Source organism: Flavitalea antarctica (assembly GCF_054461535.1).
In genome coordinates this window covers 1-57,671 of record NZ_JBTLQG010000029.1, presented here as the reverse complement: position 1 = coordinate 57,671, position 57,671 = coordinate 1, and the positions used below count along the sequence as shown (strand labels likewise).

The 57,671-nt window shown below is 43.8% G+C and carries 46 protein-coding genes, 3 tRNA genes and 1 other RNA gene (1 of these 50 running past the window's edge); 30 read left to right on the top strand and 20 right to left on the bottom strand.

Features of this window, described 5'->3' with window-relative positions; translation table 11 throughout:
• A protein-coding gene (locus tag ACX0G7_RS20715) for a translocation/assembly module TamB domain-containing protein (protein WP_458925433.1) crosses the window boundary here: on the bottom strand, positions 1 to 3,649 show its 5' portion. The gene continues 1,145 nt to the left of window position 1, outside the view; only the first 3,649 of its 4,794 coding nucleotides appear in the window; the start codon lies at positions 3,647 to 3,649; its stop codon lies beyond the left edge, outside the window.
• 256 nt (positions 3,650 to 3,905) lie between these two features.
• On the opposite strand from ACX0G7_RS20715, the gene ACX0G7_RS20710 reads away from it, so the two are divergent.
• Positions 3,906 to 4,994, top strand: coding sequence for an isoaspartyl peptidase/L-asparaginase family protein (locus tag ACX0G7_RS20710; protein ID WP_458925432.1), 1,089 nt, complete (start codon positions 3,906 to 3,908; stop codon positions 4,992 to 4,994).
• 23 nt (positions 4,995 to 5,017) lie between these two features.
• Here the strand turns inward: ACX0G7_RS20710 and ACX0G7_RS20705 are convergent, their stop codons facing one another.
• Complete coding sequence (locus ACX0G7_RS20705; protein WP_458925431.1) at positions 5,018 to 5,557, bottom strand: DUF1572 family protein; 540 nt, start codon at positions 5,555 to 5,557, stop codon at positions 5,018 to 5,020.
• 49 nt (positions 5,558 to 5,606) lie between these two features.
• Positions 5,607 to 5,963 (bottom strand): YraN family protein, encoded by a 357-nt coding sequence (locus ACX0G7_RS20700; protein WP_458925430.1) that lies wholly within the window; start codon positions 5,961 to 5,963, stop codon positions 5,607 to 5,609.
• A 29-nt stretch (positions 5,964 to 5,992) separates the two neighbouring features.
• Between ACX0G7_RS20700 and manA the strand changes: the two genes are divergently transcribed.
• Together manA and ACX0G7_RS20690 are read left to right on the top strand one after the other, a co-directional pair.
• Positions 5,993 to 7,225, top strand: coding sequence for a mannose-6-phosphate isomerase, class I (gene manA, locus ACX0G7_RS20695; protein WP_458925429.1), 1,233 nt, complete (start codon positions 5,993 to 5,995; stop codon positions 7,223 to 7,225).
• Between the two features lie 66 nt (positions 7,226 to 7,291).
• Positions 7,292 to 7,897, top strand: a complete 606-nt coding sequence (locus ACX0G7_RS20690) for a DUF6580 family putative transport protein (RefSeq protein WP_458925428.1) — start codon at positions 7,292 to 7,294, stop codon at positions 7,895 to 7,897.
• 91 nt (positions 7,898 to 7,988) lie between these two features.
• Here the strand turns inward: ACX0G7_RS20690 and rnhA are convergent, their stop codons facing one another.
• Positions 7,989 to 8,480 (bottom strand): ribonuclease HI, encoded by a 492-nt coding sequence (rnhA, locus tag ACX0G7_RS20685; protein WP_458925427.1) that lies wholly within the window; start codon positions 8,478 to 8,480, stop codon positions 7,989 to 7,991.
• 132 nt (positions 8,481 to 8,612) lie between these two features.
• Between rnhA and ACX0G7_RS20680 the strand changes: the two genes are divergently transcribed.
• Positions 8,613 to 9,545 carry an SMP-30/gluconolactonase/LRE family protein gene (locus ACX0G7_RS20680; protein ID WP_458925426.1) on the top strand — a complete coding sequence of 311 codons (933 nt, stop codon included), beginning with the start codon at positions 8,613 to 8,615 and terminating at the stop codon, positions 9,543 to 9,545.
• A 177-nt stretch (positions 9,546 to 9,722) separates the two neighbouring features.
• Here the strand turns inward: ACX0G7_RS20680 and ACX0G7_RS20675 are convergent, their stop codons facing one another.
• A complete protein-coding gene (locus tag ACX0G7_RS20675; protein ID WP_458925425.1) occupies positions 9,723 to 11,357 on the bottom strand; it encodes an acyl-CoA carboxylase subunit beta in 1,635 nt (544 codons plus the stop codon).
• A 150-nt stretch (positions 11,358 to 11,507) separates the two neighbouring features.
• Here ACX0G7_RS20675 and ACX0G7_RS20670 point away from each other — a divergent pair, with 150 nt between their 5' ends.
• Complete coding sequence (locus ACX0G7_RS20670) at positions 11,508 to 12,587, top strand: DUF3810 domain-containing protein (RefSeq protein WP_458925424.1); 1,080 nt, start codon at positions 11,508 to 11,510, stop codon at positions 12,585 to 12,587.
• On the opposite strand, the gene dcd is transcribed toward ACX0G7_RS20670, so the two are convergent.
• Entirely contained in the window at positions 12,584 to 13,120 is a 537-nt protein-coding gene (dcd, locus tag ACX0G7_RS20665) for a dCTP deaminase (protein ID WP_458925423.1), read from the bottom strand. The two genes, ACX0G7_RS20670 and dcd, sit on opposite strands and share 4 nt — an antisense overlap.
• 73 nt (positions 13,121 to 13,193) lie before the next feature.
• Between dcd and ACX0G7_RS20660 the strand changes: the two genes are divergently transcribed.
• A complete protein-coding gene (locus ACX0G7_RS20660; protein WP_458925422.1) occupies positions 13,194 to 13,832 on the top strand; it encodes a 4'-phosphopantetheinyl transferase family protein in 639 nt (212 codons plus the stop codon).
• 50 nt (positions 13,833 to 13,882) lie between these two features.
• On the opposite strand, the gene ACX0G7_RS20655 is transcribed toward ACX0G7_RS20660, so the two are convergent.
• Complete coding sequence (locus ACX0G7_RS20655; protein WP_458925421.1) at positions 13,883 to 15,133, bottom strand: DUF2130 domain-containing protein; 1,251 nt, start codon at positions 15,131 to 15,133, stop codon at positions 13,883 to 13,885.
• A 143-nt stretch (positions 15,134 to 15,276) separates the two neighbouring features.
• On the opposite strand from ACX0G7_RS20655, the gene ACX0G7_RS20650 reads away from it, so the two are divergent.
• Positions 15,277 to 15,360: transfer RNA gene (locus ACX0G7_RS20650), tRNA-Leu, on the top strand.
• Between the two features lie 59 nt (positions 15,361 to 15,419).
• Here the strand turns inward: ACX0G7_RS20650 and ACX0G7_RS20645 are convergent.
• Complete coding sequence (locus tag ACX0G7_RS20645) at positions 15,420 to 16,568, bottom strand: sensor histidine kinase (RefSeq protein WP_458925420.1); 1,149 nt, start codon at positions 16,566 to 16,568, stop codon at positions 15,420 to 15,422.
• Between the two features lie 130 nt (positions 16,569 to 16,698).
• Here ACX0G7_RS20645 and ACX0G7_RS20640 point away from each other — a divergent pair, with 130 nt between their 5' ends.
• The 9 genes from ACX0G7_RS20640 to ACX0G7_RS20600 all read left to right on the top strand — a co-directional run bounded on the left by ACX0G7_RS20640 (position 16,699) and on the right by ACX0G7_RS20600 (position 26,673).
• Positions 16,699 to 17,736, top strand: a complete 1,038-nt coding sequence (locus ACX0G7_RS20640) for a glycosyltransferase family 2 protein (RefSeq protein WP_458925419.1) — start codon at positions 16,699 to 16,701, stop codon at positions 17,734 to 17,736.
• Between the two features lie 31 nt (positions 17,737 to 17,767).
• Positions 17,768 to 17,974 carry a hypothetical protein gene (locus ACX0G7_RS20635; protein WP_458925418.1) on the top strand — a complete coding sequence of 69 codons (207 nt, stop codon included), beginning with the start codon at positions 17,768 to 17,770 and terminating at the stop codon, positions 17,972 to 17,974.
• 132 nt (positions 17,975 to 18,106) lie between these two features.
• Positions 18,107 to 18,182 (top strand) — tRNA-Gly (locus tag ACX0G7_RS20630).
• A gap of 118 nt (positions 18,183 to 18,300) precedes the next feature.
• Positions 18,301 to 18,386 (top strand) — tRNA-Leu (locus tag ACX0G7_RS20625).
• Between the two features lie 179 nt (positions 18,387 to 18,565).
• The gene (locus ACX0G7_RS20620) at positions 18,566 to 19,912 is read left to right on the top strand and encodes a helix-turn-helix domain-containing protein (RefSeq protein WP_458925417.1); all 1,347 of its coding nucleotides are present in this window, start codon (positions 18,566 to 18,568) and stop codon (positions 19,910 to 19,912) included.
• Between the two features lie 69 nt (positions 19,913 to 19,981).
• Positions 19,982 to 21,637 (top strand): serine hydrolase domain-containing protein, encoded by a 1,656-nt coding sequence (locus ACX0G7_RS20615; RefSeq protein ID WP_458925416.1) that lies wholly within the window; start codon positions 19,982 to 19,984, stop codon positions 21,635 to 21,637.
• Between the two features lie 327 nt (positions 21,638 to 21,964).
• On the top strand, positions 21,965 to 24,016 hold the full coding sequence (locus ACX0G7_RS20610; protein ID WP_458925415.1) for a sensor histidine kinase: 2,052 nt from the start codon (positions 21,965 to 21,967) through the stop codon (positions 24,014 to 24,016).
• 29 nt (positions 24,017 to 24,045) lie between these two features.
• The gene (locus tag ACX0G7_RS20605; RefSeq protein ID WP_458925414.1) at positions 24,046 to 24,786 is read left to right on the top strand and encodes a LytR/AlgR family response regulator transcription factor; all 741 of its coding nucleotides are present in this window, start codon (positions 24,046 to 24,048) and stop codon (positions 24,784 to 24,786) included.
• Positions 24,787 to 25,050: 264 nt separating this feature from the next.
• A complete protein-coding gene (locus ACX0G7_RS20600; RefSeq protein WP_458925413.1) occupies positions 25,051 to 26,673 on the top strand; it encodes an amidohydrolase in 1,623 nt (540 codons plus the stop codon).
• Positions 26,674 to 26,703: 30 nt separating this feature from the next.
• Here ACX0G7_RS20600 and ACX0G7_RS20595 read toward each other — a convergent pair whose 3' ends face one another.
• Positions 26,704 to 27,837, bottom strand: a complete 1,134-nt coding sequence (locus ACX0G7_RS20595; RefSeq protein WP_458925412.1) for an alginate lyase family protein — start codon at positions 27,835 to 27,837, stop codon at positions 26,704 to 26,706.
• Positions 27,838 to 27,984: 147 nt separating this feature from the next.
• On the opposite strand from ACX0G7_RS20595, the gene ACX0G7_RS20590 reads away from it, so the two are divergent.
• Positions 27,985 to 29,178, top strand: coding sequence for a hypothetical protein (locus ACX0G7_RS20590; protein WP_458925411.1), 1,194 nt, complete (start codon positions 27,985 to 27,987; stop codon positions 29,176 to 29,178).
• Between the two features lie 37 nt (positions 29,179 to 29,215).
• On the opposite strand, the gene ACX0G7_RS20585 is transcribed toward ACX0G7_RS20590, so the two are convergent.
• From ACX0G7_RS20585 to ACX0G7_RS20575, 3 genes are read right to left on the bottom strand one after another with little or no spacing between them, the layout of a single operon-like run.
• Complete coding sequence (locus ACX0G7_RS20585) at positions 29,216 to 29,788, bottom strand: HD domain-containing protein (RefSeq protein WP_458925410.1); 573 nt, start codon at positions 29,786 to 29,788, stop codon at positions 29,216 to 29,218.
• A gap of 34 nt (positions 29,789 to 29,822) precedes the next feature.
• Positions 29,823 to 30,566 carry a molybdopterin-dependent oxidoreductase gene (locus ACX0G7_RS20580; RefSeq protein WP_458925409.1) on the bottom strand — a complete coding sequence of 248 codons (744 nt, stop codon included), beginning with the start codon at positions 30,564 to 30,566 and terminating at the stop codon, positions 29,823 to 29,825.
• A 44-nt stretch (positions 30,567 to 30,610) separates the two neighbouring features.
• On the bottom strand, positions 30,611 to 31,372 hold the full coding sequence (locus ACX0G7_RS20575) for a cytochrome b/b6 domain-containing protein (protein ID WP_458925408.1): 762 nt from the start codon (positions 31,370 to 31,372) through the stop codon (positions 30,611 to 30,613).
• Between the two features lie 254 nt (positions 31,373 to 31,626).
• On the opposite strand from ACX0G7_RS20575, the gene ACX0G7_RS20570 reads away from it, so the two are divergent.
• From ACX0G7_RS20570 to ACX0G7_RS20555, 4 genes are all read left to right on the top strand, one after another.
• Entirely contained in the window at positions 31,627 to 32,100 is a 474-nt protein-coding gene (locus tag ACX0G7_RS20570; protein ID WP_458925407.1) for a (2Fe-2S)-binding protein, read from the top strand.
• A complete protein-coding gene (locus ACX0G7_RS20565; RefSeq protein ID WP_458925448.1) occupies positions 32,093 to 34,279 on the top strand; it encodes a xanthine dehydrogenase family protein molybdopterin-binding subunit in 2,187 nt (728 codons plus the stop codon). The genes ACX0G7_RS20570 and ACX0G7_RS20565 overlap by 8 nt, the downstream gene beginning before the upstream one ends.
• 69 nt (positions 34,280 to 34,348) lie before the next feature.
• On the top strand, positions 34,349 to 35,227 hold the full coding sequence (locus ACX0G7_RS20560; protein ID WP_458925406.1) for a DMT family transporter: 879 nt from the start codon (positions 34,349 to 34,351) through the stop codon (positions 35,225 to 35,227).
• Positions 35,228 to 35,298: 71 nt separating this feature from the next.
• A complete protein-coding gene (locus ACX0G7_RS20555; RefSeq protein WP_458925405.1) occupies positions 35,299 to 36,141 on the top strand; it encodes a polysaccharide deacetylase family protein in 843 nt (280 codons plus the stop codon).
• Positions 36,142 to 36,143: 2 nt separating this feature from the next.
• Here ACX0G7_RS20555 and ACX0G7_RS20550 read toward each other — a convergent pair whose 3' ends face one another.
• The 3 genes from ACX0G7_RS20550 to ACX0G7_RS20540 all read right to left on the bottom strand — a co-directional run bounded on the left by ACX0G7_RS20550 (position 36,144) and on the right by ACX0G7_RS20540 (position 40,166).
• On the bottom strand, positions 36,144 to 36,716 hold the full coding sequence (locus ACX0G7_RS20550) for a hypothetical protein (RefSeq protein WP_458925404.1): 573 nt from the start codon (positions 36,714 to 36,716) through the stop codon (positions 36,144 to 36,146).
• Positions 36,717 to 36,901: 185 nt separating this feature from the next.
• Positions 36,902 to 39,448, bottom strand: coding sequence for an ABC transporter permease (locus ACX0G7_RS20545; RefSeq protein WP_458925403.1), 2,547 nt, complete (start codon positions 39,446 to 39,448; stop codon positions 36,902 to 36,904).
• A 28-nt stretch (positions 39,449 to 39,476) separates the two neighbouring features.
• Positions 39,477 to 40,166 carry an ABC transporter ATP-binding protein gene (locus ACX0G7_RS20540; RefSeq protein ID WP_458925402.1) on the bottom strand — a complete coding sequence of 230 codons (690 nt, stop codon included), beginning with the start codon at positions 40,164 to 40,166 and terminating at the stop codon, positions 39,477 to 39,479.
• Positions 40,167 to 40,274: 108 nt separating this feature from the next.
• Between ACX0G7_RS20540 and ACX0G7_RS20535 the strand changes: the two genes are divergently transcribed.
• Complete coding sequence (locus ACX0G7_RS20535; RefSeq protein ID WP_458925401.1) at positions 40,275 to 40,952, top strand: arylesterase; 678 nt, start codon at positions 40,275 to 40,277, stop codon at positions 40,950 to 40,952.
• Between the two features lie 10 nt (positions 40,953 to 40,962).
• Here the strand turns inward: ACX0G7_RS20535 and ACX0G7_RS20530 are convergent, their stop codons facing one another.
• A complete protein-coding gene (locus tag ACX0G7_RS20530) occupies positions 40,963 to 41,793 on the bottom strand; it encodes a hypothetical protein (RefSeq protein WP_458925400.1) in 831 nt (276 codons plus the stop codon).
• A gap of 100 nt (positions 41,794 to 41,893) precedes the next feature.
• On the opposite strand from ACX0G7_RS20530, the gene ACX0G7_RS20525 reads away from it, so the two are divergent.
• From ACX0G7_RS20525 to ACX0G7_RS20510, 4 genes are all read left to right on the top strand, one after another.
• The gene (locus ACX0G7_RS20525) at positions 41,894 to 43,222 is read left to right on the top strand and encodes a DUF3667 domain-containing protein (protein ID WP_458925399.1); all 1,329 of its coding nucleotides are present in this window, start codon (positions 41,894 to 41,896) and stop codon (positions 43,220 to 43,222) included.
• A gap of 10 nt (positions 43,223 to 43,232) precedes the next feature.
• Positions 43,233 to 44,039 carry a nucleoside triphosphate pyrophosphohydrolase gene (mazG, locus tag ACX0G7_RS20520; protein ID WP_458925398.1) on the top strand — a complete coding sequence of 269 codons (807 nt, stop codon included), beginning with the start codon at positions 43,233 to 43,235 and terminating at the stop codon, positions 44,037 to 44,039.
• Complete coding sequence (locus tag ACX0G7_RS20515) at positions 44,011 to 47,781, top strand: sensor histidine kinase (protein WP_458925397.1); 3,771 nt, start codon at positions 44,011 to 44,013, stop codon at positions 47,779 to 47,781. The genes mazG and ACX0G7_RS20515 overlap by 29 nt, the downstream gene beginning before the upstream one ends.
• Before the next feature lie 113 nt (positions 47,782 to 47,894).
• On the top strand, positions 47,895 to 48,341 hold the full coding sequence (locus ACX0G7_RS20510) for a hypothetical protein (RefSeq protein ID WP_458925396.1): 447 nt from the start codon (positions 47,895 to 47,897) through the stop codon (positions 48,339 to 48,341).
• Positions 48,342 to 48,364: 23 nt separating this feature from the next.
• On the opposite strand, the gene ACX0G7_RS20505 is transcribed toward ACX0G7_RS20510, so the two are convergent.
• The 3 genes from ACX0G7_RS20505 to rplU all read right to left on the bottom strand — a co-directional run bounded on the left by ACX0G7_RS20505 (position 48,365) and on the right by rplU (position 51,188).
• Positions 48,365 to 50,053: a helix-hairpin-helix domain-containing protein gene (locus tag ACX0G7_RS20505; protein ID WP_458925395.1), complete on the bottom strand. Its 1,689-nt coding sequence runs from the start codon at positions 50,051 to 50,053 to the stop codon at positions 48,365 to 48,367.
• 480 nt (positions 50,054 to 50,533) lie between these two features.
• On the bottom strand, positions 50,534 to 50,791 hold the full coding sequence (rpmA, locus tag ACX0G7_RS20500) for a 50S ribosomal protein L27 (RefSeq protein ID WP_458925394.1): 258 nt from the start codon (positions 50,789 to 50,791) through the stop codon (positions 50,534 to 50,536).
• A 94-nt stretch (positions 50,792 to 50,885) separates the two neighbouring features.
• Positions 50,886 to 51,188, bottom strand: a complete 303-nt coding sequence (gene rplU / locus ACX0G7_RS20495) for a 50S ribosomal protein L21 (RefSeq protein WP_458925393.1) — start codon at positions 51,186 to 51,188, stop codon at positions 50,886 to 50,888.
• A gap of 160 nt (positions 51,189 to 51,348) precedes the next feature.
• Between rplU and ACX0G7_RS20490 the strand changes: the two genes are divergently transcribed.
• The 3 genes from ACX0G7_RS20490 to rseP all read left to right on the top strand — a co-directional run bounded on the left by ACX0G7_RS20490 (position 51,349) and on the right by rseP (position 55,674).
• Positions 51,349 to 52,845 carry a GH3 auxin-responsive promoter family protein gene (locus tag ACX0G7_RS20490; RefSeq protein WP_458925392.1) on the top strand — a complete coding sequence of 499 codons (1,497 nt, stop codon included), beginning with the start codon at positions 51,349 to 51,351 and terminating at the stop codon, positions 52,843 to 52,845.
• Between the two features lie 38 nt (positions 52,846 to 52,883).
• Positions 52,884 to 54,053 (top strand): 1-deoxy-D-xylulose-5-phosphate reductoisomerase, encoded by a 1,170-nt coding sequence (locus tag ACX0G7_RS20485; protein WP_458925391.1) that lies wholly within the window; start codon positions 52,884 to 52,886, stop codon positions 54,051 to 54,053.
• Between the two features lie 241 nt (positions 54,054 to 54,294).
• The gene (rseP, locus tag ACX0G7_RS20480) at positions 54,295 to 55,674 is read left to right on the top strand and encodes an RIP metalloprotease RseP (protein WP_458925390.1); all 1,380 of its coding nucleotides are present in this window, start codon (positions 54,295 to 54,297) and stop codon (positions 55,672 to 55,674) included.
• Between the two features lie 116 nt (positions 55,675 to 55,790).
• Here rseP and ACX0G7_RS20475 read toward each other — a convergent pair whose 3' ends face one another.
• Positions 55,791 to 56,333 (bottom strand): ExbD/TolR family protein, encoded by a 543-nt coding sequence (locus tag ACX0G7_RS20475; protein WP_458925389.1) that lies wholly within the window; start codon positions 56,331 to 56,333, stop codon positions 55,791 to 55,793.
• 738 nt (positions 56,334 to 57,071) lie between these two features.
• On the opposite strand from ACX0G7_RS20475, the gene ssrA reads away from it, so the two are divergent.
• Positions 57,072 to 57,444, top strand: a transfer-messenger RNA (tmRNA) gene (gene ssrA, locus ACX0G7_RS20470).
• Positions 57,445 to 57,671: the final 227 nt, after the last annotated feature.

Below are 57,671 nucleotides of genomic sequence, written 5' to 3'. Positions count from 1 at the left end.
AATTATTTGCGGTCACATCAAGCATCACGTTGAGATTCGTTTCTTCACCGGTGTATTGCTGCTGCATCTCTTTGCCATACACTTTCCAGGTAAGAAAATCGGCAGTACCACTTTCCTTACCTGTATTCATGTTGATATAAAGATTCGAACTGTCGGCAGGTTCACCCTTGATCCGCATCTCCATATTCTCGACAGGCCCTTTGAGCGTCATGTTGAGTTTTGCAAAAATGCTTCCATAGAATGGATCATTGCCGGTATTTTTTGTTGCAAGTACTTCGAGTTTATTTGAATTGACAGCGAAATCAAAAAACATGTCCTTCCAGCTGTCATGTTTCAACAAGCCACGGGTGAGCTGCGCCGTATTTTTATAATCATCTGTTAGTGTGAAGCTGCCAAAATCAATCTCCCCATCCTGCAGGTTTACTGATGCGGCGGGGATATGATATAACACATTCGTATAAGCAACACGAAGCTGCGCATCCCGCAGGTCGAGTTTGCCAAGGTATTTTAGTTTATCCGGCGGGCCTGTGATCCTCAGCGTTCCCTTGGTGTATCCGTCGATTTCACTGAACACTCCGGCTAAATACTTCTTCAACAGATTGATACGGGTATCTTTAAAAAAATCTGTGTTAATGTATAACTGATCTTCTGTGGTGCTGTCTGCCAGGGTATAGGCGCCGTTCACATCAAAATAATAATCCTTGTTGTCAGAATAGGCCTTGAAGTTTACTTCATTGCTTCTTTTCACAAAGTTAGCTTCCAGTTGCACTTTACCGATTGAATCATCGTCAAGGAGAAATTGTTCAGCATCGGCTTTCAGATCAACCTGTAACTTTCCGAAAGGATCAATCACATCTATTGAACCTGTCAGCAATCCTTCGAGTCGGTTCGACTTAATCACAAAAGGCGTGAAGTCACCGATGTTTATCTTCGTGAGTTCAACCTTTATATCGTTGGTACTGCCTATGTCTGAGGGTATCGTTGTTATCTTTACTTCCTGGTCCGCGTTATATATTTTTACTCCATCTGCAGAAATAAGCGATTCGCTTAACACGAGTTCCCCGTTTTTCTCTATGGTCCAGTTTTTACCGTTGACGTCAAAATTACTTTCATTAAAAAGAATCTTTACGCCCTTTGGCAGGGTCTGTACATTGGCTGAAACACTGGCAGAGTTAAGCGTCTGGTTCGCGCTTGTTTTGATATTGACCTGTGATTGATCTTTTGAAGAATTGATCGTAATTGCCGTGCCAGGAAAATGCAATGAATCACTGAAATAGATATCTGCAATATTTGTTTCGATTCCGAGTTTGTCGAGATCACCGTTTGCTTTCAGCATGAGATTATAGAAAGCAACATTCCTGTAATTGAATTGAGGCACCTCTGCATTCAGATCAAGTAGGTTTTCTTTTGTGTTTATACGTCCCGTTATTGTGCTGAAGTTGAAGCCATGCAGGTCATCCGTCACAAACTGGAGATACTCATCAACTTTTTTTGTAGTGATAACAAAGCTGAAGTTTTCATTCGCCTCCAGCACTCTTTTAGATTGAATGTAAGAGGGATAATACTTACTCAGGAAAGTTCGGAATGACTCCGGCAGATCCTTGATGGAGAATTCGCCAACAAGGGCCGCATCAAACTCGTTACTAACGGCGGTGATCACCTTATTGTTATCCATCATCTGGCTTTCCAGATGCAGTGAATCGAAGGAAAGTTTCTTACCGTTTTTAAATACCGATGCTTCAAATATCCTCGCCGTTCCAAGAAAGTTATCTATGTTATCACCACTGAAATCAAAACGAAATTTGCCATTGAAATCAATATTGTCTTTTGTCAGGTTGAGTTTTTTAAGATCGGCTTTGGCCACGGTAGCATCAAAGTCGAACTCTGGTATGTTCTTGCCAAAATCAATCAAACCATTCAGCTGCGCATCAAGGTTAGGATCGTTGGAAATGATTTCACCATTGAATAGCTTTTTTGCGACTTGTCCTTTAACCAGTACGTTCTGGTATTGATATCCACGGAACTCCAGTGAATGGATGGTCCCATCAAGTTGTGCACTTAGCCTGGATATACTCATCCCTCTGCCATTTACCTTGCCCCTGAAGCTCAGGTTGCCGATCTGTGGCAAGTCGAGGAACCTTCCTATCTGGAAGTTATTTATGTTGATGTTGCCTGAGTAAGATGTTGAGGCATTTTCCGGGAATTTCATGTTGACATCACTTACAATCGTTCCCAGGTTGGTCTGTATGGTTCCATAGGTTACAAAATCGGTAATAAAGCCGGTGAAACTTCCCTTGAACTTCAGAAAGGTAAGTTGGTTAAGCCTGGGCTGATCGATTGTTCGCAGGTAAGGCACAAATGACACCGCATCGCTGTAAGTAGTTTTGAAGTCCTTTGCTTCAAAATCAATATAGGTTTTATTCAGATCGGGTAGTCCCTTGAGAGATATGCTGCCATTCAGATAAGTATTTTTTCCTGCCTCGATCAGTACACTTCGGGCACTCAGATTATCGACGGAGCCCGTGATGTTTCCCTTTACCCTGATATCCGTGTTCCAGTCTTTGAGCGCAGGCGCAAAAAAGGCTATATCCTCGCTATGGATCACCGATTCCTGGAACCTGGCTTCCATACGGACCTTCGAAACATAGCTTTGCATATCGTCAAAGGCATCATAACGCATGGCATAGAAATTCTTCAGCCTGCTGCGCGGAGTGCGGAGATCAAGGTCTGAAAATTCCATTCCCTCCGGGTACATTTTCATGTCAGCCTGCAGTTTCCTGATCTCGAACCCGCTTCTCTCCCGGGTGGTGAGATTTACATCTGCAGTTACAGTATCTGCATCCCACCTGATATTATCGAATCTTCCGTTGATTTTTGCAAAATTGATGTGTGCCGGATCGAAATAACTATAAACCTCGCGATCAACCTGCAGGTCACTCCGGAAGTTCCCGTTTTTTATAGTCATCCTTGTCACACTCAGGTCCCATCCCGCAGGGTTCCATTTTAAGCCTGTGGAATCCCGGTAAGCCTTTACGGCTTTTGGTCTTAATGAATCCGGTCTTTTACCATCGTAATTGTAGATGGTAAAGACCGGCTCATCAATATTGATGTTCCGGATATGGATCTCTTTGTTGTTCAGATCAAATTTATCGGCGTTAAGGTTGAAAGTACCGAGGCTGAGCAGCATGTCTTCACCCCGCCAGCCATCCTGCTGGAGAAAGCGGATATTCGATAACTCAACTTTTTTAAGGCCAAGGCTTATAGACTGCGTGTCGGCACTTTTTGTCGGGCTGCTGAAAAAATCAGCAATAAACCTGTAGTTCCAGACCGAGTCCTGGCGTCTTAAGTTTACCTGGGCGTCTTCAAGGCCAATATAGCTGAGGTCGATGTTATCTTTCAGGAAAAACCAGTCATTGATATTGACCTTTACGGTACCTGCGTATAGCAGGGTATCCTGTTGAAGGTCCCTCACCAGGGTACCTTCCAGTAACATCTTGTCAAAAAGAGAAAAATCGACGTGTTTGATTTCGACAGTGGTTCCCAGGGATTTTGAGAGTTTTTGGGTAACCTGCTTCACCAGCCAGTTTTGGACAGGAGTTGTTTGAATAGAAACCCATACCAGTAAGATCAAAGCGATCAATACCAGCACCGTGGTGCGGAATATTTTCCAAAACTTTCTCAGCTGCTGATTATTAGGTGTAAAAGTAGCAAATCATTGGTGCATTAAACATTTGTAATTTCTTTAATTTGATCACATTACGTTAACAAATCATGCTGATGGTCCGCCGTACATGGCTGTCTCGGTCTTCAAAAAAACAGCAGTAAAGAATCCTTTACTTAATATTTCATTTAGGACCAGTGGCTTGAGTAAAAGTTTAAATTGCGGTGCATTCAAACATTTTCATATGAGATTAACCTTCGTAGCAGGTATTATATTGTTTCTTAACACGTTTTTAGGCTTATCGGTGTTTGCACAGGTTAAACCGGGTAGTAGCGCCGGGGTTAAACCTGTCATCGTAATTCATGGGGGTGCCGGTACCATTCTGAAATCGCAGATGACTCCTGAAATGGAGACACGATATATTGCCGGGCTGGAAGAGGCGCTCAAAAAAGGATATGACGTTTTGCAGAAAGGAGGCACCTCACTGGATGCAGTTGAAGCTGCTGTGATGGTGATGGAAGACAACCCGCTGTTCAATGCAGGAAAAGGTGCAGTGTTTACGAATGAAGGTAAAAATGAGCTTGATGCGGCAATCATGAACGGAAGGAACCTTGCCGCCGGCTCAGTGGCCGGTGTCACCGTTATCCGCAATCCGATTACGGCTGCACGTGCGGTGATGGAGAAAAGCGGTCACGTGATGATGGTTGGGCCGGGTGCCGAAAAGTTCGCCAGCCTGAATGGTATCACGATTGTTGAACCTTCCTACTTTTATACCGAAAGCCGGTGGAAAAGTTTGCAGAGGATGCGGCGTGATGATTCTCTTAAGACTCAGCTTGATCATGCAGATACCTCGCTTAAGAAGAAAACCTCCTATTCTCATCCGGAAGACAAAAACTGGAAATATGGTACAGTCGGTGCAGTGGCGCTTGACGTAAAAGGAGATCTCGCAGCGGCAACAAGTACCGGTGGAATGAGCAATAAGAAGTTCGGGCGCGTAGGGGACGCACCGCTGATCGGCATAGGAACCTATGCTAATAATGCAACCTGCGCCATTAGCTGCACTGGTTGGGGAGAGTATTTTATCAGGCTGGGTATGGCCAAAACCATCAGTGATATGATGGAATTTGGCAAGTTCAGTTTAAAAAACGCTTCCGAAGAAATGATCATGAAACGATTGCCGGCGCTTGGCAAAACAGATGGTGAACTGGCTGATGGGGGATTGGTAGCAGTTGACAAAAATGGTAACATTTCAATGCCATTCAATTCTGCGGGTATGTATCGGGGTTATATTGACAAGGACGGAAAGATGGTGATCCAGATCTATAAACAATAACAACAGTCACGGTAGCTGGGGATTTACACGTGATGGCGAAGTCCGCTCTCGCGGTTAAACTTGTCCGACTCCCCTAATGGAATGGATAAACTCCGCCAGTCTTTTCCCAATATCATTTTAGCGATGTAGATGATTTGGCCCGCATGATTGGGATAGTGGCTGATCTGCCTGTTGATCGCATCAATCACCAACAAAGGTTCAGTCCTGATGTGGATCGTCTTTAGCAGATCATCCGCCCTGAGCGAACGAAGGGTATTGAGAAAGCAATCCCAACCCTGGTGCCATATCCTTAAAAGATGATCTTTGGAAAAACCCTGGTCATTGAATTCAAGATCCCTGCTTCGCCAGGGTTTTTCTCCATCTTCTGATAAAAAGTTTGTCCACCGGCTTAACATATTTCCGCTCAGATGTTGGATAATTATAGCAATATTATTGCTTTCAGGATTGGGCCGGAAGTGGAAATCCACTTCATTTAATCCCGCCATAGCCCTTTCTGCCAGGTCACGATAAAGGCTAACTCTTGCCACTGCAGATTCAAGAAATAGTGTACCAACGTCCATCATGACTTCATTGTAAAGTGGTCAATAATAACAAGGCTTTTTCACTCATCCATTACAGGTAGATATCTTCGATAAACAGGAACTCCGGCTGAGCCTCATCCATTATCAGGATGGATAAGATGTCATATTGCACGTTTTGCCATCCGGGATTCAGGTAAGCAAAGGTCGATCCTGCTTTCAGCATCGATTTGATCTTTTTATTGGAAACACTCTCCTCAGGATATCCAAAAGTTAAGGAAGTACGGGTTTTAACTTCGATGAAATGCAGTACGCCAGACCGTGCCGCAATGAGGTCTATTTCAAAACGGCGATATCTCCAGTTGCAGGCTATAACCCGGAACCCAAGATCCGCTATATAAACAGCAGCCAGCTCTTCCCCTTTTTTCCCCGTTACGATATTATCCCTCATCACAGATTGTTGTAATATTGCCTCTCAATATGGAAAATACAAAGAAAATTTATAAGCTTGAAGGTAGGATTCAACACTATGCATGGGGAGGTCACGAATTTTTGCCTGCCCTGCTCCAGGTGCCTAACCCCACCAACAAACCATTTGCTGAATATTGGATGGGTGCCCATATTAATGCCCCGTCTATGGTAACGCTTTCAGAAGATGAGAAAACACCACTGAACGAGCTTATAGCGCGTGACCCCGCCATGTTGCTGGGTGAGGCCGTGGCAAAGGATTTCGGAAGGCTACCATACCTGTTTAAGATACTGGATGTAAAGGACATGTTGTCGATCCAGGTACATCCAACCAGGAAAAACGCAATCAAAGGATATGAAGAGGAAAACGCCCGCGAGATTTCCCTGGATGACCCTAAGAGGAACTATAAAGATGATAATCATAAGCCGGAATTGATGTATGCGCTTAGTGATTTCTGGCTATTACATGGGTTTAAAACACCGGAAAAACTGCAAAAGATTCTCGGGAGTCAGCCAGAGCTTGGTTCTCTGCGTTCCGTTTTTCAAAAGAAAGGGTATGATGGGTTGTATCGTCATGTAATGGAAATGGACCAGGCTGATGTGAATAACCTGCTTCAACCATTACTTGACCGGATCATACCCCTGTATGAGAAGGGTATGCTACTGAAAAACGATGAAAATTTCTGGGCGGCCCGTGCAGCAATCACATTCAATGAGCCAGGTAAAATAGACAGGGGCATTTTCTCCGTTTATATATTTAACCTCGTTAATCTTAAACCAGGCGAGGCGATATTCCAGGACGCCGGTCTTCCCCATGCTTATCTCGAAGGACAGAATGTGGAGATCATGGCAAACTCGGACAATGTTTTAAGGGGAGGACTTACGCCTAAGCATATCGATGTGACAGAACTCATGAAACATGTGAAATGCGAACCGCTTGTACCCGCTGTTATTCTTGGCATTCCATCTGGTAATGAAGGCGAACAGGTTTTTCTGACCCCCGCAGACGATTTTGAGTTGACAGTGATCCAATTAAAATCCGGAGAACTTACGCAGATGGAAGTTAAAACCACTGACATATTTTTCGTGTACAGCGGTGCCGTAAAGATCACCGATGGTACCAATAAGATAGGCAGAGACTCGGGTGAATGTTTTATGGTGATGAGTAATGCTACTATTTCCATTGCTGCACCTGTGAACTCTGTTATCTTCCGGGCAACGGTACCTGCACGCCGGACAAACTGAATCCAGCCCCAGAAAGGGTTGGATTTAACCACTCATTTACTCTATTTTTGCTCTTATTTTTAAGTTATGAAATTGAACAAATCACTAGTCTGGACTTTTATCGCTATCGTGGCTGTTTCGGCGCTTTACAGGATTATTCCTAACAGGCCTGAAGGATTCGCTCCGCATATGGCACTTGCCTTGTTTGGAGGAGCAATCATTAAAGACAAAAAATGGGCATTCGCTCTGCCATTGTTTTCCCTGTTTATCTCCGATCTGCTTTATCAATTGCTTTACATCAGCGGGATGACCGACAGGCAGGGTCTTTATGCTTACCAGATCCCAATGTATTTGTGTTACGCCGCCATAACTATTTTCGGATTTCTATTGAAGAAGATCACTGTTTTCAAGGTCGCCATGTTTGGCACGGCTGGATCCGTCCTTTTCTTTTTGCTTTCAAATCTTTTTGTTTTGCTGGGCGGTTTTGGTTTCGGGAGACCAAAGACTTTTGAGGGCCTCATGCTTTGTTATAACGATGCTTTATTGTTTTATCGTGATTACGGTTTGATTCCCGGGTTTGTTGGGAATGCACTTATAGGTGACCTGTTTTTCACTGCGCTGATTTTTGGCGGATATTACCTGGTCAGGAAGATGTTTGTTAGCCGGGATACACATGTCGGGCTTGCTAACTAGAATATGATAACATGAGTTTGTTGAATATATAGAAATGAAAAAGCCGGATATATTAGTCCGGCTTTTTCATTTTTATTCTGCCACTCACTCATCAGATTCCTGCTACCCCCGATTCGAAGCCGGAGTCAACTGCGAGGTTATTGCCATCGGCTGCTGAGGTCGCCAGGATATCACACCTGTTGTTATAAGGATTATCGGCATGACCGCGAACCCATTCGAAGCGGATATTATTTTTTTTCGACAGTTCATAAAAACGCCTCCAGAGATCGCTGTTCTTTTTCCCCCCGGCGAAATTTGTTTTTATCCATTTGTTGAGCCAGCCTTCTTTAACTGCCTTTACCACGTACTGGCTGTCTGAATAGATCACAATATTGATTCCTTCCTTTGTCAGGGCTTCCAAAGCCGCGATTACCGCCATCAGTTCCATCCGGTTGTTGGTAGTTCTTTTAAATCCCCCGGAAAGTTCTTTCATCTTGCCATTCCAGTTGAGGATGGCTCCGTATCCACCGCGTCCGGGATTTCCCCTGGAAGAGCCATCCGTGTAAATGATGAGCTCATCCGGCCTGCTTTTATGTTCTGTCATATTAAAATCGAAAAATTTGAATTGGCTTGAATCCCGGATTTTCTTTCTATCGTAGTTAAGGTCCAATAATTGCATGGAAAAACGGAAGTCTTACGGCATTCCAATCTTTTAAATCTTCTAAAAATTGCTGTCATGAAATTCAAAATGCTGCTGCCATTGCTGGTTATTACCTTTTGCCTGTCCTGTCATAAGGATGATCAGGTAAAAGTAAAACAAGATTCGTATGTTTTGCCCGGTGATCGTTTTTTTCCTGAAGGGATCGCCCTTAATAGCAGGGCAGGGGTCTTTTACACAGGAAGCACTATATCAGGTGATGTTGTGCAGGTGAATCTTGAGACCGGAGTTGCAGATTTGTTTTCATCCGGGGCGAAAAACGGAAGGACCTTTGTTACAGGTATGAAACTTGATTCAAGGGGTCGTTTATGGATCTGCGGTGGTCCCACTGGTATCATACAGGTTTTGGATAAAAACGGTAATGTTATCAAAAGCTGGGACGGTAAAGCCCTGTTTGGTGCAGGTTTTATCAATGACTGTGTAATCAGCGACGGATATATATATTTCACCGATTCACAGGTGCAGAAGATTTACCGCGCAAAAGTTTCGGATGAGCAGCCAGGAGACCCTGAACAGTGGCTCACTTTCACAAATCAACAGATACCATATGTAACGGGAACAAATGCCAACGGAATCGAAGTGTCCCCGGATGGTAAGTATCTTATTATGGTTGTTTCCTCATCCGGCAAATTGTACCGGATCGCTAAGGGAGATAAGTCCATTGCGGAGATCGTTCTAAATACATCAGTGGCTTCCGGTGATGGTTTATACCTCGATGGCAATACATTGTATGTATCAAGAAACGCCACCAATCTTGTCTTTCCCGTGGTATTGAATGCTGCGTTGACGCAGGGAACAGTTGGAACCGGCTTTGGTGAAAACCTGAACTTCAATACCACGCTGGTGAAAGCCGGAAAATATCTGTTAGTGGTAAACGGGCAGCTGAACAGGCGCAGCGGTACTCCGCCACCGGTTTTGCCGTTTACCGTTTCAAGAGTGGAGATTCCTTAACAAGAGCGGAGGGTCCTTAACAGCTTGCTGATTTCTTAACAAGCATGGAACTCCTCAGGAACAGTGGTGATCCTTTATAAAATGCCGGCATCGCCTTGTTTTAGGTGCGGCTGAAATAATACCGATCATTCAGAAAGCATATTCTTTACCTCAGGTGTAAAGGATATGCTTCCTGCATTATACCTGGAACACACCGGTATGAAAGCTTTCCATAACGGGGTTATGGTTTGCTGCATTCAACGATTCAGAAATCAATTTCCTGGTATCGGCAGGATCGATGATTCCATCTACCCACATCCTCGCAGCAGCATAATATGGGGAGTTCTGCTTTTCGTACATTGCTTTGATTTCTTCAAGTAATTTTTGTTCTTCTTCAGCAGTTACTTCTTTGCCTTTCGATTTCATTCCGGCAACCTGTATCTGCAGTAGCGTTTTGGCCGCCTGTTCTCCACCCATTACCGCGATTTTTGCAGAAGGCCAGGCGAAAATAAATCTCGGATCATAAGCCTTCCCACACATGGCATAATTTCCGGCGCCATAAGAGTTGCCAATGATTATGGTAATCTTAGGCACAACGGAGTTAGCGACGGCGTTAACCATTTTGGCACCATCTTTAATGATGCCAGAGTGTTCACTTCTTGATCCCACCATAAAACCAGTAACATCCTGTAGAAATACGAGCGGGATTTTTTTCTGATTGCAGTTCATGATGAACCGGGCAGATTTGTCTGCACTGTCATTGTAAATGACTCCTCCCATTTGCATTTCGCCTTTCCGGCTCTTAACTATTTTACGTTGATTGGCAACAATGCCTACCGCCCAGCCATCGATGCGGCCATAACCACAGATGATCGTTTTGCCATAGTCTTTCTTATACTCCCCGAAACTACCGTTATCGGCTATGCGTAAAATGATATCGAGCATATCGTAAGGCTTTGTTGCATCCTGTGGAAACAGCCCGTAGATATCTTCAGCCTTACCCATCGGTGGTATCGGTGCGATACGGTCGAAGCCTGCCTTTGGCTTAGTGCCCATTTTATCAAAGATACTTTTCACATGGTCCAGGCAATCTTTCTCGTTGTCAAAACGATAATCGGCAATACCCGAAATTTCGGTATGTGTTACTGCTCCACCCAATGTCTCCGAATCAACATCTTCCCCGATAGCGGCTTTAACGAGATATGGGCCGGCAAGATAAATGGACCCATTCCCTTCTACCATCAATGTCTCATCGCTCATGATCGGGAGGTAAGCGCCTCCTGCCACGCATGGACCCATCACAGCCGCGATCTGTGTGATGCCCATCGCGCTCATCCGCGCGTTGTTACGGAATATCCGGCCGAAATGTTCTTTATCAGGAAATATCTCATCCTGCATGGGCAGGTAAACCCCGGCGCTGTCCACCAGGTAAACCACCGGCAACCTGTTTTCCATGGCTATTTCCTGTAACCTGAGATTTTTTTTGCCTGTAATCGGGAACCAGGCACCGGCTTTTACCGTTTGATCATTGGCAAGGATAACGGCCTGCCTGCCTTTTATATATCCTATCCCTGCGACCGTACCACCTGATGGACAGCCACCCTGTTCCGCATACATTTCGAAACCTGCAAATGCACCAATCTCCACAAAAGGTTTATCAGCATCACAGAGATAGGCGATCCGCTCGCGTGCAGTTTGTTTGTTTTTTTCGTGCTGTTTGTCAATCGCCTTTTTCCCACCACCCAGGCTTACGTCTGATAACCTTTTCTTTAATTTACTGAGCGAAGTTTTCATCACGTCTTCGTTCCTGTTGAATTCAATATCCTGGTTCATTCTTTATTTTTTACTTGATCTTACTTTTCCCTTGTCATTTACGTGTTAAAGCGAAACGTTCTATTGATTGTTCGCCTTCTGAGGGCCTGCTTTTTTGAATACGTTTCAATATTAGCTATTAAATCAAGATTTTGCTATTTTTAAGCTTCGATGTCTTCAAAAAAGTATCTCTGGATCGTCCTGCTCAGCCTGTTTGCAGCAATCAAAGTTTTCTCCCTGTATCCTGACCTGGTGGAAAGATATTATTCAGGTATGATGTATCCGGTAATCAGTGCCACTCAACGCATTCTGGTTGGATGGATCCCATTCAGTATTGGCGATATTTTTTATGCACTCACCGCTTTATTCCTAATCGTTAAAGTGTACCGGTTTTTCAGGATCATTGTCAAAAAACAGGCCGACCGGTATTTCTGGTTTAACGGTCTCAGGCAGGCAGCTTTCTTCAGCTTATCGGTTTATGTTTTATTCAACCTGCTATGGGGAATGAATTACAACCGGAAAGGGATCGCCGATCAGCTTCAGTTGCAGGAGGAAATTTATGTTAAGGAAGATCTGCTTGCTGTGGTTGATCAACTCGTGGAAAAGCTAAATGAATATGATACGATCGGGAGCATCAACCGCAGGTTTATTGGCGTAAAAAGAAACCTCTTTACCGGTGCGGCTGAAGGCTATGATACCCTTGCGCAGTACAGGAAACAATTTGTATATCGTTTTCCTGCAGTAAAACCATCACTATATAGTTATCTCGGCAACTATCTGGGTTTCACGGGTTATTACAATCCTTTTTCAGGCGAAGCCCAGGTGAACACTACCGTTCCGCTTTTTGTCCAGCCTTTTACTACCTGCCATGAAATTGGTCACCAGCTGGGTTATGCGAAAGAAAGTGAAGCGAACTTTGCGGGCTTTCTTTCAGCAAAATCATCATTGGATCCGATTTTCAAATACTCCGTTTATTTTGAAATGTATTTGTATTCAAGAAGATACATTTATAACCTGGATAGTAATCTTTTGAAGGCCTATGATGCCCGTCTTGGCAAGGTGGTTAAATCAGATTACCGACAGCTGAGGGCGTTCTGGAAAAAGCATGAGAACCCCGTAGAGAAACTGGTTGACGTAGTATATGGGCAATACCTCCGTGCCAATCAGCAACCTTCCGGCAAACTCAGCTACAGTGAAGTGATCAGCTGGCTGATCGCTTACTACAAGAAATATGGTAAAGAAGCCATCTAAAACTTATTCTTCCACATCATACTTTCAACCGGTTTATTTGGCTGACCGCTATACTTTGCATCTTTCTTGTTGTTGTAACTGATAATGATCTCACCGTCTACGGGGAAATAGATGAGTTGACCCACCGGCATACCTTTATATATACGAACAGGTTGTTTAACGGAGATCTCCAGTGTCCAGTTACCACAAAATCCAACATCTCCCTTACCCGCAGTGGCATGTATATCTATACCCAGGCGACCGGTGGATGATTTGCCTTCAAGAAAGGGAACATGCGCATGCGTTTCAGTATACTCTTCGGTTACGCCAAGATAGAATACATGCGGTTGCAGTATGAAGCCCTCGTCGGGAATTTCAAAGTGTGCGATCTGGTTATGTTTTTTTGCATCCAGCACCTCGTCATTATATTTTGCGAGCCATTTGCCGAGATGAATATCGTAAGAATTACTACCAAGGCAGGAGCGATCGTACGGCACTATCTTAATGGTTCCTTTGTCTATCTCTTCAAGAATCCTCGAATCGCTTAAAATCATTGTTTAAAAGTTGGTGGTGGTGCTTAAATAGGTTAAAATTGTTTTTCTGCAAGATGCGGCTTAGTTATCTAAAATGAGTTTATTTTATCAACATAATATCAACGCCGGAACCAAGGTCGGTATCTGGCATATCGAAGAACCCGAAGCCTTTTATCTGCAGACCGTCCCTGTTAAACGTGATGTTTCTCACCCGGCCAAACGCCTGCAACACCTGGCGGGCCGTTTCCTTTTGCCTCATCTGTTTAAAGATTTTCCTTTATCAGAAATAATTATTGCAGATACAAAAAAGCCCTACCTGGCAGATGAAAAATATCATTTCTCCATTTCGCATTGTGGCGCTTACGCAGGGGTCATTGTCAGCAATGCAAACAGGGTAGGGATCGATATTGAAATTGTATCACCCCGCATTTATAATATCGTCCACAAGTTTGTGAATGAAAAAGAAAAGGTCTTTTTGGAAGAATGGGAGCCGTTAACCTTAATGCATCTGCAGCTGACCACGATCATGTGGAGCGCAAAGGAAGCACTTTTTAAGTGGTATGGCCTCGGCCAGGTCGATTTTAAAGAACATATGCAACTCAGTGGACCCGTTATTTTTCTGCCCAATGAATGGATAGAGTTGCCCTTTACATTTTACAAGGAAGTAAATGTCAAGGTAAAAATAATGGCAAAGGTGTTTGGGGAGATTGTTGTAGCGTGGGTAATTACATGAAGAAAGTTATGAGTTGAGAGTGATGAGTGATGAGTTAGTTATGAGTTTACTTACTCGTCGGTTCCTAAGAGGTTTTGATCCAGGTCGCTAAGTAGTTCCATATCGATCGATTCTTTGCCGGCTATCCCCTCAATGGAGCCGATGATGTGATCAGAGTTGAGCATGGCGCGGTCAAGTTGTTTTTCACGGTTCTTCCATAGTTTTTCCATCACCTCTTTTTCTTTTTGCATCGATTGCTGCATGTTTCTAAAAACTTCCCGGATGCTTTTCCATTTGGTTGAAAACTCCTGGCTGGTCATGTAATCATAAAGCAATTGGATCTTATCTTCTTTGCCATCCTGGGCTTTTGCTATGGAATGGATCCTTAACAGTCCCTCCCGTAAAGAAGCTGTCAGTAATTTGGTATCGCTGAATCCGCAGATCCAGACCCCATCCCTGAACTCGTACCTGTCCTCAAGTTTGTCGGGCATTACCTGCGAAACCAGCACGCCTATATCTGCCCCGGCCCTCACCATGTCCTGTTTCAGTTTATCGACCCATTCTTTACCCCATGTGGCGGCTCTTTTACTTTCAAAAAGGATTTTACCGCATTCGGCCCCGAAGCGGTTCCTTACAATAAGCAGGCAGTCACCGCCCCGTTTGCCTTTGGCAACTTCAGTTACTTTATCGAATGGAAAGGCGTTTGCCAGGAGATCTTCCAGCAAGAGCTCCAATACTTCTCCCTGTAGTTGGGTGGAGCCCTGGTCGGCTTTTCGTTTCATTTCCTCGATCAGCTTTTTCTGCTGTTCCATCTGGACCTCCCATTCTTTTTTCACGAGCTCAAAGCGTTCGCGCTCCTGCAAAAGAATTTCTTCCTGGATCTTTTTTTTATTCTCAAGGAGGTATTTTTCCTTGTCGTTTTCGTGGTGGCGCTGCAGTTCTTCCATGCGGCTTTCAAGCCTTAATACTTCCAGTTCTTTTACTTTGAGTGTCCTGACCTGGTTCTCCGAGTCGGTAATTTTTTCCTGGAGCACCCGGATCTGGTTATCGTTTTCCTGGAGGATCCGTTTGCGGATCTCCTCCTCTTTTAAGCTTGTGGCCTGTTCAATTTTCTGCCGGGTAATAATTTCCTGGTCCGCCAGTTCCTTTTGGGTTGCTTCGAGCTGGAGGCGGATATCATTTTCCTTTTTCCGGTATTCTTCGTCCTTCTTTTTTTGAGCTTCGATCCATTTAGCCTGAAACTCGTGCTGCACTTCTTTCCGGATGGAGTCCTCCATCGGAAAGCTGTTCCCACATTTCGGGCATTTTATCTCAGTAGCCATTGCTAATATTTTTCGCAAAATACGATTTATTCAGTGAGCCGCCGGAGGGTTGTTTTATTCGGAGTGATTCAAAAAAACTCCGAACTTGATTGTCACCTTAACCTGAAAACTATTACTTTTGCACCCACTTCAATTTTTAGGCTGCGGAGGTGGCGAAATTGGTAGACGCACTACTTTGAGGTGGTAGCGCCGTAACTGGCGTGGGAGTTCGAATCTCCTCTTCCGCACAGAACGAGACATCCGGTTTTTCCAGGTGTCTCGTTTTTTTTTGGTGGAGTTTCTAAGTCTATTTTTTCAGTATGATCCTGAAAGTGGTGCCCTTGCCCGGCTCAGAAGATTTCACGAAGATCTGGCCACTATGATATTGTTCGACTATTCTTTTTGACAAGCTGAGCCCTAATCCCCATCCCCGCTTTTTTGTTGTAAAACCAGGCTTGAATACCTCTTTCACAAACTGCTTGGATATTCCTTTGCCGGTGTCAGATACATCAATCACAACATGGGTTTTGTTTTCCTGGAGATCAACTTTTATTTCCCCCTTTCCTTCCATGGCGTCAAGTGCGTTTTTCAACAGGTTTTCAATCACCCAGTCAAAAAGGGGAGGAGAGATTCTTGCGATCAGGACGTTGGCACCATGATTATCTACTGTAAATTTCACTTTTCCCGGTGCTCTTTTCCGGATGTACTCTACCATACTGTTCACCTGCGATAAAACATCATGCGCTTCAAGTTGCGGGGTACTTCCGATCTTCCCAAAACGATCGGAAACGAGTCTCAGCCTTTCCACGTCTTTCTCCATCTCCTGTACCATCATCTCATTATCGGGATTGTCCTTTAACATCTCGACCCATCCGTGCAGCGAACTCAACGGGGTGCCGAGCTGATGAGCCGTTTCTTTCGCCATCCCTGCCCAGACCTGGTTCTGAACGGACTGGTACCGGCTCGAAAGGGCGGTTATCGTGATAATAATAAATAAGCTTATGATGAGCAACTGCACGAGGGGATAATATTTGACCTGGTTCAGGAGGCTGGTGTGACCATAATAATAAATGTTTCTTTCTGTGGAATCCGAAGGGTTGCTCCATTCAACCGAGCCATTTTCAGATTTAAATTCTTTCATTTTTTTCGCCACATAACCCGGGTCTTTTTTTACCGATGCGGAATCCAGGTTTACATGATCGAGTATCTGACCTCTTTCATCAGTAACAATAATCGGGATGGTTTTATTTTCAGCAATGATGATACCTGCCAGTTTATCGCTTACCCCCGACTGGTCTATCATCAGTAACTTACCGGCTTCTACCCATTGTTCGACCCGGAGTCTTTCCTCTTTGGCAATTTTTTTTGCAAGAAACTGTGAGTAAAATATTGTTCCGCTTACTATAGCTATTGCTACTATAGCGAGTCCGGTACGCCAGTTAAAAAGCTGAATCATGCGCCAATTTACGAACGATCGGGCCACAATTCATTGACGACAGGCCTCATAGGTTTGGATATTAACTTTCTACCTGTATTTTTGGCAACATTTTAGGTTAACCTTTAATCAGTTCAGATCAACTAATTTTTTGTCAGCACTTGTTTCAATAGTCATACTCAACTGGAACGGCCGTTCCTTCCTGGAAGATTTTCTGCCTTCAGTAGTGGCATCGACCTATGAAAATAAGGAGATCGTACTGGCAGATAACAATTCCACTGATGATTCAATAGCATTTGTACGGACAACTTACCCCCAGATCCGGATTGTTCAACTGCCATCCAATTTTGGTTTTACAAAAGGTTATAACGAAGCCTTGAAACTGGTTCAGGCGGATTATTATATTCTTTTGAATACAGATGTTGAAGTTGACCCAGGCTGGATAGAACCAATGGTAAAATTGCTGGATGGCAATCAAAAGATCGGGATCTGCCAACCGAAACTCTTACAGCATACTAACAAAGATCTCTTTGAATATGCAGGTGCGGCCGGAGGATGGATTGACGAATTGGGTTATCCTTTCGCGCGCGGAAGGATCTTTGACTATTGTGAAAAAGATGTTGGGCAGTATGATGAGATCCAGCCAATTTTCTGGGCGAGCGGTGCTGCCATGTTCATCAGGGCTCCGCTTTATCACCGGCTCGGTGGCTTTGAAGAATATTTTTTTGCTCACCAGGAGGAAATAGATCTGTGCTGGCGGGCACAAAGAGCCGGCTTTGAAGTTTATGCATGTCCTGCGGCAGTGGTATATCATGTAGGTGGCGGAACCCTTCCCAAGGGAAATTCAAGAAAAGTTTTTTTGAATTTCAGGAACAACCTGATCATGCTGGCAAAAAATCTCCCGGTTGGCGAGGCTATTATCAAAGTCGGATGTCGATTTTGGCTGGATGCTCTTTCCGCCTGGAAGTCGTTGTTCGCCGGCCAGGTGAAATATTTTTTTGCTGTTGTGGAGGCCCATCTTGCTTTTTTCTATTGGTTACTCATTAAGCGCCGGCACAGTTTATTCCCCGAGACGCGGAAAGGAAAGTTGCACGGATACCTGCACCGGAGTATAGTGTGGGCGCATTTTGTAGAGGGAAAGAAAAAGTTTATGGAAATAGTTCAAAAGAAATCGGATATTTTCAACTGAAACATTATTTTTGCACTGCAATTAACTCGTTATGGATCAAGCACAAGAAAAAGATATCAGGGAAAAAGACTTTGCATATAACTGGGTAAATTCTTCCGTTTTCCTGTTTTACCTCCAGGTGTTTTGTATTATTGCGTTTACATTGGGTGGTTGCTATAGTTTGTACGCTCACCGTTACAAAGGAAAGCCAAAGGTGAATGTTCCGGCAAACACTTATTATACTCCTCAGTATAAATAAATTCGCTTTAAATTTTTGTAGGAATTTCAGGATCCCTATCTTTGCCGTCCGATAAAAAAAACGAATTCAGCAACGAATCGGGATCAACAGGATTCGTAACTGGTTCAAATAAAAAGTTCTTTAATAAACAACGCGGAAGTAGCTCATTTGGTAGAGCACGACCTTGCCAAGGTCGGGGTGGCCGGTTCGAGCCCGGTCTTCCGCTCCATAATCCAAACCTAGTGTTTGGATTTTTTTTGGGCATCCGGTAAAGATTTTGCGGTGAAACACTTGCCGGGTTAACACATTGAAAATTTTTGTCCCATTCGTTTTCGTAAGGGACAGTTACCTGGGTGGCGGAACTGGTAGACGCGCTGGACTTAAAATCCAGTTTCCCGCAACGGAAGTACGGGTTCAACTCCCGTCCCGGGTACTTTAACACCCTCATGATTTCTTGCACGTCAAGATGTTATGAGGGTGTTTTTATTTATTGTCCGGCCGAAATCAACGGTGATCAGCATAGCTAAATCCAATAATTTGGTGGTCCTACAAGAGACCAGACGGTCAGAAGGCATCCCGAATCTGCGATTTAAAATTGTTTATATTCGGGATATGCTTTTCGAATTCGGGCTCAAGAGTAGCCTGTTACTTATATTTTTTGTGCATGGTATAGTCTTCGGTATAATTTTATTGTATAAGGGTTTGATTCGTGCCAGCCGATCCTCGCTCTGGCTCAGTTTATTTGTTTTACTCAGCGCTTTGTATATTGCTCCGTTCATGCTCGGATATGCAGGATGGTACAGCAGACAACCTTATCGGGATATTCTCTTCTATACACCCTTTCAGCAAGTTCTCCTGCTTCCCCCGATTTTATATTTTTCTTTCAAAAGTGTTCTGTATCCTTCCTTTTCGCTTTCTGGCCGGGATTGGTTGCATTTTGCTCCTGCCTTCATGTACCTTATGTACTCGCTAATCATCTTTATTGGAGATAAAATAATAATAGGCGACTATTATTTTTATGCCGATCAGCGGGACAAAGATCTTGATCCCTGGTATCAAGTGGCGGGCTTTTTCTCTCTGCTGTTTTATCTGCTACTATGCCTGAAGCATTACTTCTCTTATAAACGACTGGTATATGACCAGACAAGTTTTGCTGATAGCATCCTGCATCGCTGGTTACAAAGATTTATCCTTGCTTTAATCATATTATTAATAATCAGGGCATTGTTTTTTGTTATCAATCCAGAGTGGGCAGAATTCGGACGGAAATTCTGGTATTACCTGGCCTTCTCGCTTCTCGTGTACTATTTATCCGTCTCGGGTCTCATGCATCTACTTCAGACAGAAGGATTAACCCAGGCAACTTTGAGGTCATTCCGGGAAACAACTGCAGATTCCTCCAATGTGGTTTCCGCCTCGTTTGCTCCGGTCCATCCTTTTGAAACGGAAGAAATACATTCCGGCAAGATAAAAAGTCACTTACTAAAACCGGGCATCATTCCGAATGATAGGCTTTCAACCGTTGCAATATCCCCCGGCTTAAATATCACAGGGGACCTGAGCACTGGTAAATCCTCCTCGCCTGGCGAAGTTCATCCGTCATCATCAGAAGAACTGGCATCCTTCCGATCACAAGTAGAGTCGGTCATGAATGAGCAGAGATTATTTCTGAATCCGGAATTGACACTTTCGGACCTCGCTGCAAAGCTTGATCTCCCTCCCAAAAAAGTATCGCATATTATCAACCAGGTGTTCTTTATGAACTTTAATGATTTTGTTAACCAATATCGCGTCAAAGAAGTTACTGCAAAATTTATGGCTGGTGAACACAGCTTGCAGACACTTTTGGGAATTGCATTCGACTGTGGTTTCAACTCAAAATCAACTTTCAACCGGGCCTTTAAAAAGCACACTCAGCTAACCCCGAAGAAATATCTTGAAAAACTAGCCGGCAAATAAGTGCCAAATCATGATTTGAAGCGACCCGCTCGATGCACCACTCCAACTTTGCCTCAAAAGTAAATAACAATGAAGATCACGTTTGCTCTCATTATATTATCATTTTTTGTTGAAAGTACCCTTTGGTCGCAGGCACCCGCAAAGCTGTCAAATGTTCAAATTAAGAAGCTTGACTCCATCGCTTTACAGGATGTACCACCCGGTGCTCCGGGAATTGCGACCGCTATCATTCAAAACGGCAAAATAATTTACCAAAAAACAGCCGGACTTACTAATCTGACGAACAAAACGCCGGTAACAGCACGGAGCCGGTTTAATATCGCTTCAAATGGCAAGCAATTCACGGCACTCGCCATTCTCGAGTTGATCGAAGAGAAAAAACTTGGATTGGAGGATGACATCAGGACTTATTTGCCCGGCCTATATCCTGCGTTGGGTGACACCATTTCTATCGGGCACCTGCTCACCCACACCAGTGGCATCAGGGATGTTTATGACCTGCTTGCGCTGCAAGGTATAACATGGTGGAAAACATCTATGTCGAATCAGCAAATTGTTGATATGCTTAAGAGGCAGGAGGATTTAAATTTTAAACCCGGTTCAAAATACCTCTACAGCAATTCAAACTACATCCTGCTTGCAGAAATAATCGGAAAGATCAGGGGTATGCATTTTAATGATTACTGTAAACTGATGTTCAAACGATTGGGTATGGCCAGTACATCTTTTGAAGCAAATCATGCTGCAATTCCGGGCGAGATTGCCTTGCCTTATTTCAACTTTAACACCTGGACCACATACGAGTGGCTTTGGGACGCTTATGGAGACGGCAACTTATTCACAACGCTGGAAGACCAGGTGATATGGGAGCAGAGTATCCAGAGAATGCGAAATCGCGGTCTAAAATCAGCTGTCATAAAGCAATCGCAGCTACCTGTAAGTGATGTTTCCGCAGCCTATGGCTTTGGGCTCGAATTTGGACAGTATTATGATCAACCTTACACCTTCCACGAAGGTGCAACCGGCGCCTGGAAAGCTACTGTATTGAGATTTCCAGGATACAATTTGTCTATGCTTACTTTCACCAACAGCGGTAAAGCTATTCCCTCGATGCAAACGCGACAGATGGCTGATGTTGTGCTCAATCTGAACCAACATTCCCAAAAAAAAGTACTGACGCCGGAATTGCCCGGACCTTGGGTCACCCCAAAGGACCTCGAGGGGATTTACCAGACAGAAGCAGGATTCACATTCAGGCTCCAGGTGAGGGATACTGCACTCTTTTTGATGCGGTCCGGAAGAAACGATATCCGGCTTGTTCGCGAAGCAGCGAACATCTTTCATCAATGGAATGATAGCACTTTTAAACAAGAGTTCATAAAAAATGCAGCCGGTCAAATGGAACTTACCGTATACCACACTTCACATTCCCCATATACTTTGTTGAGACTGGAAACGAATTGGGACTCATTCGATCTCACGATGCCCAACGGCGAGTACAAGAACGTAGAAACAAATGTTTCTTTATCCATACGAAACATATCAGGCCTTGAATACGAAGTAGACATCAATGGCGCAAAGAGACAAGGCCTGCTGATTACACGGGAACGAATGTTAGTGGACAATTATCAAATTGAGTTTGGAACTACAGAAGGAACGAGTATCACCTCTCTCAAACTGAACGGAGAGAGGATCAAAAACGTTTTATTCATCAAAAAGAAATAATCAGTTTAAGCTGTTTCCCGGGAGCATTGGGTAAGGGGATTTTTATTAAATGCATATTCGAGCTAACGTCACGAAGTAAGTAGATGAAAACTCCACCCCCGCTAGGGGTACTTCAAATCCCTGTAGATGGTTTATATCAACTATCTGCGAGGATTTATTTTGTTCAGGGCGAAAATAATAACTCGTTATTCTGATAATAGTCTTATTTTTTATCATCATTGTATAGGGAAAGTGCTTTTGATTTTAACGAACAAACTACAATAATTCAAATAAGTCTATGGTATCGGAAATTATCGACCGGGTGGGGCCTAAAAACGAAGGCTATCCATGAGGAGTTTCCTTCCCTTCATCTTATGTATTTTGTGTATAGCCACAGGTTGGTGCGTACACGCTCAATCTTTATCACCCATCAGATTTCATGGTCAGCCGATACTGACGAATGGAATTCCGGTAAAACCGCATGCGCTTTTTTATGAGAATTTCACAGGCGACACAACACAACCACTTGATGAAATTAATAAGTCCAGATTTATTTCCGGTGCCTCTATGGCCGGCACTGAGTTTATAAATAACCGGCAAATGAAGCGAACAAGCCAGGTGGTCTGGCTGCAGTTTCTTGTTTCCAATTCCCACCCTATTGACACGCTCCGCTTATGGTACCGGGGAGGGGTTCACGCATATCTCTCGCTTTATAAAAAATCAGGTTCATCACTCGATGTCTTATCGCATGCGGGTATGTGCTCGGTTGGTCAGAGTGTCCACCTGGATCCCTATTCAATGCGTTTAGAGATTCCACCACTTTCAACTAATCATTATTTTGTCCGGGTAGCAGATTACCTGCTGCTTTTCGATGATATTGCAGGCAGCATACACACAAACGAAACGTATCAAAGCAATCTACTCGATGAAGCCAACAATGCTAAGTGGCTTGCCTTCGTAATGGCAATGATCATAGGATGCCTTACACTGATGAGCATGCACTCGTTCTACCAGTATTATTTAAATGGTGACAAATCGTTTCTTTATTACGCGATTTATGCAGCCTTTGCGTCTTTGTGGATATTGAAGTTTGCAAACCCGCGGTTCAACCTTGGACTAACTCCCGTCTCCCTGCCATGGCTGGCGCATCCCTGGTCTTTTTCATTTTCTCATATCCTTGCCCTTGCCTACGCTCTTTTCTTAACCAGGCTGCTTGCCATTCCGGCTCAACAACCACGGTTATGGCGCATCATCCGTCCCCTGAAGTGGTTGCTTGTGATCCTCCAGGTAATGGTGGTTATACAATTCTTTACCGGCATACTGGTTTCAGGCGCTGCAATGTTCTTTTTGATTGATTCGCTGCCTTCCCTATGTATGGGTATATTGCTGATTATTGCTACGTTACGGAGCCAAAGCAGACTAAAACCTTATTTACTTGTAGGTGAAATCAGTTTGTATGTGATCTCTCTTTCCCCAGTTCATGGCATTTTCTTACTTGGAAACGCATCGCCTCAAATCGCTTCTTTTATCAATTACCCGCCGTTTTTTATGGCACTGGGTCTGTTTGTGGAGTTGTTTTGTTTCTCATTAGCGTTAGCATACCGGAACAAACTTGTGGAGGTCGAAAAAACCAATTTACAGGAGAGTTATACCAGCCAACTGGAAAACGAACTTCTCGAACGCTCAAAAGAAATTAAACATCAAAGCCGTATACTTGAAGAACAACATACCAGTCAATTGAGGTCCACCTATGAGCGGAAACTCGCAACGATGGAGATGACGGCGTTGAGGGCGCAGATGAATCCGCACTTCATTTTTAATTGCCTCAATTCTATAAAACTTTATACGACTGATAATGAGGTGTCAAAAGCCAATACCTATCTCACAAAATTCAGCCGCCTGATCCGTTTAGTCCTGGAAAACTCGCGTTCTGAAAAGGTCACTCTGAAAAACGAACTGGAAGCGCTCCAATTATATCTCGAAATGGAAGCAATGCGGTTTAAAGATAAACTCAAATTTGATATACAGGTTGGTACAAACGTTGAAACCGATGCAATAGAGATACCACCAATGCTTTTTCAACCATATGTTGAAAATGCTATCTGGCACGGACTAATGCAGAAAAAGGCCGGCGGCAATGTCGGAATAAAAGTGTTACAATATGAGGTGGATTGCCTGCATGTTACTATCACTGATGACGGGATTGGCCGCACCAGGGCCGCGGAGTTGAAAAGCAAATCGGCAATCGCAAAGAAATCATTCGGAATGGAAGTCACCAATGAACGGATAGCGCTGATCAACCAGCTTTACCAAACCAATACAAAGGTGGTGGTGAATGATCTTATCGACTGCGAAGGCAATGCGGCAGGCACCGAGGTAGTATTGCATATCCTGCTTTAGCAGGTATTCCAAATAGTTAAACTATTGAGATGTTAAAAGCTATTTTGATTGATGATGAACCGGACTGCATTCGACTGCTTTCATTGCAGCTAAACGAATTTTGTCCGCAGGTGCAAATCCTTGGCCAATACACCAGTAGCGAAGAAGGCTTGAGAGCAATTCAGACACAGCACCCCGATCTTGTGTTCCTGGATATAGAAATGCCTGGAATGAATGGATTTACATTATTGGAACAACTCGGTCCTATATCCTTTAGCTTAATATTTGTCACAGCATATAATGATTTTGCTGTGAAGGCTTTTCGCTTTAGTGCACTTGACTACCTGTTGAAGCCGCTTGACGCAAAGGAGCTCCAGGATGCCGTACGAAAAGCCGAAAAGGGGCAGCGCATTGACCAGCGGCAATTCGATATGCTTAAATCGCAATTATTCAGTGGCCAACATCCTGCAAAAATTGCAGTGCCTTACCAGGGCGGTGTTCATTTTATAGATCTGCAAAACATAGTGTATTGTGAAGCTGATAGTAATTACACAAAGCTTTTTGTTACAACAGGTAAAAGCTACCTGCTGAGCAAAACATTGCGCGAAGTACAACAGGTGTTAGAGGAACGAAACTTCCTGCGTGTACACCGTCAATACCTCGTCAACCTCGACCATATAAAGGTGTATCGGAAAGGCGAATCGGCATATCTTGTAATGCAGGGCGAGATAAATATTCCAGTTGCTAAAAACCAAAAAGACAGGCTTGTCCAAAGATTTGGTTGGCTTTAAAACCCCCGGGGCACTTACACAGAAGAAGGTGAATTTACGGACTCTTCCTGGCTATTGGTGTCAAACCCGCGGGTTTCTTATTTACAATGACACCTGGAAAAGCCGTACTTCTCCTTGCTTAAGATACTTCTCTCAATCAAACCGGCTGTTCACACCGCGTTGTCGGGCTCCCACACTAATATTTATAAAGTGCCTGCATAGTTTAGGGATGTTTGCAGCGTAAACGATGTGCAAACAATCTATTCACCATTCCAACCACCGGCTATGCGAATACCAAAGTGTATACTCCTATTTATCGTATTGTTTCTGCAACAAGTTTCCACCATAGGTCAGCAAGCTGATCTAATACTGTTCAATGGAAAGATATTTACCTCAGACCCTGCACAACTTTATGTTCAGGCAGTGGCAATCAGCGGAAACAAAATACTGGCAACTGGCACAAACGAAAGAGTCGAAAGATTTGGTTCATCTAAAACGGAAAAAATTGATCTGGGTGGAAAAACAGTCATACCCGGCTTCAACGATGCACACAACCACCCTGGTTGGGAAGCCGTAATCGGAAAGTCCTATAGTTATACCGGGTACCTTCAGGAGGGACCAGCAAAGGCAGCTGTGTTAGATTCCGTACGAATGTTGGTTAAAGGCGCAAGACCCGGCGAATGGATTTATGGGCTTATCGGGACTTCGATCTTTTTTGACAGTAGCATGCGTTCAGCCCTCGATAGTATAGCTCCGAACAATCCGGTTAGCCTACAGATCTGGTGGGGTCATGGTCTCACTGTAAATCGCAAGGCGCTGGAAGCATCCGGCCTGTCGGACAGTGATACAGATCCGGTAGGTGGCTGGTTTATCCGCAATTCCTCAAATCTCATATCATCGTTACAACAGAACGCGCAGGCACCTGTTTGGACGGCCAGGTATAAGTCAGACCCGTCAGCGCTTGTAGTCGGGATGCAGTCGTACTCATCGTCTCAGTTAAAAAGAGGGGTTACAACCGTTCAATATATGGGTACCGGTTTAAACAAAACAGAGGCAGATGCCATGCTGAAAGCAAGCAAATTACAGCAACGGGTTCGCATTATTGCATGGCCTCGTTCAACTTCCGAAGGCCGGCAATTGAATGATTGGAATGTAATAGAAACCAAACCTACAACGCTGTCTTATCTGTCAGGAATTAAGTATGTGATAGACGGGTCTCCGGGGGAACAAAATGCCTTAAGGTCGGTTCCATACCCTGGCAAGCCGGGCTGGTATGGCAGACTTAATTATCCAATTGATACACTGAAACAAATATTTAACGAGGCTCTCGAAACTGACCGGCAATTGTTAATGCACATAACGGCAGACAGCAGTTTCGGTATAGTGCTTTCACTGATGAAGGGAATGGCGAGTGCGGAACGGTGGAAAGCAAAACGCGTAAGATTAGAACATAATTGTGTAGGGGAGCCTGGAACGGGTAATATGTCGCAGGCTAACAGGCAAATACTCAAAGAACTCGGTATAATAGTAATGCATACACCTAAATATTGTATGGGTAGCCCCTTGCGGACGCTACTTGATAGTGGCGTTATTGTAGGGATTGCACCGGATGGTATGGAAAATCCATTTGTAGACATTATGCTGATCAACACCGCAGGAGGGAAGCCAACCGAAAACCTTACAAGAGAGCAGACGGTAATTGCCTTTACAAGAACCAACGCGTATGCGGAGTTCAGGGAAAAAGAAAAAGGGACAATTTCAAAAGGAATGTTAGCTGACATGGCTGTGTTGTCCCAGGATATTTTTACTATTTCCGCGGAAGAGCTTCCCGCTACGGAAAGTCTTCTGACAATAATTGATGGAAAAATAGTTTACCGCAAAAGTGTGTACGGGGGAGGCCAAAAATAAAAAAATGAAGCAGCTCAATCATTAAGTTGTTTATTTACCTCTCACCAGCGGGCTGTTAAGAAGCCCTATCCACGTTGACGCATATTTATCAGTGGATCCTTGATGCGGGCTTTTATATCGCGAATCAAAAAGGGAATACCAGTCCCTGTTATAATACACGGCCCATTCGAATAGTTCGAAAGCTTCAGAGGGATCGAACAGAGCCCCCGGCTGATATTTCGCCAGACCACTTTCCGCTCTCTTCTTATCTAATGCGACCTTGCTGTTCGTCCACTCGCTGCGGGTTGCCTGGCCGCTTGCATATGGCAAGACATACTCTACGGATTTCCGTATTGAAGATCCGGTAGATGAAACATAAGAAAAGAGATCCAGGGTGGAGTCAAAACTTTTTGCAGTGATAAAAAAGGCGACGGCTGGTGTTAAGCCACCAATATGATAATGTAAGGCATCTCTTTCCCTCAGATCATTACTGGTTCCGTCCGGATAATATGCAGAGGCGATATACTCTTTAAAGCCATTAACCGCAAATTGTATCATTTCATTGTTTGCAAGTATGCAGCCAATCGAGCCAATAATTTTCTGTCTTTTTGCTTCCCAGTTGTTGTTCGGCGTCCGCGACCTGTGCATTTGCTTAAGGGAAATATCATTGAGCCAGGCTTCCACTTGTTGTTTTTCAGGCTCCGAAAACTGGCTTTTGAAAATGTGATAAGCCCAAAAAACCGGTACAAGTTTATTTTCATTAATGGTATTGCCGTCCGGCAGATAAGTTGACGACCAGCGGATCACGATCATCCTGGCCTTATCCGCAAACCGGCGTTCAGCATTTCCATAGAACGCATAAACAAAGTTGCCCAGTTTCTCAATATCCTTTAGACTTTTTACCGAACTTATGCGTGACTCATCGTTGTCCAGCAAACCCTCGTAATGAATATGGGCCAACGGCTGTATACTGTCATCCACCTGAGTGTTGGCCAACACGAGAATGCTGTCATAAAGGTTTTTTACACGCTTATTGTTTTTAATCCCGGTTTTTAAGTGGGCTAGCTCGATGGAATCAAGGATAACAAGGTCCGTCAGCTGGGCAGGTACCCAAAAAGCGTTGAATAGAGACAGTGATAATAAGATTGTCCGGAATAGGAACTTACATTTTTTAGCGTTGGTCATGATAGGAAGCAAATGTATTTGAAGATAAATTTATTAATTGTTTCTGGCAGACCGTAGCAATTAATCATCTTGTTACCTGCGCTTAATAAGCATTCTTTTGAGGAAGATGTAACAGAATTTCGTTATATTTCATTCACACTACTCGGTATGAAAACAGCTCTATTCATTGCGTTGATTTTTGTATGCTCCAACTCAGCGGGCCAGGAATACAGGGACCGCATAGGCTTTACACTTGAAAGTATCGCAGACCTGGAGATTGGCTGGATAAAAATCTATGACTATAGCGCACAACCAAAAGGAAAACAACTTGGCAATAGAGTTTACAGCGCCCGGCAGATAGGAAACAGTCAGCACTTCATTGAATGGATGCAAAAATCATATCAGCCAAAAGGATGTTTAGGAGATGCCGGCTACTATCAGAATTACATACCAAAATTCAGTGGAACCAATAGCAAATTGGGGAACGCGATTAACACCCATGCAGCAGCGCTGCCACATATGTATGGTGCCTATTCTAAAATGTATATGTTTCTCAAAAAGGACGCGGCGGGAAAATTTGTTCCGCAGAACAACTTCGGGGAGTTTTGGCAGATCGAAGCTAACCAGTTACAGTATATCAGTTTCCCCGTCTCATTTATTTCTGATACTACCGAGTATTATTTCGTACTCCCTGATTATGGGCTAACTCCAAACGGCTATAATGTCCAACACAAGGCCGCGAGCGAACTGATGGGGTTTCACAATCTCAAAAGCATCCAAAACCATAAACGATTTTACATCCCACCTAAAATCATTGGCGACAACCCCCAGTATGTTGTGATCATGACGAAAGACAAGGAATTACCTTTTGAAAAAGTTACCATAGGTGAGTTCTTCAACCAGGCTGAAAAGCAGTTTCCTGGCTGGCAGCAAATCGTGCCGATACCTGCGGATCAGTATCTAGTGGCTCAAAAGAATCTGGCAAGATTGAAAGAAAAGTATAAAAGCAAATGGAATGACGTGGCATCATTGAAGCTTCCCGCCAATCAGCTCTCGTTGTATGATTTTGTACACGCAACTGAAGGCAGGGATGATATGTTCGATAGCAGGGATATCAATGGTAAGCAAACTACGGAAGCCAGGTTCCCGGTTTTGAAAGTAAACAAAGCAAGCAGGGAACTGTGCAAAACCGATCAGCCGCAATGGATTGTTATCAGGTGGACCATGGGCATGCCTGAACAGGCGTTTAATAAACACCTGCACAAATCAATACTGAACAATTTCAATTTTGAATACGTCTATAATTTTTTCTTCGATGAGGCGAAAATTAAGGGACAGATATACAAGCCATTGCCAATGTGAAGTATGAAACATAAATAGAAGCCTGGTCCATTAACGATCAGCGACCGGAAGATTTCAATTGTTTGATGCAATCATTCACCATTTGGATTGATCGTTTGCGAAGTTCCAGGTTCCCTTTGTCCATTCCTTTCAATAAGGCCAGGCATTCCTGCAGATAGCGTTCTGCGAAATCGGGTTCCTGCTCTGTAATCTCAGGTGCGTTATCAAAGATGTCAGCATATTTGACTGTCTGCGCTTCCGGACTTATTGCGGCCATTCGCCCAACCTCTTTGTTTTTACGCTTTCGCCGGTTCCATCCCGGGTAGTTTTCTTTTACATATACGTCTGTAAGCTCCACAACCTGTTGTAATGACCGTTCTGCATCTTCAGGTGTAAGCACGCTCATCAGGAAGTTGAATACTTCATCCTTTGTTGTTGGTGTATCTTCCAGCACATCATGCAAAAGGGCGGCTGTCAGCGTGCTGATATCATTTGTATACCCGCGGCAGATTTCCATCACACGTATAGGATGCACTATGTACCTGTCGCCGGTGTATCGTCTTATCTGTTTGTCATGACATTTATCAGCGAAGGCCGTTACCTGTCGCAAAACATTTTCTTCGTTGATCATCTACAATGATAAAATTTATTTCCCGGGCAAATTTTTAAATCCCTGCATACCATGACCAGCCAGTATCACCAATATCGACATATTCATCTGTCACGGTGATCTTTTGCAGATACTTCATGCTTTTATACCCAAGCTGTGTTTCCACTCTCAATCGTAACGGACCCCCATGCGGAACCGGGAGGTCACGTCCGTTCATACCATAAGCCAGGATGGTTTGCGGATGAAAAGCATCCAGGAGATCTATACTGTCAACCCAACCATCATATGAATAAAAGTTTACGAATCTTGCGCTTGGTAATATGCCAGCACTGTTTAATACACTAGCCAGCGGTACCCCGGTCCATTCTGCTATCGCCGACCAGCCCTCTTCGCAGGTATGCCGGGTGATTTGTTTCCGGGCAGGGAACTTTTGGAGCTCCGTCACTGACCAGGTACCAGGTTTCGAAACTCTGCCTTCAATGGATAAACAGTAGTTGGTAAACCTGGCTCTCATGATTGTTTCATAAGCGTTGCTGAAGGATGGCCTGGATGTATCAGCCGGATTTGTGGTTCCGATTGCCGGGAACGAAGAGATATCACTTTGTGTATATTCTTTTACCAGCGACTGACCAGGTAGCAGTGCCCTATGTGCATGATAGGTCAATGCATCGCCCATACGTAAGATATTGCCATAGGTGGGAGGCGGCTTTTTACCACATCCGGGTAATATCAATCCACCGATCGTGGTTAATCCCGTGATGATCACGCTTCTCCTGGTAACGAGTTTATTTTTTCTCATATTGATATGAGGCTTTAATTAGTTAGGGTAAGATGGTCATTGCGTTATTTTCCGAATGTCATTGACTTCATTTGTTTAATAAATCCCGATTTGATGATCATGACGATATGTATGATCACGAACAGAACAAGTAACCCGGAAGCAAAAAAGTGAATCGTACGTGCCGACTGAGCCCCAAAAAACATGGCCGGAAGAAAAGGATAGGCTGCAGTGATTGCCGGTGACATCGTCAGGCCGGTCATTGTAATCAATGGCAGCAGGAAAAAAATAACAAACAGATAGGTTGATTTCTGCAAAAGTCCATACTGCGGACCCCTGGCGGCAGGCGGAATGCGCATTTTCAGATGATTGACAATATCTTTTCGGATCATTGGTCCGTTCAGTTCCTTCGATGCGGGCACCAGGTGTTTTCTCAGGTGTCCACTAAAAATTGCCATTAGCAAATAAATAAGGCCGGTAACAACAAGTATCCAGGCTGTCAGGAAATGTAAACTTCTTCCCCAGCCATTTTGATTATAGGTTTCAAATGTCCTGTTGGCGCTATAGGCCCGGTTAGCGGTACCGGGGAAAAATGCGACTGGCTTTTCCCATCCGCCATGCTTATAATTTTTACTGACCGGAAGTTCAAGGATGGCAGGTGTGAGATTATTGCCTACTTCGCCCCAGTATAAACGTGGATGGCACATGAAGATTACGAAGCCACTGAAGAGTAAGAGCAAAAAGCTGGCAGTGATTACCCAGTGTGTGGTCTTCACCCAGTTTTTATGCTTAAGTAAACTCACCTCGGTTGGTGCGGCGGGGTCCATGGCTAAATATGGTTGTTAATAGTGGGGTTAGAAGACTTATTGAATTTACATTTTTTTTCCCGTGTTTGATGATGTCGCCACCTGATTTCATTTGCCTGGCATTACTGATTGTTTGAATCCTGTAAGTTTTTATTTGAATCCGATAATCATTAATAAAGGGGCTATTGGTATATTTACTAAGCGGATTTCTTGCCCCCCTGATCTTGTCCCTATTTCACAGTCCCATATATTTCAAACCCTTTCATCATATCATCATGATCAAATTATCCATTAATAAACGTTCTTATGAAGTTGATGCAAGTCCTGACATGCCGTTACTATGGGTGATCAGGGACCTCGTCGGCTTAACGGGTACAAAGTTTGGCTGTGGAGTGGCACAATGCGGCGCCTGTACTATCCACCTCGACGGTGAAGCTGTTCGTTCATGTGTAACAAAGGTGAGCCGCGGAGTAGGGAAGGAAATAGTTACCATCGAAGGTTTATCGCCCAACAATGATCATCCGCTGCAAAAGGCATGGCAGGAATTTGATGTTCCCCAGTGTGGCTATTGCCAGTCGGGCCAGCTGATGGCCGCGGCCGTCCTGTTACGGGAAAAGCCAAATCCTGGTGATGAAGATATTGACCAGGCGATGTCAGGAAATATTTGCCGGTGTGGGACCTATCCCCGCGTGAGAAAAGCTATTCATCATGCAGCGTCTATCTTAAACAAGGGAGGTAAACATAAATAAGCCAGGAATTAACCGGAGAAATTTTATTAAAACCGGCGCCATACTTGGCGGGGGACTACTGATTGGCTTCTCTGTACCGTTAGCAGGAAGGGTTGGCAAAAATTCAATAACCGGAATTGCCGGTGGTTTTTCTCCCAATGCATTTCTTAATGTCAGTACCGATAACCAGGTGACTGTTTTACTGACACATGTCGAAATGGGCCAGGGAGTCTGGACAACCCTGTCTATGCTGATTGCTGATGAACTTGATGTCGATATTGAAAAGATAAAGGTTATCCATAGCCCTGCCGGAAAACATTGGAACCATACAATATTCGGCGTGCAGATAACCGGAGGATCAAGCAGTACCTGGTCGGAGTTTGATCGCTACCGTCAGGCTGGCGCAACAGCCCGGACGCTGTTAACACAGGCTGCTGCAAAACGAATGAAAGTTGATCCTGCAACCTGTACTACCGGTAATGGATATGTGATTTCAGGAAATTCAAAACTCAGTTATGGTGAGGTTGCAGAAGATGCCGCCTTATTGAAGGTACCAACAGAGGTGCCATTGAGAAGCAGTGATAAGTGGAAATATATTGGGAAGGGAACAAAAAGACTTGATGGACCGGCAAAAACCAATGGATCGGCTATATATGGCATGGACGTTAAGTTTCCGGGGTTACTCACTGCAGTTGTTGCGCATCCGCCGGTGTTTGGTGGAAAAGTAAAGTCTTTTGATGCAACCAAAGCGAACGCAGTACCCGGAGTGAAACAAGTGGTTCAGATACCTGGTGGTATTGCGGTTATTGCTGAACATTACTGGTCAGCAATGCAGGGAAGAAAGGCCCTGAAGATAGAATGGGACCGGGGTGAAGGTGCAAATATGAATACTGATCAACAGCTGATTAAATATAAGGAGCTGGCAAAAACGAAAGGTCTCCCTGCGGCAGAAAAAGGCAATTCGGCTACTGGCATTTCTAATGCGGCCCGCACTGTTGAAGCCGAATATGTTTTCCCTTATCTCGCCCATGCAGCAATGGAGCCCTTGAATTGTACGGTAAAGATTTCAAAAGATCAATGCGAGATCTGGACCGGTACGCAGATGCCTGCAACCGAACAGGAAGCTGCTGCAAAGATTTTGAAACTAAGACCGGACCAGGTAGTGGTAAATACAGTGTTCCTGGGAGGAGGTTTCGGAAGGCGGGCTACAACATCCGCGGATTTTGTTTCAGAGGCTGTTGAGATCGCAAAAGCCAGTGGCAAATTTATTAAGATGGTCTGGAGTCGCGAAGATGATTTGAAAGCCGGCTATTACCGCCCGTTTTTTGTACATAATGTGAAGGCGGGCATCGGATCCGACGGTCTTCCGGTCGCATGGCACCATAACATTGCCGGACAATCGATAATGGCAGGTACTCCGTTTGAAGCCATGATACAAAAAGGTATAGACGATTCTTCGGTGGAGGGCATAAACAATTCACCGTATGTTGTAGCTACACCGGATCATTACGTGGGTTTACATACAACAAAAGAGGTAGTACCGGTGCTCTGGTATCGTTCAGTGGGCCACACACATACGGCCTACGTGATGGAAACAATGATTGATCAGCTTGCTCACGCTGCTAAAATAGATCCGGTAGAATATCGCCGGGCCTTGTTAAAACATCATCCAAGGCACCTGGCTGCTTTAAACCTGGCCGCAGAAAAATCCGGATGGGCGCGACCTCTACCTGCAGGACGTTTCAGAGGTTTTGCTGTTCATGAATCCTTTGCAAGTTATGTGGCCGAGGTAGTCGAGATCAGTATGGTAAATGGTGTACCTAAAATTCATTCTGTTACCTGTGCCATTGATTGCGGACTGGCTGTTAACCCCGATGGCGTCAAGGCGCAGATGGAAAGTGGAATAATCTTCGCGATTACAATGGCAATGTATGGCGAGATAACGCTGAAAAATGGTGAGGTACAACAAAATAACTTCTACGATTACCCGATCTCAAGGCTGAATGAATCGCCGGAGATAAACGTATATATTGTTGATAGCAAGGAAAAAATGGGTGGTGCCGGTGAATGTGGTGTTCCTCCTATGGCTCCCGCTCTGGCGAATGCAATTTTCGCAGCAACTGGTCAGCGGATCTGTCACTTGCCAATGAATAAAGCGTTGGCTAAGGAGAAAAAAGCCGGGAACGTGAAGGAAAGCTGATAGAACATGTATGTGCCTGCACATGCGAATGTAGAGTTGTCTTCAAAGATTTCTTTACATTCACGTCTCATGAAAAGGGCATTCATTTTATTACACCTGGCTGTGTTTCTTGCAGGATTTACGGGTGTGTTCGGAAGGCTGATCGGAATTAATGCGGGGCTGATAACCTGGTATCGTTTATTCTTTTCGGCAGTTTTTATTTTCCTTATTTTTCGGGTATCAGGCAGGCTCCAGAAAGAAACGCCATCAAATATTCTACGCATTGGCTTTGTCGGTTTCTTACTTGGCATGCACTGGGTGTTCTTCTACGCAAGTATAAAATTCTCAAACATTTCAATCGGTGTAGTCTGTTTTTCCCTGGGAGGTTTTTTTACTGCATTGATAGAACCCCTCATGAACAAGCGTAAACATTCTGTCCCGGAACTTGTGCTGAGTGGACTTACGCTTTGTGGCATAGCACTTATATTCGGGCTTGATGCCACATACCGTTTCGGTATTTTATTAGGTGTTATCTCTTCCCTGATTGTAACGTTCTACACCATATACAATAAGCGGCTTACAAAAGAGTTCAATTCCGCAACCATAACTACTTATACAATGACCGGTGGATGGTTAGGCATATCACTTATCATGCCTTTTTACCTGTATCTCGAGCCTGCACCAACGCTTATACCAACACTTAAAGACACTGGTTACCTGTTAATACTTGCACTTGTGTGTACAGTATTGATGTACCTGATGATCACTGAAGCATTGCAAAAGATTTCTGCATTTACCGTTAACCTGAGTTTTAACCTGGAGCCTTTATATAGTATCGTTCTTGCCATTCTGATCTATAAGGAAAATACTGAATTGTCATGGCCCTTTTATATGGGCCTGACGTTAATCGTCTTTTCTGTATTATTACAGATGTATCGTGTAATGAGATTGAAGCCCGTTTCACATTGATACTGTTACCTGCACGGAAGTTTTCTTATATTGTACCAAACGTATTTGTCTCGCTAACAAATCATCATACAATGAAATCCATACTGATACTGCTGCTCATACTTTCCATGCTATACGTATCCGGCCAGAATCCGCCGCGCCTGATCGTCCGGGGTGATGATATGGGTTATACCCATAGCGGCAACGAAGCACTGATAAAATGCGCAAAAGCGGGGGTGCAGACTTCAATTGAGATCATTGTTCCCTCACCCTGGTTTCCGGAGGCTGTAAAAATGCTCAAAGAGATGCCCGGACTTGACGTGGGTATACACCTCGCGATCACCAGCGAATGGGATAATGTAAAGTGGAGGCCGCTTACTGATTGCCCAAGTCTGAGAGATAAGGACGGGTATTTTTTTCCAATGATCTATGCAAACAAAAACTATCCGGGCAGGGCGGTCATGGAAAATAAATGGTCGCTTGCAGATCTTGAAAAAGAGTTTCGCGCCCAGATTGAGCTTGCGTTGAAATATCTTCCGGGCATTTCACATTTGTCCGCACATATGGCATGTACAAACCTGAACGATTCCAGTAAAGCCCTTGCCAGGCGGCTGGCTGCAGAATATGGGTTGGATATTGATTTAGAAAGATCAGGTGTTAAGTACGTGCGCTACAAAGGCAGTCACAAGACTTCAGGTGAAAAAATAAAAAGCTTTATTGCTATGCTCGATGATCTGAAACCGGGCGAAACCTATATGTTCGTTGATCATCCCGGACTTGATTCACCTGAATTGAGAGCTGTTTCGCACATTGGTTACGAGGATGTTGCAATAGACCGGCAGGGGGTAACCGATTTGTTTACCAGCCCTGTTGTTAAAGAAGCAATCGCAAAAAAGGGGATCAGGCTGATCAGCTATGCAGATTTGAAAAAATAAAATTACTTAATGTGTCTGCCTGTCCATTCACCATCTTTTCCAAATTCGTTGTAACCAAACATGGAGTCGTAACAAATGAAATCGCCGGTGAACTGGGCTTTCAGATCGAAATGATTAAAGATGTTTTGTTGTGCCCTCACATAAAAACCGCACCATTCACTGTTCCTGTCAAAGCACAATAATACATCCTGGGTGGCTTTGGTAATATATCCTGCGAGATTATCATCCTTATCGTACATGTAGAGCCCTTTCCACTGCGGATTTTTGGGATGAAGCAGATTCTGATACATTGGATTGATGCTCTGATTCTCGTTAGGATTGAAAGTCAGATTATTCATTGGATTGATTGCCTGGTTGGCAACCGGGTTCAATGTACTCGTTTTGGTTGGATTGATATTCCAGTTGAACTTTGGATTGATCTTGGAGTTTTTGAACGGGTTGATTACACCATTTGTCTGCGGACTTAAGTTCACATCCATTTTCGGATTATGTTTGGCTACTAACTCCTGGGAGTTACATACCGATGCAGCTAAAATTCCGAGAACAAATAATGGCAGGTAGATCTCACACTTCATAGCATTCCTTTGTGATTAGAAAATAATTTCAGTCAGGTAAGGGATAAGAGGTGGAGGTATTCTACCTTAAATATAGTGATTATGTGTAAATCGTGAATTTCCTTAACCAGACAATTTACCCCCATGCAAAAGAAGGGCCGCGGCTGCTGCAAATTCGTTTTCGCGTTCGCACTTTCATTTGCAAATCAGGCTTCTGCACGAAGCACCTCTAAAGGAGGGCGGTTCAGAATGCCACGGCTGTTGAACAAGCCAATCAGCACAGTAATAATGGAAACCAATAAAAATACAGCCAGCACAGGTAACACGGGCACAGTGAAAGGTGTTTTGAATGTATATTTTGCCAGGGCCCATCCACCACCGAGCGATATCAGGATACCGGCAAAAGCCGCAAGACCTCCCAATAAAAAATATTCGAGGGCAGTAATGATAAGGATCTGTCTTTTTGTGCCCCCAAGTGTTCTCAATAAAACGCTTTCCCTGATTCGCTGGTACTTACTCAACAGCACTGAAGCTATTAACACAACCAGGCCAGTCAGAATGCTGAAGCCCGCCATAAATCTGATCACGAATCCAATCTTATCGAGTATATCGTCCAACACGCTCAAAATTAATCCCACATCTATAATAGAGATGTTGGGGAATGAGGTCACCACTGCCTGTTGAAATTTCGCAGACATCTCTGCAGATGGAATCCTCGTTATCAGGACATGAAACTGGGGCGCTTTTTCAAGCACACCGGAGGGAAATATAACCCGGAAGTTTGTTTGAACACGGTTCCAATCGACCTCCCGGATACTTCCTATCACGGTTGGAATCAGTGCGCCCTGGACGTTGAATAACATCTTGTCGCCGATATTGACGTTGATACGTTTTGCGTAGCCGTCTTCCACAGATATATAGATCGCCTCATCACCAGCTGTTTTTTTTGCGGGCCAGTCTCCTGCGGTGATCTTTTCAGAGTCGGTCAGTGAGTCCCGGTAGGTAACCCTTAATTCACCCTCAAAAGCCCATGATGGGGTTTTGGAATTGGTATCCAGGCGAACCTCTGCTCCGGTCTGGCCATTAATTTCTTCCAGCCTGGTCGTGATGATTGGAACTTCATTGATTACCGGAAGATTAAAACTCCTGGTCAGCGTAGCAACTTTTTCCTTTTGGGCCGTCTGGATATCAAACAGCACCATATTCGGCTGATTGGCACTGGCCGATAATGAAACGCGGTTCAACAAAAGATTCTGAACAAAATACAAGGTGCAGATGAATGATGTGCCGAGGCCGATGGCTACTACCAGTATCAGTGTCTGATTGTTGGGGCGATACAGATTTGCAAGTCCCTGTCTTAACAGGTAACCGGCGCGGTTAGGAAAAAACTTTCTCACTGCCCACATCAGCAATCCGGCCATTGCAGACAAAACAAAAAAAGATACCAGTATGCTCGCGGTAAAAACTGCTGCCCGTTGAAAGCTTTTCATTTGTAGATAGGTAAACCCATATATAAACGCTATGATCAGTATGTATATCAGCCAACGCAGGTAGTCGCGCTTTGGTGTTGTATGTTCAACTGATAATCTTAAGGTGTTGAGTGGCGATACGTTTCTTATTGATACCAGCGGTAACAATGCGAAGAGTGCAGAAATAATTACCCCTATAGCTATACCCTGTGCTATTGCCTTCCATGAAAGATTCACGGAAATCTCCACAGGTAAAAAGTCTTTGAATACCGTAGGCAGTACCTGCTGGATGGCGATGCCAAGGACAGCACCGATTAACGATCCGATGAAGCCGATGGCAACGATCTGGATCAGGAATATCAGGAAAGCCTGGAGGCCGTTAACACCAAGACATCTAAGAATGGCAATTGAGTTTAGTTTTTCTTTGATATAGATATGAATGGAACTGGCTACACCAATGCACCCAAGAAGCAGGGCGATAAATCCAATCAGGGAAAGGAACTGTGTGAAATCTTCAAACGTTCTTCCGGTATTTCTTTTTCTTGACTCAACCGTTTCGAAATCGTAACCATCCTTTTCAAACTTCGGCTCAAGCGTTGTTACCAACTTCTCAACGTCAGTGGGTTTATCGAACTTATAATAAAAATGATAAGAGATACGACTGCCTTTCTGTTGAAGTTTTGTATCAGGAAGATACTTCATGGGTATATAAACCGCTGGGGCAACCGAAGTTGAAATGCCCGTACTCCCCGGTGCTTTGTTCAGCGTTCCTGCAATCATAAATGTAACTTCGCCAACCTTGATGGAGTCACCCGGTTTTGCGTTAAACTGCAGCATCAGTGTTTTATCTACCAGCGCCTCTTGTTTATTGCGGAACTGGGCCGATGCTGAGACTGGTTTTGTTTCCAGTTTTCCATAGAAAGGAAAATCGCCTTCCAGCGCTCTGACCTGCACCAGCCTTGTGCCCCCTGTTTTAGTGAACATTACCATTGAGGCAAAGGACAACTCGTGTGCCCGGCGGTCACCGATAGAATCAAGCATTGACCGGAACTCCGGTGTAACCGGTTTATTGTTATCAATGACCAGGTCGGCACCTATCAGGGTTTTTGCCTGGTTATCTATGTCGTTCTTAACATTATCACTGAGAGAATAGATAGCAACCAATACGCCTATTCCAAGAATGATGGATGATATAAATAAAAACAATCGCGATCTGTTACGTCGGCTGTCGCGCCAGGCCATCGTGATGAGCCAGGCTAAGTTCAGTTTATTTTCTCTCTGCATCTTGAAGTATTAGGGAAATAACCGGCTGTTAATTCTGGTGAACAAGGGTGTCTTTGTCTATCTGGCCGGCGCGGATCTTAATGATTCGTTGTGTGAGGCCCGCTAGTTCAAGGTTGTGGGTCACTATCACCAGTGTGGTACCTGCCTCTTTGTTTAGTTCAAAAAGCAGTTTCACGACTTTATCACTTGTTTCTGCGTCGAGGTTGCCCGTTGGTTCATCGGCAAAGAGAATAGCGGGACTGTTAGAAAAAGCCCTGGCCAATGAAACACGTTGTTGTTCACCGCCGGAGAGTTGTGCCGGGTAGTGATTGATTCGGGCAGCAAGCCCCACCTTATCAAGTAGCTCTAAAGCCCGGGGCCGGATGTTTTTCTCCCCCCTCAGTTCAAGGGGCACCATTACATTTTCGATAGCGGTTAAGGTGGGGAGTAATTGAAAATTCTGGAAGATAAAACCTACGTGTTGATTCCTCACTTTCGCGCGCTGATCTTCATTCAGATTATCCAGCCTGATCCCCCTTAATTCGACCAGCCCGCTGCTTGAACGGTCCAACCCTGCGCATAAACCAAGCAGTGTTGTTTTTCCGCTTCCCGAAGGACCAACTATAGCTAATGTGGAACCGGCCTCTATAGAGAAATTAACATTATTCAGGACGGTAAGTGTTTGCTCAGCACTCTTATAAGTTTTGCTGAGGTTCTCGATTTTTAATATGGTTTCCAAATTGATGTGTATAATTTAGGACGGGATGTTTTATTTTGGTGCCCGCAGATGATAATATCAGGTAAATTACTATTTTTTAAAATTAAGGCATTCTCAACAAGATAAATTATGATCAAAGTATCCGGGCTTGCAATGATTTTGTTTGCATTGATAACATCAGGTTGTGGTAATAGTGAAAAACAGCAGGAGTCTGCCAAAGCAAAAGGTACCGGTGGGGACTCTGCAGTCGTCACGACCACCAAAACAATATTGTTTTTTGGTAACAGCCTTACTGCGGGTTATGGGCTTGATGTTTCCGAAGCCTTTCCGGCACTTATACAGGCAAAGATCGATTCGCTTAAACTGCCTTATAAGGTTGTAAATGCGGGGCTCAGCGGTGAAACCTCTGCAGGTGGAAAAAACCGTATCGGCTGGCTGTTGCAACAAAAGGTGGATGTGTTTGTGCTGGAGCTTGGTGCCAATGATGGTTTAAGAGGCATACCTGTAACCGAAACCGTAAAAAATCTACAGGATATTATTGACAGCGTAAAAACGAAAAATCCCGACACAAAAATGATAATGACCGGGATGCAGGTGCCACCGAATATGGGTAACGCCTATGCTACAGCGTTCAGGAACATTTTTCCAGAGCTTGCAAAGAAGAATAACATGGCGCTGGTGCCTTTTGTACTGGAAGGGGTGGGAGGTGTGCCGGAACTGAACCAGGGTGATGGTATTCACCCAACTGCACCGGGTCACAGGGTTGTGGCTGAAAATATATGGAAAGTGCTGAGTGGAATGTTATGACCCGGGATTATTAAAACTTATAAGCGTATTCAACCCTTCCGATCAGTGTCTTTGATTTCGAATAACAGGCATCCTGAAGTTTAAGGCCATTGTCATCATAGCTGTAATACCATTTCTGGTAATCCCCGGTGCCTTCTTCGGAAACCAGCATGGTTGCCAAATGTTTATCCTCGTATTCAAAAATGTAATCCGGTAATAATTTCTTAGCCCGGTTATTATACCGTACGATGTCTGTGAGCAGATTATCTTCGTCGTAATAGTAGTAGATGGTGGGTAACGGCTGGTTTTTCCGGACACTTTTTTCTTCAGCAACGTTTCCCTTTTCGTCAAGTATAAAGCTGATATAAGTAGTATCTACCCCGTTTTTTATTTTCAGTGCATGTGTCGGTTTTCCCTGTTGATTGTAAAACCATAGATGTTGCTCTTTGCTTGCAGTCTGCCCGGGTGATAACGAAATGCTGGTAATAGACGCCAGTTGGTTAGCCGCATCATAAGCATATTCTGTATTTATTTTGTTGCCATCCGCAGTATCAACACTGCGGATCAGCTGACCCTTTTGATTGTACCAGGACGTGCTTTCAGAAGTGCCTGATAAGGATGTTTTTGTTACTGTTTTAATATAACTGAAATCCGGGCTCACCACCTGCTGGCAGGCAAAGCCTTCTATTGGCTGATTATTCGCGTCAAAACTGGAATAGTCAACTGCTTTCACGCTGTTCTTGCGGTAATCCTGGTGTTTTTTCATCAGGTCCTTCGTAGCAATTATGTCTTTGTAGTAAAACTGGCCGGATGCGGAAAAAGCAATAATAAACAGGAGAAAGAGAAAACAAATAGGTTTCATGGTGCTGATAACGTAAAATGCATTGTTTTAATGCTGCAAGCTGTCCAATATTTTCTGTAAAATAGCCTGTTTCCTTATTTTTAGCTAAAATTTAAAATTAGTGTCCCATTCGAAAGAGAGAGCGGAAAAAAATTGTCTGAATTGTGGTGAAACGGTGCTGGGAAGGTATTGCCACATATGTGGCCAGGAGAATATAGTACCAAAAGAGTCGATATGGGGCCTGGTTTCACATTTCTTCCAGGATATCACTCACTTTGATGGGAAATTTTTTAGTACAGGCAAACTGTTATTTACCAAACCCGGTTTCCTGCCAAAGGAATACCTGAGCGGAAGAAGGGCAAGATACCTCCACCCCATCCGGATGTACGTTTTTTCATCAGCAGTTTTTTTCCTGATTTTTTATTCCGTATTTGATGTCCGCAACCTCGGCCTCAGTAAAAGAAAGCAGGACAAACAACAAATAGCTGATCTGGCTGAAGCGAAGACCCGTGCCCTGAAGACTGCAGCAACAAAAGAAGATTCTGCCCAGGTAGAACGCACTTTTCGGATGATCGGCCAATTACCCATAGATGTAAAGATTGACAAGGATGATATAACCGTTGAAGATGAGCCGGAAAAGGAAGAAGGAACAGTAAAAAACGACTCCACAAAAATCATTATAACACCCAATAACGATTCTACCGGGAAAAAGCGCAGGGTCTACAGGTATGATTCAACCGATACAGTGGACTATGCCAGTCCGGCTGATACCAGTGCACTGGCCGGCAAGAAAAGTGCTGACGACCCCAATGATTCGTCCCGTAAACGGGAGCGTTCACCAGCGAGATCAGAAAAAAGGGGAGGAGATTTTGGCCTGCTGGACCTGGGCAAAGCTTTTACCAATGCTTATGACAGCCGTGCAGAATACGATTCGGCCCAGGCGGCTTTGCCACCTGATGCAAGAGATGGTTGGTTAAATAGACGACTTGCCTATCAGAACATTGAATTCAAACAGCGCTATGGTGACGACCAGGGTGCGCTGATGCAGGATCTGCTGGACAAATTCATACATACGTTTCCTTACCTGTTATTTATCTCGCTGCCGCTCTATGCACTTTTCCTGAAGTTGCTATATATCAGGCGAAAGCAGTTCTATTATGCAGATCATGCACTTTTTCTTATCTACCTGTATATATTCACTTTTCTCCATTTGCTTGTTTTTTTCGGGCTTCGTGCCGTCAAACAAAGCTGGGACTATTGGTGGATGGGGCTTATCATGTTCCTCTTTGTGTTATATGGAATCTATTATGCCTATAAATCAATGCGAAAATTTTATGAGCAGGGCAGGGGTAAAACCATTTTGAAATTTATCCTTCTTAATATTCTTGCATTTACAACCATATCGCTGCTTTTCGCATTATTCTTCTTCATTGCATTGTTAAGGCTTTAATCAAATATTTATGCAAAACGACGCTGTTGCAAGTGCTTTCCTTGGCCTGGTAAAAATCATGGACGAATTAAGGGAACAATGCCCGTGGGATCAAAAACAAACGATCCAGACACTTAGGCCGCTTACTATTGAAGAAACCTATGAGCTGGCTGATTCAATCACAGATAAAGACTGGAAAGGCATAAAGGAAGAGGCGGGCGACATCCTGCTACATATCCTCTTTTATGCAAAAATAGGAACAGAGCAAAATCAGTTTACGCTTGAAGATGTTATCAGGGGAGTCTCTGAAAAACTGATTGCGCGGCATCCTCATATTTATGGTGATGTGACTGTTAAGGACGAAGAGGAGGTGAAGCAAAACTGGGAGAAACTGAAATTAAAAGAGGGGAAAAAATCGGTGTTGGGTGGGGTGCCAAAGTCATTACCTTCGGTTGTGAAGGCCACTCGCCTGCAGGAGAAAGCAAAGCAGGTCGGTTTCGAATGGGACAACCGGGAACAGGTCTGGGAAAAAGTAACAGAAGAGATAGCAGAACTGAAAGAAGCCGAAGCCGTTGGTGATATTGACAAGATCGAAGACGAGTTTGGGGACGTGATGTTTTCCATGGTCAATTATGCACGGTTTTTGCAGATAGACGCCGAGAACGCACTGGAACGTACAAACAAAAAATTTATCAGCCGCTTTACTTCGATGGAGAAAAAGGCCCTGCAGGAGGGCAAAGACCTGGCTGACATGTCCCTGGAAGAGATGGATGCAATATGGAACTCTATAAAAAAACAAAACACAGCCATTGAAGGCCCTGAAAAAAACGCTGTTTAGAACAAATATTTATGTGCTGGTTGCTGCCATCGGGATGTTTATCCTGGGCTGGCTCATCAATAAGTACCTTGTCAGAACTACCTCTGTTATTTATTATTCCCGCGCTATTGAAGATAAGATCCAGGATAAGGAAAAGGATTTTGAAGAGCTGATCAAAGACACGTCATTGCTTCAATCGGTGGTTGATGGCACCTATTCAGAGAAAGCATTCTCTAACCTGCTTTTTGAAAAAAAGCGATATGGGCTGTTTGTATACGACCAGGATACATCATTTGATCACCGGTTAAGATTCTGGAACACGCATCTTATTAAGACCAAGATACTTTGGGAAGAACGTGATACCGTTGCGCTTCTTGGGTTGAGTAGCGGAAAGTTTGTACATGTAAACAGGACGGTCACGCTCAGGGCCGGGAAAAAATACACAGTTGAGGCACTGATACCGGTGCTCACTCAATATTTCGTTCACAATGCAAACTTTACGCGACAATTTGCCGAATATCCCGGCGCCGAAAAATTAGTTGACATCTCACTTCAGCCAACTAACTACCCTGTAAAAAGTCTTCATGGGCAAACGCTTTTTTATCTTGCCGAAATTCCGCTTGATGGCAAGCAAAATAACTGGTGGTCGTTCATATTTGTACTTGGTGGTATTTTCATGCTGATCGTATATGTGCACCAGGAAGCCAATTTTATCTATAGGTTATATGGACTCCTGGCAGGTGTGTCTTTCATGTTTATCACCATATTGGTACTCCGGCTCACGACTTATTATTATCCCGGGTTTTTGAATCTGCGACAGTTTGAGCTATTTGATCCCGCTATTTACAGCTCCAGTTTTCTTTTAAGTTCGCTTGGTGATCTCCTGATCAATTCCTTGCTCTGCTCCTGGCTGATGTTATTTATTAACCAGCGTATTGCAGGATATCCTTTCCGGCCTTTTAAAGAGAAATGGAAAAACTGGGTGTCGGTGATCTTACTCCTTACCATCATGGTCAGCGCCACTTTCGTTTTTGCCGATATACTTCAGAGTCTTGTCTCGGACGCCCAGATATCTTTCAATGTTATCAATATAGAAAACCTCACCCGTTACAGTTTTATCGGGTTCGTAATTCTCGCAACACTTGCTCTCAGCTATTTTTTTCTTGCACAGATCTTACTTACCATTTGCGGAAAACTGATCTACCGGAATTATTATTTCAGCCTGATAATCAGTGCAGCTGTGGGTTTGCTGATTCTTACGTTTACCGAGAACAATGCGGTGGTTGAACTCAACCTCTATGTGTTGCTCTGGTTGCTATTGTTCCTGATGATGATTCAGCAACAGTTGTTTTCCGGACTTCGCTTCAGGCTCAATGTTTCTGAAGTACTTTTCTGGTTGTTTGTCTTTTCATTCTCCATTGCCGCTGTGATCATTTTTGAAAACAGGAAAATTGAATTTGAGGACCGGATAAGATTTGCGGAAAAGTTATCGCTGGAAGCTGACCCTTCCGGCGGAAGATTGCTGAGTATCGCCTTTGCCTACCTGGATAATGATTTTCTTTATCCAAATTATGAACGCTTCAAGGATCCGCAGGAAAGTCAATACCTGCAAGACAGTATCATCAATACAAGTTTTGGTCCATATATAGACAGGTATGATACCAAGATCTATCTGTACGATGATTCTTTCGCCCCATTGCAAACCAACCAACCTGTTTCCTATGATACACTGAACACCATCTTTACGGTTCAGAGCAAAAAGACCGACGCAAAGGACGTGACCTATTATGAAAAGTCTTTTGACCAGGTTTCCTATATTATAAAGAAAGAAGTGAAGGATCCGGACAGTAGCGTTGTCGGATACTTCTTTATGGTTGCAGAACCAAAAAGATATAAAAGCGAGGCTTTGGTACCGGAGCTTTTCCAGGGAACAAAGGAAATGGTGCCAGACAATACCCAGGGTTATTCATATGCGATTTATGTGAACCGTCGTTTGTCAAGGTATTATAATGATTATCCTTTTCCCACTTATCTCGAAGTTTCTGAATTGCCGAAGACCGAGTTTAAGATTGAGAGGATAAAAAATTATGAAGTCTTATGGTACAAAGGGTCGGCAGACAATATGATCATCATTGCAAAAAAGAATGTGTCTTTTCTTGAGGCGATCACCTTGTTTTCATACCTGTTCACGACCTTCCTCTTCCTGCTTGCTTTCTACCGGCTTGGTGTATTGATAGTGAGGAGCCGGCTCAACATGACGGTTCTCCGTTCTTATTGGGAGTTCAGTATCAGATCACAGATTCATAGCACAATCATCATGGTAAGTCTCTTATCGTTCCTGGTGATCGGCGTGGCAACGATACTATTCTTCATAAATCGTTACGACAGGGATCAAAGGGAAAGTCTTACCAGTACCATTAAGATAATGGTCAACGAGCTGGAAAACCGTTTGACCAAGGACAGGGATGTTATCAATGCAATGATGTTGTATAGTGACAGTACAATGGCCGACCTGGAGCGGCTTACTGCTGAGATCACCGAAATCCATGGAACCGATGTGAATTTTTATGATACCCTGGGGAATCTCAAAGTGTATTCAAATGAGTTGATTTATCAGAAAGGCGTACTGAGTGAGAAAATGAATCCGGAAGCCTTCTTCCAGCTCAGACATATGCGGGCGATCCAGGTCATTACTGAAGAGAAGATAGGGCGCACCGATTTTAAAAGCATATACTGCCCCATCAGGGATGAAGATGGCCGGGCATATGCTTATCTCAATGTGCCCTCCTTCAGAAACCAGGGCGAGCTTACCCAGGAGATCTCAAACTTCCTGGTCACTGTTATTAACCTGAATGCATTTATATTCCTGGTGGCAGGAGCTATAGCACTCGTGATCACAAACCGTATCACTTCTTCATTTACCATCATTGGCCAGAAGATGCGGGATATCAACCTGAATAAGATAAACCAGGAGATACAATGGAAGCGAAAGGATGAGATCGGGGAATTGGTTAATGAATACAACAAGATGGTTCGAAAGCTTGATGAGAGTGCGGACGCTCTTGCAAAAAGCGAACGCGAGGGTGCATGGCGCCAGATGGCAAGGCAAGTGGCGCACGAGATCAAGAACCCGCTGACACCAATGAAGCTGAGTATTCAATACCTTCAAAAAGCCATAGACAACAACTCTCCTAATGTGAAGGCTATGACTGGCAGTGTTGCAAATACCTTAATAGAGCAGATAGATCATTTGTCGAAAATTGCATCGGACTTTTCCCAGTTTGCAAATATTGGCAATCCACGGAATGAAGTGTTTGATCTGCATGACTTACTCTCGTCACTCACCTTATTGTATGAAGCCACCGAGAGATTGGAATTCAGGTGGGAGAAACTGGATCACCGGTTAATGATGATGGCTGATAAAACACAACTGAACAGGCTGTTCACAAACCTGCTGCAGAATGCGGTTGAGGCCAGCGAACATAAGGAGCAGATCATCATAACGATGAGGGAAGAATTGCAGGGAGAGAGTGTTATTATTTCTGTTTCTGATAGTGGCGATGGCATTCCTGAACATATTCAATCCAAGATCTTCACCCCGAATTTTACCACAAAGACATCGGGCACAGGCCTGGGACTCGCCATGAGCAAGAGTATAGCGGAGCAGGCCAGGGGCGATATCTGGTTTGAAACCAATGAAGGAACCGGAACAACATTTTATGTGCGGTTGCCTTTGTACCATCAGACGGCCCCCGCATTTTAGTGTTTCGTCGCATAAATTGCATCACTCCTCTCATTTCCTGAATATGGTTGATTGCTGAATTTATCTTTATGAGGTATTAAAAAATATCTCAAACAATAATAAATTCTTAAGTCATGAAAAAAGTATCTGCTCTCTTAACCGCGATGGTAATCTTCGTTGCCACTTCATTTGCAAGTACTGAACCCGGAACAGGGAACAAAAAGTTCCTGTCATCGTTAACTAAACACTTTTCAGCAGCACAGTCCATAAGCTGGAACCAGGCGGCTATGATCACTACTGCCAGTTTCAAACTGAACGACGAATACCTGGCAGCACATTTTTCGCCCGAAGCAAAACTTCTCGGGATCTCAAAAAATGTAGCCGCCAATGATCTGCCGCTGCATATGAGACTTGAACTCAGATCCTATTTTGATAAATACTGGATCACGGATATTTTTGAATATGCAACACCAGCTTCTGATGCGTACTATGTGACCCTTGAGAATACAACCAGCAAGCTCGTATTAAAAAGTGAAGGTGGTGACTTCGAAGTGTATAAGAAGACTGCTATTAAGAGCTGAGTGTGCCGGAAACTCGTCACAAACTATTTGCGATGTTTGGCAGCATTGACGCTTGCCAGGAAGTTTTCGAATTCAACCAGTGTATAACTGCTCAGATTATGTTTCTTTTCAACACCGGCTTTCTGCGCGGCAAGGACACCATAACGGCAATCACTAAACGCATCCGCAGCGTGAGCATCCGGATCTATTGAGATCATCACATTGTTTTCAATCGCCAGATCGATCCAACGCCAGTCCAGGTCCAGTCTTCGTGGATGCGCATTCAGTTCTATCACTACATTATTAGCTGCGCACGCTTCAATAATTGCCGGGTAGTCAAGCGGATAGCCGGGTCTGCTAAGTAAGAGTCTTCCTGATAAATGTCCGAGGATCGTTGTATATGGATTGGAAATGGCAGCAAGCAACCGTGCCATTGCTTTCTCCATTGACATTTTCAGATTTGAGTGAACAGAGGCAATCACAAGGTCAAACCGTTTTAGTACAGATTCAGGATAGTCAAGTGATCCATCGTTCAGAATATCACTTTCGATGCTTTTGAATATTTTGAAAGGAGCGAGTTTACGGTTAAGTTCGTCAATTTCAGCATGTTGCAGGATAATCCGATCTTCCTGTAAGCCATTAGCATAAAACGCAGATTTGCTGTGATCGCTGATCACAAGGTATTCAAGACCCTGTTTTATGGCAGCTTTGGCCATTGTTTCCAGGGAATCGGAGCCATCGCTCCAGGTACTATGGGAGTGAATAATGCCCCGGATGTCATCGGGCTGTATCAGTTCGGGCACAAAGCCCCCGGCTACTTTAGCGAGAATAGCAGGTTTTTCCCGGATAGCGGGTGGGAGGCAAGGCAATCCCGCCCTGGCAAAAATCTCATCTTCGGAATTGAGTCCGTCATAGGATTTGCCATTATATACTTTATCCCATTCGTCCATAAAATCCACGCTTCCACTGGTCCTGAACAGTCGTTCATAAAACCGCTCAGGATTTACGGTCTCAAACTGTAGTATAAAATTCTCCGATCCTTTGAAGGCAATAATAGTATCCGACTTTTCATAGACTTTGTATTCAAGGGAATCAAAAAAGCGGGTGAGTTCCGTTTCACTGATGGTTGTTACCCATTCAAGACTTGTAATGATTTCGAGCTGGCGACGAAAGCTACCTGTTACCGATAGTAATTCTGTTGGAAATTTGTTCGCTAAAATGGCAGTGATTTTGGTAGTATGCTCTTCGACCTGGGCGAACAAAAAATTTCCCTGGTGACGGGTGTAAAACTCGATCGCTTCCTGGACATTCTTTTGTGTTTTTTCGCCGAAACCTTTGAACAGGGTCAACCGGTTTTCATTGCAGGCATATAATAATTCACCGATTGATTCAATATTCATCTCTTTCCAGACAGTCGAGATCTTCTTTGGACCCAGTCCTTTTATGTTCAACATTTCGGCTACTCCTGGTGGTGTTTTTTCAATCATTTCATCGAGTGCCTTGAGTCTACCGGTCTCGAGTATCTCAATTATTTTTTTTGAACTGGAGTCTCCAATGCCCTTTAATGAACTGATTTTTGATTTCTCGGTCATGGATAATTGCTCGGGCAACTTCTCAATATTGAAAGCAGCAACCGAATATGATTTGGATTTGAAACTGTTTTCGCCATGGATATCCATCAATTTTGCAAGCATTGCAAACTGGTCTGCGATATAATAATTGTCATATGCCATGTATCGAAAATAAATGGTTATGCGATCAATTTCAACTTTTAGTTTGGAATGACGAGGACTGCGGGTGGGGTGGACCGGTATTGAAAAAAGGTCGGGGAGAAGCTACGTGCTTAAGCGGAAACCTGCGCTGACAGCAGGTTTTAGTAGGACTTGATTTTCGCTGAATGTTATTCTATAACCAGAATGTAAGTAAAAAAAAGTCCCTCCGATCTTTCGATGGAGGGACTTAATATGTTCTGCTTGTGAGAAGTTATTTCTTCTTTGCAGCTTTTTTCGCAGCTTTCTTTTTAGGAGCAGCTTTTTTTGCAGCCTTTTTTGCTGCTTTTTTCTTTGTTGCCATGTTTTTGTGAATTTAACGGTTAGTAAAAAAACATTATCGACGGTAAAAATAGAAACTAATTTGACACCGCCAAAAATTTTTTTCACATTTTGTTAAAAAAATATTATAGGAGACAACGAAGTAAAGCCGTATAAACTTACTTAAACAACAGGTACAAGGTTAACGATGGTCTTATCGTTTCTTGATTTTTTGAATTCAACTACACCATCTGCTAATGCAAACAATGTATAATCTTTTCCGACACCAACGTTTTTACCAGGATGGTAAACAGTTCCACGCTGACGAACAATGATGTTACCGGAGATAGCAGGCTGGCCACCGTAGATTTTCACACCGAGTCTTTTGCTCTGTGAATCACGACCGTTCTTTACACTTCCTTCACCTTTTTTATGTGCCATACAAAAAGCTTTTAATTATTTGTTGAGAAATTGATAAGGAAAAAACATTAGATCCAAAACGTAGTAACCTGAAATCGGTTATACGTAATTGAAATTATGCAATCTCGCTGATCCTGATTTTTGTATAATGAGTACGATGACCATGTTTCTTACGGAAACCTTTCCTTCTTTTCATCTTGAAGGCAATAACTTTATCACCTTTAACATGATCAACAATTTCGGCTTTCACGGTTGCCTTAACATCACCGCCAACAGCTAAAGAACCATCGGTATCTGTGAGCAAAACATCTGAGAACTCTACGGCGTCACCGGCGTTTCCACCAACATGAGGAACATATAGAGTCTGGTCCTTCTGAACCTTGAATTGCTGACCTGCTATCTTAACAATTGCGTACATAACTTTCCAAAAATTAGGATTGCAAAGGTAAGGGAATGAATGCTAAATAGAAAGATTTGATTCGTATTTTTTTTTGCCTTTTGGCCGGCCTGCGTACAGTACCGCGCCTGTTTCCCCGTTTTTTTCACTAGGTTTGTTCCCCTAACGATCAGAAGGGGTTATGAAGATTAAATCATTTCTGGCAAAACCATTTGCCAACTATATATATAAAGGAGTAAGGAAGGGTATGTTGACAGCAGTTCAGGACCAGGAAAGTATCCTGAAGGAACTGCTGAAGGTTGGCAAAGATACCGAATTTGGTAAAGACCACCAGTTCAACACTATAGGTAGTTATGAAGACTTCAAAAAACAGGTACCCATCCGGGATTACGAGCAATTAAGGCCCTATATAGATAAGATCAAAGAGGGAAAACATAATGTACTGTGGAAGGGTAAACCAATCTACCTGGCCAAGACGTCCGGGACCACCAGCGGGGTAAAATACATCCCGATTTCAAAAGATTCTATTGATAATCATATTAATACGGCGAGGAACGCGCTACTTTCCTACATCGCCGAATCAGGCAATTCTGCCTTTACCGACGGGAAAATGATTTTTCTTTCAGGCTCTCCTGAACTCGAAAGGGTCGGGGGGATACCTACCGGCAGGCTAAGTGGTATCGTAAATCACCATATTCCTAATTATCTACGCAAAAACCAGCTTCCTTCTTACGAAACCAATTGTATTGAGGACTGGGAAACCAAACTCGACAAAATTGTCGAAGAAACGGTCAATGAAAATATGACGCTTATCAGTGGCATTCCGCCATGGGTCCAGATGTATTTCGACCGGTTGATTGCCAAAACAGGTAAACCGGTAAAGGATATTTTTCCAAACCTTTCCGTACTTGTTCATGGAGGGGTGAATTTTGAGCCATACAAGGCCAAGCTGATGAACAGTATCGGCAAACCCGTAGCCACTATTGAAAGTTTCCCTGCTTCTGAAGGTTTTTTTGCATTCCAGGATTCCCAGCGTGGCGAAGGACTACTACTGAATACCAACAGCGGAATCTTCTTCGAATTCATCCCGGCTGCCGAGATCCACTCGCCAAATCCAAAGAGGATCAGCCTAAAGGACGTGGAACCGAATGTCAACTACGCTCTTATCATAAATAACAATGCCGGTTTGTGGGGCTATAATATAGGAGATACCATTAAGTTCATATCTGTCAATCCCTATCGTATCCTCGTTACCGGACGGATAAAACATTTTATTTCTGCATTTGGCGAACATGTGATAGGAGAGGAAGTCGAATATAGCCTCATGAAAGCTGCGGAACATTCCGGTGTCCATGTGACTGAGTTTACGGTGGCGCCGATGATCAGCCAGACCGATGGAAAATCTTACCATGAATGGTTTGTTGAGTTTGCTAATGAACCCGGCAACCTGGCAGAATTTGCGCAGGAGGTAGACGCAAATCTCAGGGGAAAAAATATTTATTATGATGACCTGATCACGGGCAACATCCTTATGCCCCTCAGGATCAGGCCGGTGAAAAAAAATGGTTTCATCGATTACATGAAATCCCTCGGAAAATTGGGTGGACAAAACAAAGTTCCCAGGTTAAGTAATGACCGTAACATTGCAGGGGAGCTTGAAAAGTATGTTGAACAATAATCACCCTTCTGCGTTTAAAAAATCTTTGATTTCAAATTATGTCAAACAGTCATCCGCCAAAACGTATTGCGATATTCGGATCAACCGGCTCTATAGGAACACAGGCACTGGACGTGATAGGAGCAAATGCTGAATCCTTTTCTGTTGAAGTACTGACGGCACATAGCAATGAAGAACTTCTCATCAAACAGGCGATACATTTCAAACCCAACATAGTAGTAATCGGAGATGAGAAAAAGTATCCGAAAGTAAAGGAGGAACTATCCAGCCATAATATAAAGGTATTCACCGGCGAATCTGCCCTTGAAGAAGTAGCTTCCATGGATGTGTATGATATGATGATAGCCGCAATTGTTGGTTTTGCGGGTCTGAAGCCAACACTGAAAGCAATTGAGGCTGGCAAAGGTGTTGCGCTCGCGAATAAAGAAACACTGGTGGTGGCAGGTGACATTGTCATGCAAAAGGCAGTAGAACACAGGGCACCGATAATTCCTGTGGATTCAGAACATTCAGCTATTTTTCAGTGTTTGGTAGGGGAGACCAGGAACAGGATTGAAAAGGTGATTCTTACTGCATCGGGCGGTCCGTTCCTTGGCAGAAAACCAAATTTCCTGGTGAATGTGAAGAGGGATCATGCATTGCAACATCCCAACTGGACCATGGGCGCCAAGATCACGATCGACTCCGCTACCCTGATGAATAAGGGACTGGAGATGATTGAAGCAAAATGGCTTTTTAATTTGCAGCCCGACCAGGTGCAGGTACTTATTCACAAGGAGAGCATTATTCATAGTATGGTTCAGTTTGAAGATGGGAGCATTAAGGCGCAGATGGGTTTACCGGATATGAAGCTACCTATTCAGTATGCACTGGCTTTTCCTCACCGGATTCCAAGCAGCCTCAAACGATATGATTTCCGCAAACCGGCACAATTGAACTTCGAAGAACCTGATACCAGGACCTTTCGGAATCTCACCCTTGCTACGGATGCAATGTATAAAGGAGGAAATGTTCCCTGTATTCTCAATGCCGCCAATGAAATCGCGGTTTATGCGTTCTTAAGAAACCGGGTTGGATTTCTTGATATGACCGATCTGATCGAAAAAACAATGGATCATGTGCAGTTTATCAAAAACCCGACGCTTGAAGAATATTTTGAAAGCGATGGAGAGGCTCGTAATTTCGCGGCATCACTGATCAAATTATGATGCGGAGACAATAAATCGCACTTTTAAACGGAAAGTGTCCGGAAATAGAACGGATGGCAATTATGGGTTTTGTTAAAACTGCGTTTGCTTTTGGTCCGGTTAAAGAATTTTACACAACGATTGCTAAATTATAAGCATCTTCAAATATTGAGATCAGGTCAATATTGATATTTATAATTCCTGCTGATTTAACAAGCGTCAAAACTGCGATCTCAATTACTTTTAAATTTAGAATCTGAATATGTTTTATTTTTTGGCGATCGATTGGGCTAGTGTTGGGATTCAGGCTTTCTACCTGATCTTATCTCTTTCCATACTGGTGATTCTTCACGAGTTTGGTCATTACCTGCCTGCGAAAATATTCAAGTGTAAGGTGGAGAAGTTTTATCTATTCTTCGATCCCTGGTTTTCTCTCTTCAAAAAGAAAATTGGCGAAACAGTTTATGGGATAGGTTGGCTGCCATTAGGGGGCTATGTTAAAATAGCCGGGATGGTGGATGAGAGTATGGACAAGGAGCAGATGAAAAAGCCACCTCAGCCCTGGGAGTTCAGGAGCAAACCAGCCTGGCAGCGATTGATCATTATGATTGGCGGTGTTACTGTCAACGTACTGGTGGCCTTCCTGATCTATGCCATGATCTTATTTACCTGGGGCGAAGAGAAGCTGCCAAATGCCAATGCAAAAGATGGCATCACGGTCATGGACAGTGTCATGTACCAGATGGGACTTAAAGACGGAGATAAGATACTTGCGGTTAATGAAGATCCGGTTCCATACTTTGATGATATTCCCAAAAAATTGCTTGTTGGCGAACGTGTAACAGTTGAGAGAGATGGAAAAACGCAGGTTGTACAGTTGCCTGTCGATCTATTGGGGAAGCTTATTGAAAAGAAGAGAAGCCGTACACCCTTATTTACACCGAGGGTGCCGATGATCGTCGGTATCGTTGCTGATTCATCGCCCGCACTTCAGGTTGGGCTTAAGCCCTATGACCGTATCATTGCGGTAGACTCTGTTACCACTCCTTTTTTCGATAATGTAAGAACACAATTATATGCGCATCGTGGTCAGCAGGTTGCATTGCAGATCGAACGTGAGGGCAAACAGCTTACTCTTAATCCTACACTCACACCTGATGGTAAACTCGGCGTTTACCACTTCAGCTATTCACAGGAACTCGATAGCCTCGGCATTTTGAAAATCGAGCGCAGAAAATATGGCTTCTTTGAATCGTTCCCTGCGGGGGTGAGAATGGCGGTTGACAACCTTGTTTTTTATATCGACCAGTTCAGGAAGATACTGAGTCCTGAAACCGGTGCTTATAAAGGTGTGGGTGGATTCAAATCCATGGGTTCAATCTTCCCGAAACAATGGGGCGACTGGCAGGCATTCTGGAGCATCACCGCGTTTTTCTCTATTATACTGGCGTTTATGAACCTGCTGCCTATACCGGCGCTGGATGGTGGGCACGTTGTATTTACCCTGTACGAAATGGTTACCGGTCGTAAACCAAACGATAAGTTCCTGGAATATGCCCAGATAGTGGGAATGATATTCCTGCTTGGGTTGATGGTTTATGCAAACGGAAATGACTGGTTCGGATGGAACAGGAGCAAATAGGATCGTTGTGTATTGAACCAAGTGTAAACACAATCCTGGTGTGTTGGAACAGGAGCAAATAGGCCTGTTGTGTATTGAAACAGGAGTGAACAGCATCTTTGTGTTCATTGCTGGAACTAATCAAGACCCCGGTTGGCGAGCATCATTGTTTCTGCAATGCTGATATCGGTCAGTGCATATCGTTTCACTTCATTAATAGTTATTTCATCAAGGATGTCCACGACGTTCTGGTAGCTTGCACTATTCATGGGTTTGATGATCAACATAAGTTTTTGCGAAGACGCTGGGTTCCTGCGCTCCATAAACTGTTTCTTATCCCTGATCACTTTCCCGATTCCATCAGCATAGGAATAGCTTACAATTCCAAATGATCCGGCCGGCATGGGATCCTGGAGCATTCCATGATAATAAAAGATCCTGTTGTTCTTCAATGGGATTACTGTAAGTGATCCGCTTTCTTCTGTTGGCATTGGATCACCTCCATCTGCGGGCAACACCAGTTTCATCGCCGAAGGTTCAGACATGGTTGTTGTGAAAATAAAAAAGGTGATCAGTAAAAAGCCGAGATCTACCATAGGAGTGAGGTCTACCCGGGTTGATAATTTTTTTCCCCGTCGTCCACCGGGTTTTGAAGTATTTGTCGAAGTAATTTCTGCCATACACGAAGTTTAGGTAAAGACGGCAATCCACGAAAATTCCACAAATCTGCCTCATTAAGAAAACTTATGTGCCTTATGAAGGAAAATTATCTGCCCCTTGAAAGAAAATTATTTGTGGATTATGAAAAAATTTGGACAGATCTGTTACCGTAACATCCTCCTATTGCGTCAAATATTACGTAGGGAATCAGGCACATTATTGGTAACTGCAGGTGGGAGGAAAAAATTCGGGAGTTGATTTAGCAGTCCATGGTCTGAAATATGCAGTTCTCTCGATAAATAACGCATCTTATCCGTATGTGGTTGGACGCTGGTCATCTTTGGTGTTACTTTACATCATCGAATAGCGGGAGAGTAAAAGAACAGTGCGGCGCGTTTGATCAACCAGTAAAACATAAAGCATATTTAATTATAAGTTTTCTCATAAGCAGTTAGTTTTGGTTTAATCCCCTTTAGTCTTATTGGGGATTTTTTTTGTGTACCATTTGTTGAGCATTGATGGTAAATCCCTGGGTTAAGAATTCGACGGATAGTTCATGTGTTGAGCATTCGGCGAATACCTTCATGTAGTAGACTTTGGAGATAGATCCATGAATTGAAATGTTGATTGAGAAATTTAAGAACTTGAATGTTGGCGAAAAAATCCAGGAATCGAAAAGATGGTAGAGAAATCCATGTATTGAGATTTCCGCGGATAAATTCTTTATTTTTTGTAAATTTGCAGGCTAGTCTTTACCTGGGGGTGCCTGGTTTTGACAGCGTAGATCTTTGAAGGTGTAAGCATGTCGTGCGTTGGATAATTAGCACGTTAATCTGAATATTCAAAACTTCAAATGGCAATACACAGTATGCCATGGCTGCCTAATCAGTGATTAGATAGTCATTAGGGCCGCTTGAGTGGGTCTGTCTGCCACCCGCTCCGCCGCCGACTCAAAACAAGCGCAGAATGCTGCAATCAAAGGCTGTGATGATTGCTTAAGACTATTCAGCTAAGGTTGGTATTGGTTTGTCCGTCTCCTGTATCAACCCGACAACTAATGATGGAATAAGCATGTAGAAAGCTTTCGACGAATATGTTTGGACAGGGGTTCGATTCCCCTCACCTCCACCTACGCCCGCTAGTTGCAAGACGACGCGGGTTTTTTTTTGGGCTTCGGCGGACGCGGTCCACCTACGTGCCCGCCGAAGCACCGCAAACGCTTACTTAATTTGGCTTTTACGTGCGAAGGCGGGCGCCCGCTGATCGTGTGATTTAGCGGGCTTTTTTTTGGGCTTCGGCGGACGCGGTCCACCTACGTGCCCGCCGAAGCACCGCAAACGCTTACTTAATTTGGCTTT

What these genes read in the sequence shown, in the direction of transcription:
- rseP (WP_458925390.1), top strand. Translation starts at nt 54,295, where the DNA reads ATGTTTTATTTTTTGGCGATCGATTGGGCTAGTGTTGGGATTCAGGCT.
- ACX0G7_RS20700 (WP_458925430.1), bottom strand. Translation starts at nt 5,963, where the DNA reads ATGAGGGATAATATCGTAACGGGGAAAAAAGGGGAAGAGCTGGCTGCT.
- ACX0G7_RS20690 (WP_458925428.1), top strand. Translation starts at nt 7,292, where the DNA reads ATGAAATTGAACAAATCACTAGTCTGGACTTTTATCGCTATCGTGGCT.
- ACX0G7_RS20550 (WP_458925404.1), bottom strand. Translation starts at nt 36,716, where the DNA reads ATGAAGTGTGAGATCTACCTGCCATTATTTGTTCTCGGAATTTTAGCT.
- ACX0G7_RS20620 (WP_458925417.1), top strand. Translation starts at nt 18,566, where the DNA reads ATGCTTTTCGAATTCGGGCTCAAGAGTAGCCTGTTACTTATATTTTTT.
- ACX0G7_RS20505 (WP_458925395.1), bottom strand. Translation starts at nt 50,053, where the DNA reads ATGGCATATGACAATTATTATATCGCAGACCAGTTTGCAATGCTTGCA.
- ACX0G7_RS20575 (WP_458925408.1), bottom strand. Translation starts at nt 31,372, where the DNA reads ATGGACCCCGCCGCACCAACCGAGGTGAGTTTACTTAAGCATAAAAAC.
- ACX0G7_RS20490 (WP_458925392.1), top strand. Translation starts at nt 51,349, where the DNA reads ATGAAGATTAAATCATTTCTGGCAAAACCATTTGCCAACTATATATAT.
- ACX0G7_RS20545 (WP_458925403.1), bottom strand. Translation starts at nt 39,448, where the DNA reads ATGCAGAGAGAAAATAAACTGAACTTAGCCTGGCTCATCACGATGGCC.
- ACX0G7_RS20555 (WP_458925405.1), top strand. Translation starts at nt 35,299, where the DNA reads ATGAAATCCATACTGATACTGCTGCTCATACTTTCCATGCTATACGTA.
- ACX0G7_RS20615 (WP_458925416.1), top strand. Translation starts at nt 19,982, where the DNA reads ATGAAGATCACGTTTGCTCTCATTATATTATCATTTTTTGTTGAAAGT.
- rplU (WP_458925393.1), bottom strand. Translation starts at nt 51,188, where the DNA reads ATGTACGCAATTGTTAAGATAGCAGGTCAGCAATTCAAGGTTCAGAAG.
- ACX0G7_RS20655 (WP_458925421.1), bottom strand. Translation starts at nt 15,133, where the DNA reads ATGGCTACTGAGATAAAATGCCCGAAATGTGGGAACAGCTTTCCGATG.
- ACX0G7_RS20670 (WP_458925424.1), top strand. Translation starts at nt 11,508, where the DNA reads ATGTCTTCAAAAAAGTATCTCTGGATCGTCCTGCTCAGCCTGTTTGCA.
- ACX0G7_RS20585 (WP_458925410.1), bottom strand. Translation starts at nt 29,788, where the DNA reads ATGATCAACGAAGAAAATGTTTTGCGACAGGTAACGGCCTTCGCTGAT.
- ACX0G7_RS20600 (WP_458925413.1), top strand. Translation starts at nt 25,051, where the DNA reads ATGCGAATACCAAAGTGTATACTCCTATTTATCGTATTGTTTCTGCAA.
- ACX0G7_RS20645 (WP_458925420.1), bottom strand. Translation starts at nt 16,568, where the DNA reads ATGATTCAGCTTTTTAACTGGCGTACCGGACTCGCTATAGTAGCAATA.
- ACX0G7_RS20680 (WP_458925426.1), top strand. Translation starts at nt 8,613, where the DNA reads ATGAAATTCAAAATGCTGCTGCCATTGCTGGTTATTACCTTTTGCCTG.
- ACX0G7_RS20635 (WP_458925418.1), top strand. Translation starts at nt 17,768, where the DNA reads ATGGATCAAGCACAAGAAAAAGATATCAGGGAAAAAGACTTTGCATAT.
- manA (WP_458925429.1), top strand. Translation starts at nt 5,993, where the DNA reads ATGGAAAATACAAAGAAAATTTATAAGCTTGAAGGTAGGATTCAACAC.
- ACX0G7_RS20705 (WP_458925431.1), bottom strand. Translation starts at nt 5,557, where the DNA reads ATGATGGACGTTGGTACACTATTTCTTGAATCTGCAGTGGCAAGAGTT.
- ACX0G7_RS20710 (WP_458925432.1), top strand. Translation starts at nt 3,906, where the DNA reads ATGAGATTAACCTTCGTAGCAGGTATTATATTGTTTCTTAACACGTTT.
- ACX0G7_RS20535 (WP_458925401.1), top strand. Translation starts at nt 40,275, where the DNA reads ATGATCAAAGTATCCGGGCTTGCAATGATTTTGTTTGCATTGATAACA.
- ACX0G7_RS20675 (WP_458925425.1), bottom strand. Translation starts at nt 11,357, where the DNA reads ATGAACCAGGATATTGAATTCAACAGGAACGAAGACGTGATGAAAACT.
- ACX0G7_RS20475 (WP_458925389.1), bottom strand. Translation starts at nt 56,333, where the DNA reads ATGGCAGAAATTACTTCGACAAATACTTCAAAACCCGGTGGACGACGG.
- rnhA (WP_458925427.1), bottom strand. Translation starts at nt 8,480, where the DNA reads ATGACAGAACATAAAAGCAGGCCGGATGAGCTCATCATTTACACGGAT.
- ACX0G7_RS20605 (WP_458925414.1), top strand. Translation starts at nt 24,046, where the DNA reads ATGTTAAAAGCTATTTTGATTGATGATGAACCGGACTGCATTCGACTG.
- ACX0G7_RS20510 (WP_458925396.1), top strand. Translation starts at nt 47,895, where the DNA reads ATGAAAAAAGTATCTGCTCTCTTAACCGCGATGGTAATCTTCGTTGCC.
- mazG (WP_458925398.1), top strand. Translation starts at nt 43,233, where the DNA reads ATGCAAAACGACGCTGTTGCAAGTGCTTTCCTTGGCCTGGTAAAAATC.
- dcd (WP_458925423.1), bottom strand. Translation starts at nt 13,120, where the DNA reads ATGATTTTAAGCGATTCGAGGATTCTTGAAGAGATAGACAAAGGAACC.
- ACX0G7_RS20485 (WP_458925391.1), top strand. Translation starts at nt 52,884, where the DNA reads ATGTCAAACAGTCATCCGCCAAAACGTATTGCGATATTCGGATCAACC.
- ACX0G7_RS20660 (WP_458925422.1), top strand. Translation starts at nt 13,194, where the DNA reads ATGAGTTTATTTTATCAACATAATATCAACGCCGGAACCAAGGTCGGT.
- ACX0G7_RS20590 (WP_458925411.1), top strand. Translation starts at nt 27,985, where the DNA reads ATGAAAACAGCTCTATTCATTGCGTTGATTTTTGTATGCTCCAACTCA.
- ACX0G7_RS20570 (WP_458925407.1), top strand. Translation starts at nt 31,627, where the DNA reads ATGATCAAATTATCCATTAATAAACGTTCTTATGAAGTTGATGCAAGT.
- ACX0G7_RS20560 (WP_458925406.1), top strand. Translation starts at nt 34,349, where the DNA reads ATGAAAAGGGCATTCATTTTATTACACCTGGCTGTGTTTCTTGCAGGA.
- ACX0G7_RS20580 (WP_458925409.1), bottom strand. Translation starts at nt 30,566, where the DNA reads ATGAGAAAAAATAAACTCGTTACCAGGAGAAGCGTGATCATCACGGGA.
- ACX0G7_RS20610 (WP_458925415.1), top strand. Translation starts at nt 21,965, where the DNA reads ATGAGGAGTTTCCTTCCCTTCATCTTATGTATTTTGTGTATAGCCACA.
- ACX0G7_RS20595 (WP_458925412.1), bottom strand. Translation starts at nt 27,837, where the DNA reads ATGACCAACGCTAAAAAATGTAAGTTCCTATTCCGGACAATCTTATTA.
- ACX0G7_RS20530 (WP_458925400.1), bottom strand. Translation starts at nt 41,793, where the DNA reads ATGAAACCTATTTGTTTTCTCTTTCTCCTGTTTATTATTGCTTTTTCC.
- rpmA (WP_458925394.1), bottom strand. Translation starts at nt 50,791, where the DNA reads ATGGCACATAAAAAAGGTGAAGGAAGTGTAAAGAACGGTCGTGATTCA.